Annotated in this window: 32 protein-coding genes (2 of these 32 only partly in view); 25 read left to right on the top strand and 7 right to left on the bottom strand. The window is 35.3% G+C overall.

The annotated features are described in order from the left end of the window. The 20 genes from B3C18_RS15245 to B3C18_RS15150 form a co-directional block, all read left to right on the top strand. Window positions 1-382, top strand: partial view of a RagB/SusD family nutrient uptake outer membrane protein gene (locus B3C18_RS15245; protein WP_291148310.1) — the end only. Its footprint begins 1,592 nt before the window's first position; 382 of the gene's 1,974 nt are visible here — the last part of the coding sequence; its start codon lies beyond the left edge, outside the window; it ends in the stop codon at window positions 380-382. Window positions 383-520: 138 nt separating this feature from the next. After that, window positions 521-2,230 (top strand): polysaccharide lyase, encoded by a 1,710-nt coding sequence (locus tag B3C18_RS15240; RefSeq protein WP_291148307.1) that lies wholly within the window; start codon window positions 521-523, stop codon window positions 2,228-2,230. Window positions 2,231-2,302: 72 nt separating this feature from the next. Continuing rightward, complete coding sequence (locus B3C18_RS15235; protein WP_291148305.1) at window positions 2,303-2,992, top strand: DUF3826 domain-containing protein; 690 nt, start codon at window positions 2,303-2,305, stop codon at window positions 2,990-2,992. Window positions 2,993-3,042: 50 nt separating this feature from the next. Continuing rightward, window positions 3,043-4,749 carry a polysaccharide lyase gene (locus tag B3C18_RS15230; RefSeq protein WP_291148303.1) on the top strand — a complete coding sequence of 569 codons (1,707 nt, stop codon included), beginning with the start codon at window positions 3,043-3,045 and terminating at the stop codon, window positions 4,747-4,749. A gap of 236 nt (window positions 4,750-4,985) precedes the next feature. Next, on the top strand, window positions 4,986-8,141 hold the full coding sequence (locus tag B3C18_RS15225; protein WP_291148302.1) for a DUF6298 domain-containing protein: 3,156 nt from the start codon (window positions 4,986-4,988) through the stop codon (window positions 8,139-8,141). Window positions 8,142-8,310: 169 nt separating this feature from the next. Then, window positions 8,311-9,708, top strand: coding sequence for a glycoside hydrolase family 140 protein (locus B3C18_RS15220; RefSeq protein ID WP_291148300.1), 1,398 nt, complete (start codon window positions 8,311-8,313; stop codon window positions 9,706-9,708). A 200-nt stretch (window positions 9,709-9,908) separates the two neighbouring features. Continuing rightward, window positions 9,909-11,477 carry a glycoside hydrolase family 28 protein gene (locus B3C18_RS15215; RefSeq protein WP_291148296.1) on the top strand — a complete coding sequence of 523 codons (1,569 nt, stop codon included), beginning with the start codon at window positions 9,909-9,911 and terminating at the stop codon, window positions 11,475-11,477. Window positions 11,478-11,736: 259 nt separating this feature from the next. Further along, window positions 11,737-12,654: a glycoside hydrolase family 43 protein gene (locus tag B3C18_RS15210; protein WP_291148293.1), complete on the top strand. Its 918-nt coding sequence runs from the start codon at window positions 11,737-11,739 to the stop codon at window positions 12,652-12,654. A 132-nt stretch (window positions 12,655-12,786) separates the two neighbouring features. Beyond that, a complete protein-coding gene (locus B3C18_RS15205; RefSeq protein WP_291148291.1) occupies window positions 12,787-14,670 on the top strand; it encodes an exo-alpha-sialidase in 1,884 nt (627 codons plus the stop codon). Window positions 14,671-14,883: 213 nt separating this feature from the next. Beyond that, window positions 14,884-17,655 carry a glycoside hydrolase family 78 protein gene (locus B3C18_RS15200; protein ID WP_291148289.1) on the top strand — a complete coding sequence of 924 codons (2,772 nt, stop codon included), beginning with the start codon at window positions 14,884-14,886 and terminating at the stop codon, window positions 17,653-17,655. 304 nt (window positions 17,656-17,959) lie between these two features. Continuing rightward, complete coding sequence (locus tag B3C18_RS15195; protein ID WP_291148286.1) at window positions 17,960-19,378, top strand: acetylxylan esterase; 1,419 nt, start codon at window positions 17,960-17,962, stop codon at window positions 19,376-19,378. A 165-nt stretch (window positions 19,379-19,543) separates the two neighbouring features. Beyond that, window positions 19,544-21,994, top strand: a complete 2,451-nt coding sequence (locus B3C18_RS15190; RefSeq protein WP_291148284.1) for a glycoside hydrolase family 95 protein — start codon at window positions 19,544-19,546, stop codon at window positions 21,992-21,994. A 220-nt stretch (window positions 21,995-22,214) separates the two neighbouring features. Next, window positions 22,215-23,783 carry an MGH1-like glycoside hydrolase domain-containing protein gene (locus B3C18_RS15185; RefSeq protein WP_291148280.1) on the top strand — a complete coding sequence of 523 codons (1,569 nt, stop codon included), beginning with the start codon at window positions 22,215-22,217 and terminating at the stop codon, window positions 23,781-23,783. A gap of 170 nt (window positions 23,784-23,953) precedes the next feature. After that, a complete protein-coding gene (locus tag B3C18_RS15180) occupies window positions 23,954-26,704 on the top strand; it encodes a glycoside hydrolase family 78 protein (protein WP_291148277.1) in 2,751 nt (916 codons plus the stop codon). A 143-nt stretch (window positions 26,705-26,847) separates the two neighbouring features. Next, window positions 26,848-27,993, top strand: a complete 1,146-nt coding sequence (locus B3C18_RS15175; protein ID WP_291148274.1) for a sialidase family protein — start codon at window positions 26,848-26,850, stop codon at window positions 27,991-27,993. 95 nt (window positions 27,994-28,088) lie between these two features. Beyond that, a complete protein-coding gene (locus B3C18_RS15170) occupies window positions 28,089-28,973 on the top strand; it encodes a sugar phosphate isomerase/epimerase family protein (RefSeq protein WP_291148271.1) in 885 nt (294 codons plus the stop codon). Between the two features lie 198 nt (window positions 28,974-29,171). Further along, window positions 29,172-31,901 carry an alpha-d-galacturonidase gene (locus B3C18_RS15165; RefSeq protein WP_291148268.1) on the top strand — a complete coding sequence of 910 codons (2,730 nt, stop codon included), beginning with the start codon at window positions 29,172-29,174 and terminating at the stop codon, window positions 31,899-31,901. 394 nt (window positions 31,902-32,295) lie between these two features. Further along, window positions 32,296-35,820, top strand: coding sequence for a malectin domain-containing carbohydrate-binding protein (locus B3C18_RS15160; protein WP_291148265.1), 3,525 nt, complete (start codon window positions 32,296-32,298; stop codon window positions 35,818-35,820). Window positions 35,821-36,043: 223 nt separating this feature from the next. Beyond that, window positions 36,044-38,464, top strand: coding sequence for a sugar-binding domain-containing protein (locus B3C18_RS15155; protein ID WP_291148262.1), 2,421 nt, complete (start codon window positions 36,044-36,046; stop codon window positions 38,462-38,464). Between the two features lie 38 nt (window positions 38,465-38,502). Continuing rightward, entirely contained in the window at window positions 38,503-39,024 is a 522-nt protein-coding gene (locus B3C18_RS15150; RefSeq protein ID WP_291148259.1) for a hypothetical protein, read from the top strand. Window positions 39,025-39,289: 265 nt separating this feature from the next. Here B3C18_RS15150 and B3C18_RS15145 read toward each other — a convergent pair whose 3' ends face one another. From B3C18_RS15145 to B3C18_RS15130, 4 genes are all read right to left on the bottom strand, one after another. Further along, window positions 39,290-40,285, bottom strand: coding sequence for an FAD:protein FMN transferase (locus B3C18_RS15145; protein ID WP_291148256.1), 996 nt, complete (start codon window positions 40,283-40,285; stop codon window positions 39,290-39,292). 7 nt (window positions 40,286-40,292) lie between these two features. Further along, entirely contained in the window at window positions 40,293-42,476 is a 2,184-nt protein-coding gene (locus B3C18_RS15140) for a PepSY domain-containing protein (protein ID WP_291148253.1), read from the bottom strand. A gap of 137 nt (window positions 42,477-42,613) precedes the next feature. Continuing rightward, window positions 42,614-43,096: a DUF2271 domain-containing protein gene (locus tag B3C18_RS15135; RefSeq protein ID WP_291148251.1), complete on the bottom strand. Its 483-nt coding sequence runs from the start codon at window positions 43,094-43,096 to the stop codon at window positions 42,614-42,616. A gap of 43 nt (window positions 43,097-43,139) precedes the next feature. After that, window positions 43,140-44,627, bottom strand: coding sequence for an ankyrin repeat domain-containing protein (locus B3C18_RS15130; RefSeq protein ID WP_291148249.1), 1,488 nt, complete (start codon window positions 44,625-44,627; stop codon window positions 43,140-43,142). Between the two features lie 732 nt (window positions 44,628-45,359). Here B3C18_RS15130 and B3C18_RS15125 point away from each other — a divergent pair. Both B3C18_RS15125 and B3C18_RS15120 read left to right on the top strand, forming a co-directional pair. After that, entirely contained in the window at window positions 45,360-46,334 is a 975-nt protein-coding gene (locus B3C18_RS15125) for a ribonucleotide-diphosphate reductase subunit beta (RefSeq protein WP_291148246.1), read from the top strand. Window positions 46,335-46,346: 12 nt separating this feature from the next. Continuing rightward, window positions 46,347-48,044 carry a ribonucleoside-diphosphate reductase subunit alpha gene (locus B3C18_RS15120; RefSeq protein ID WP_291148243.1) on the top strand — a complete coding sequence of 566 codons (1,698 nt, stop codon included), beginning with the start codon at window positions 46,347-46,349 and terminating at the stop codon, window positions 48,042-48,044. Between the two features lie 326 nt (window positions 48,045-48,370). On the opposite strand, the gene B3C18_RS15115 is transcribed toward B3C18_RS15120, so the two are convergent. Then, window positions 48,371-50,722 (bottom strand): TonB-dependent receptor, encoded by a 2,352-nt coding sequence (locus tag B3C18_RS15115; protein WP_291148240.1) that lies wholly within the window; start codon window positions 50,720-50,722, stop codon window positions 48,371-48,373. Window positions 50,723-51,025: 303 nt separating this feature from the next. On the opposite strand from B3C18_RS15115, the gene B3C18_RS15110 reads away from it, so the two are divergent. From B3C18_RS15110 to B3C18_RS15100, 3 genes are all read left to right on the top strand, one after another. Then, window positions 51,026-52,627, top strand: a complete 1,602-nt coding sequence (locus tag B3C18_RS15110; protein WP_291148238.1) for a Na+/H+ antiporter — start codon at window positions 51,026-51,028, stop codon at window positions 52,625-52,627. A 151-nt stretch (window positions 52,628-52,778) separates the two neighbouring features. Continuing rightward, window positions 52,779-52,982 (top strand): hypothetical protein, encoded by a 204-nt coding sequence (locus B3C18_RS15105; protein ID WP_291148236.1) that lies wholly within the window; start codon window positions 52,779-52,781, stop codon window positions 52,980-52,982. Between the two features lie 124 nt (window positions 52,983-53,106). Next, the gene (locus B3C18_RS15100) at window positions 53,107-53,289 is read left to right on the top strand and encodes a hypothetical protein (RefSeq protein ID WP_291148235.1); all 183 of its coding nucleotides are present in this window, start codon (window positions 53,107-53,109) and stop codon (window positions 53,287-53,289) included. 83 nt (window positions 53,290-53,372) lie between these two features. On the opposite strand, the gene B3C18_RS15095 is transcribed toward B3C18_RS15100, so the two are convergent. After that, window positions 53,373-54,221, bottom strand: a complete 849-nt coding sequence (locus B3C18_RS15095) for an outer membrane beta-barrel protein (protein ID WP_291148233.1) — start codon at window positions 54,219-54,221, stop codon at window positions 53,373-53,375. A gap of 52 nt (window positions 54,222-54,273) precedes the next feature. Continuing rightward, on the bottom strand, window positions 54,274-57,671 hold the 3' end of the coding sequence (locus B3C18_RS15090; protein WP_291148230.1) for a T9SS type A sorting domain-containing protein. The gene runs 6,394 nt beyond the window's last position; 3,398 of the gene's 9,792 nt are visible here — the last part of the coding sequence; the start codon falls outside the window, past its right edge; it ends in the stop codon at window positions 54,274-54,276.

Raw genomic sequence — 57,671 nt, 5'->3', positions numbered from 1 at the left:
AAGCAACAGCTGTCAAAAATTAGGTTTAGCACCTATTAATGGAACTCAGCGAACAGGAAATTACCTGCAGTACAAAACAACTGCAACAGCAGCAGATCCATTAACAGCTTCACGCGCAGGTATACTTGCAGATCCGGATTCGGCTAATTTTGAAGCGCAGTTAAGCACTTTGGCGGCATATTATAATGATAATTTTGTATTAGCGACTTTAGTTACTCCAATGGATAATGTCAGCGGAGCAGCCGTTAAAATTAAATTCAATCCAAATTATTACATAAGCGGTCTTAACACAACAGCTTTAACTTCTAACCCATGGTTATTACAAACAATAGGCTGGAATGATAATTTTGGAGGAGCTGGAACTTACAATTATCAAGAATAAGATAAGCAAGATGAATTGCCCTAAATCATTAAGCATATCTAATAATAGAAAACAAAATTAAACATGACAATTCTTCACCTGTATTCTACTTAGATGCAGGTGATTTGTTTAAACAGAATTACCAAAATCAAAATTAACATGAAAAATTCCGCATTATTTATCTTGACACTCCTGTTTTTGGGAAATGCAAAATGTTTCGCTCAGTATCCAAAACTAAGTGCAGAAGTTCAGGCGCAGGAAAAAGCTATTAAAGACGAAGCAAACAGACTTTCTGATGAAGCTTGGGCGAAAGCTTTAGTAGTTATTGAAGAAGAAGCAAAACACGGTAAACCATATATTCCATGGGCATCTCGTCCAAATGATTTACCTCAGGCAGAAATCCCTGCTTTCCCGGGTGCAGAAGGAGGCGGAATGTTTACCTTCGGAGGTCGCGGCGGAAAAGTTTACACAGTAACAAGTTTAGAAGACCGAGGACCAGGAACACTTCGTGAAGCCTGTGAACAAGGAGGAGCAAGAATAATAGTATTTAATGTTTCAGGAATTATCAGAATCAAAAGTCCGTTAATTATTCGTGCACCATATATCACAATTGCAGGACAAACAGCTCCAGGTGATGGAATTTGTATTGCCGGAGAATCAGTTTGGATCGATACACACGATGTAATTATCAGACACATGCGTTTCCGCAGAGGAGAAACTTTCGTTGGGCGTCGTGATGATGCAATTGGAGGAAATCCAGTTGGAAACATTATGATCGACCACGTATCAGCAACTTGGGGATTAGACGAAAATATGTCAATTTACAGACACATTTACAGCCCGGGCCCAGGTTATCCAGATATAAAAGTAGGAACCGTAAATATTACAATCCAAAATAGTTTATTTGGAGAAGCATTAGATACTTACAACCACGCTTTCGGAAGTACTTTAGGTGGAGAAAACTGCTCATTTATGAGAAACATGTGGGCTAATAACGCAGGAAGAAACCCTTCTATCGGTTGGAACGGAATTTTCAATTTTGTGAACAATGTAGTTTTCAACTGGTACAACAGATCTACAGACGGAGGTGATTACACAGCAAATTACAACATCATCAATAACTTTTACAAACCAGGTCCAGTAACCGATTTATCTCAGCCAATAAGCTACAGAATCTTAAAACCAGAATCAGGAAGAAGTAAATTACCATACATGGTTTTTGGTAGAGTTTATGCAAACGGAAACGTAGTAAACAATAACGAAAAAGTAACAAAAGACAACTGGGACGGCGGAATTCAACTTGAAAATAAAAAAGGAGAATTAATGTCTTATGACGAAGCAAAAGTCTATTTCGATAAAATGAAAGCAGACAAACCTTTCCCAATGCCTTGGTTCAACAAATTCATGACAGCAGAAGAATCATATGAATTTGTACTTAAAAATGTTGGAGCAACTTTGCCAATTAGAGATAAAGTGGACGAAAGAATCGTAAGAACAGTTAAAACTGGAGTTCCTGAATATGCAAAAGGATTAGAGAAAAAAGAATTCTATCAATTTGAACACAGACGTTTACCGATGGATTCTTATAAAAAAGGAATCATTACAGATATTTCTCAAGTTGGAGGATATCCGGAATACAAAGGAAAACCTTATGTAGATACAGATAAAGACGGAATGCCGGATGCATGGGAGAAAAAATACGGATTAAATCCAAACGATCCATCTGATGCAAAAGGAGATTTAAACGAAGACGGATATACAAATATTGAAGATTACATCAACGGTGTAAATCCGGCAATAAAAGTAAACTGGAAAGATCTTGCTAATAATAAAGAAACATTAGTTCGACCAATATTAGATTTAAAATAAGAAACATTTTGAAAACATTCTTGTTTCGCAATGAAATGAGAATGTTTTTAAATATTAAAATATCACGAAAAGATGGCATTAAGAAAATTTAATATCAGTTTTTTAGCATTGGTTTTCGCATTTTCGGCTTTAAATGCGCAGCAGCATTTAGATCCTGAATACATTAAAGTTACCAATGAAAGAGCAGCAAAAATCGTTGCTAAATTAGACTTAAAAGATGCTAAAAAAGAAACATCAGTTTCAAATGTTGTAGCACAGCAATTCAGGGATTTAAGCGAAATTCAGGATGGAAGAGACGCTGAAATTAAAAAAATAAAAGAAGATACAGGTTTAGCAAAAGAAAAACAAAACGAGAAAATTGATAAACTGAAATCAAAAGCAGATGAATCAATTGAAAAACTGCATAAATCTTATCTTAAAAAATTAGGTAAAGAATTATCAGAAGATAAAATCACTGAAGTTAAAGACGGAATGACCTATGGCGTGCTTCCAATAACAGTTGCAGGTTATAATGATATGCTTCCAAATTTAACTGCAGAACAAAAAGAATATATCTACAAAGCTTTAGTAGAAGCCAGAGAACATGCAATGGACGGCGGTTCATCTAAAGAAAAACACGGATGGTTTGGTAAATACAAAGGAAGAATCAACAACTATTTATCAAAACAAGGTTACGATCTAAACAAGGAAAGTGCTGACTGGCACAAACGTCTTGAAGAAAAAGAAAAAAGTAAAGTGAAGGATTCTACTTCAAAAGAATAATCTGTTATAAACTTTACACCAAAAAACTATAAACCTTAGATTATCTTTTCATGCAGACTATCTTCCCAATAACCACATTAAAAAGAACCATGATGATTTTTTCATTCTGTTCTTTCTTCACTTCAGCATATGCACAATATCCAGAAATTCCGAAACCACTTCAAGACAAAGCCGATGCAATATTGGCTGATGAAGAAAAAAGGTTAGCCGAAATCTGGAAAAATAATTACAGTACAATTCAGGCAGAAGCCAAACAAGGAAAACCGTATTTACCTTGGGCATCTTACCCTAAAGATTTCGTTCAGGCAGATATTCCTGCTTTTCCGGGAGCTGAAGGAGGCGGAGCATTTACACAAGGCGGCCGTGGTGGAAAAATATTTGTAGTAACAAGCTTAGAAGACAGCGGAAAAGGAACTTTTCGCGAAGCCTGCGAAGCCGTTGGAGCCAGAACAATCGTCTTCAATGTTTCTGGAATCATTCAGTTAAAAAAGAGAATCAGCATGCGTGCGCCGTACGTTACAATTGCAGGACAAACTGCTCCGGGCGACGGAATTTGCATTGCAGGAGAAACTCTGGAAATTGATACACACGACGTAATTATCAGACATATGCGTTTCCGTCGTGGCGCAACCGAAGTAACCAGAAGAGATGACGCACTTGGCGGAAATCCAATAGGAAATATAATCGTAGACCATTGCTCTGTAAGCTGGGGATTAGACGAAAATATTTCATTATACAGACATCAGTTTGCGGCAAATGAAAAATCAAAACTGGAAAAACTACCAGCTTGTAATATTACCATTCAAAATACCATTTCTTCAGAAGGTTTAGATACTTATAATCATGCTTTCGGAAGTACAATTGGCGGATTAAACAGCACGTTTATGCGCAATTTATGGGCCGATAATATTTCAAGAAATGCTTCTATCGGAATGTACGGTGATTTTAATTTCGTAAACAATGTGATTTTCAATTGGTGGAATCGTTCTCTTGATGGAGGAGATTATCGTTCGATGTTTAACATCATCAACAACTATTTTAAACCGGGGCCAATTACGCCAACAGATCAGCCAATTCGCTACAGAATTCTAAAACCTGAATCAGGATATATGAAACCAAAAACATACGGAAGAGCATATGTTTCAGGAAACTTTATCGTTGGTTCTCCAGAAGTTACAGCCGATAACTGGAATGGCGGTGTACAATTAGAAGACCTTCCGGAAGCAGAAGTAAAATCATATTTAGAATTTATCAAACAGCCAAAAGCCTTTACAATGCCTCATATTACCATTATGAAAGCAGAAGAAGCCTATGAATTTGTTTTAAATAATGTTGGAGCAACAATTCCTAAAAGAGACATGGTTGACGAGAGAATTATCAAACAAGTTCGCACAGGAAAAATTGAAGTTAAAGACGGTTTAGAAAACGCAATTGGAAAAGATTTTATTAAAAGAAGATTACCTGCGGATTCTTATAAAAAAGGAATTATAACGCATCCTAATCAGGTTGGAGGTTATCCGGTTTACAAAGGAAAAGCATATAAAGATTCTGATAATGACGGAATTCCAGATGCTTGGGAAAAGAAAAATGGTTTAAACCCAAATGACGCTTCAGATGCGAACAAAGATGCAAACGGCGACGGATATACCAACATCGAGAAATATTTTAACGGAATTGATCCAAACAGTAAAATTGACTGGACAAAAACCGAAAACAATACAGATACATTAGCAAAATCAAAAGGATTATTGCAATAAAGTCTTAAATTTAGTCACCAGAATATTCTCAAAGCAAACCAGACAGGTTTTTAAAACCTGTCTGGTTTAATAAGCATAAACACAAAGTTTGTCATTTCGACGAAGGAGAAATCTCCGCAAGTAACTAACACAAAGTTTATCAAGCAAGCGGAATAGCTAACGAAGATTTCTCCTTCGTCGAAATGACAAGATTGTGGAAATTAGGAATGCAAATAATAAACCTAAAAATTATTAAGGTGAATTTTATTCAATTTAAAAATAACATCTTCCTTCAAAAAGATAAAATAGTTTTGTCTGGTTTGGCGTTGTTTTTCAGCATCAACATCACAGCACAAAACACTTTCCCGGATATTGTCAAAACCAAAGAAGGAAAACTTTCGTTTACGACAGACAACAAAGGAAATCAAATTCCAGATTTTTCATATGCGGGATATATGGCTTCTGAAAAAGCAATTCCGAATGTGGAGAATAAAATTTTTGTTTCAAAACAAGAAGAAGATGCCAAAGAAAGAATTCAGGCAGCAATTGATTATGTAAGTAATTTGAAACCAAATAAATCAGGATTTCGCGGCGCTGTACTTTTAGATAAAGGAATCTTTAAAATAAGCGGAACTTTATTCATTAAAAAATCAGGAGTCGTTTTACGCGGAAGCGGAAATACTGAAAACGGAACAATTCTATTAGGAACCGGATTAAAACGAGAAGCGATAATTAGAATTTTAGGAACTGATGATAAAAAATTAGGTGAGACTTTTGAGTTCAATACAGCTTATACACCACTTGGAACAAAAAAAATCCAATTAAAAAACACCTCTAAATTAAAACCATCTGTTGAAATTATCATCACTAAACCTTTAACCGATAATTGGATTAAAGAGTTAAAAATGGATGATTTTGGAGCCGAAACCGGTTGGGTAGGTTGGAAAAAAAATGATTGGGATATTACTTGGAATAGAGTCGTAACCAATATCAACGGTAATGAAGTAACTTTAAATGCACCGTTAACAATGACTTTGGATGATGCTTACGGACCAGCAAAAGTGGCGGTTTATTCTTGGTCAGGAAGAATTGAGCAAATCGGGATCGAAAATATCCTGATGAAATCAACTTATGATCTGTCAAAACCAAAAGACGAAGAACACAGATGGTTAGGAATTAGCATCGAAAACACAAAAAATGCCTGGGTAAAACAAGTAAACTTCAAGCATTTTTCTGGAGGTGCAGTTGCTTTATTAAAATCAGCACAGCAAATTACAGTTGAAGATTGTATTGCAACCGAACCAGTTTCTGAAATTGCAGGTTTTAGACGTCATACTTTTTATACCGAAGGACAACAAACACTATTTCAACGTTGTTATTCAGAATATGGATACCACGATTTTGCAGTAGGCGGATTTGGAACGACAGGGCCAAATGCATTTATTCAATGCGAGTCGTTTATGCCTTTCAATAATAGCGGAGCAATAGGCAGTTGGTCAACAGGTGTATTATTTGAAGTTTCGTATATAGACGGACACGCCTTAAGTTATAACAATAGAGAACAAAATGGACGAGGCGCAGGCTGGACAGCTGCAAATAGTGTAATCTGGGAAACATCAGCATCTAAAATAGAATGTTACAGCCCGCCAACAGCACAAAACTGGGCTTTTGGAACTTGGGGTGGAATCATGGCTGGCGATGGTCATTGGAAAGATGTAAACGGTCATATCAATCCGAGAAGTTTGTTTTATGCACAATTAGAAAATCGTTTAGGACAGCTTCCTATGAAGCCATTTATTTATGATTTAGGTTCAGAACCTTCATCAAGTCCCGAAGTTGAAGCAGCACAAGAATTAACTAAAAATTCAGTTGCTCCAAAGGAAAGTTTATTAGAATGGATTGCAGAAGTTTCAAAAGCAAATCCAATTGATACGAACAACTCAGGGCTTAAAAATGCGAATGATTTAAAAATAAATGCAGCACAAAATATAATTTCCACCAACAAAGTAATAACAAAAAACGGATGGCTTACTTATGATAATAAAGTAATAGCAGGAAACCGATTAAGCGTGCCTTGGTGGAGAGGAAGCCTTAGAGACAGCGACATTTCTAAGTCATTGCCAGACGTTACCAGATTTGTTCCCGGCAGAACCGGAACAGGTTTTACAGACAATATCAACGAAGTTGCAGATTATTTAAGTACCAATAATATGGTTGCTTTAGAACATAATTACGGATTATGGTACGAGCGAAGAATGGACGATCACGAACGCGTTCGTCGTTTTGATGCCGATGCTTGGCCGCCTTTCTACGAACAGCCATTTGCAAGAAGCGGACAAGATTTAGCTTGGGATCAATTGAGTAAATATGACTTGACAAAATTCAATGATTGGTATTGGGATCGTTTATCGCTTTTTGCTGATTTAGCCGAAACCAAAGGACAATTGTTAATCAATCAGCAATATTTTCAACATAACATTATAGAAGCCGGAGCGCATTGGGCAAGTTCACCATGGCGTTCAGCAAACAATATAAATAGTACAGGTTTTCCGGAGCCTCCGCCATATGCAGGAGACAAACGTATTTTTATGGCTGAACAATTTTACGACGTAAATAATCCTGCCAGAAGAAAATTGCACCAAGGATTTATTCGAAAATCATTAGAAAATTTTCAGGAAAACAGCAATGTAATTCAGTTAACAAGTGCCGAATATACGGGTCCGCTTCATTTCATGCAATTTTGGATTGATGAAGTTCAAAAATGGAAAGACGAAACAGGCAAAAAAGAAATAATAGGTTTAAGTGCGACAAAAGATGTTCAGGATGCTATTTTAAGTGATGCACAAAGAACCAAAACAGTAGATTTAATTGACATTCGTTATTGGTATTATAAAGAAGACGGAACAGCATACGCACCGCAAGGCGGATTAAATTTAGCACCAAGGCAGCACGCCAGAAAATTAAAAACCGGAAAAGAAACAGACGATCAGGTGTATCGCGCTGTTCGTGAATATCGAGAAAAATATCCCGAAAAAGTAATTCTATATTCGACAGATGCGTCTCCAAGATTTGGATGGCCAGCTTTAATGGCGGGAGCGTCAATGCCAAACATTCCAAAAATTGCACTTCCTGAGTTTTATTCCGCTTTAAGCGAAATGAAATTAGTAGATGGAAATAGCTTTTCAGATAATCTTTGGAAACTGGAAAATAAAGGAAAAAGCTATCTTTTCTATTTAAAAAACAATCAAGATATTACAATTGATTTAGCCGACGCAAAAGGAACTTTTGAAGTATACATAATAAACGCAGCAACAGGTATCATCACCAAAAAAGCAAACCTAAACGGAGGAAAACAAGTAACAATTCCACAATCCGAAATCAAAGAAAAAGTGCTTTTTGTCGTGAAAAAGTAATTGCGCACGGATGTGACTGATAAAACGGATTGACACAGATAATTATTAAAATTAAGAATTAAAAATAAATCTGCTCAATCTGCGTGAAAAAAAGAAACCAGCGAAAACCTGTTCAATCAGTAAAACCCGTGGCCCAACCTAAAAAACATAAATTCAAAATAAACCAAAAATGAATCTGAAAATTAAATATTTATATGCCTTAAGTATAAGCTTTTTGTTGACAGCACAAAGCGGATTTTCGCAATCAACAAAAGGCGCCCTGCCTCAAATCAAAATATCTAAAAACCAGCATTATTTTGTTACCGAAAATGAAAAACCGTTTTTTTGGCTGGGCGATACAGGCTGGCTGGCATTTGGAAAATTAGACAGAGCAGGCGTTGATAGATATTTTAAAGACAGAAAAGAAAAAGGGTTCAACGTTGTACAGGTAATGGTTTTGCATAATATAAATGCCGTTAATGTTTATGGCGATGCTGCTTTAATCAACGAAGACGTTTCAAAACCCTTGATTACGGCAGGAAATGATTTCAAAGATGCGAAGCAATACGATTACTGGGATCATGTAGATTACACTTTAGACGTGGCTCAGAAAAACGGAATTTATGTAGCAATGGTTCCAGTTTGGGGAACAAACGTTTCAAAAGGAAATAAAGTAAGCAAAGAACAAGCAATTATATACGCTAAATTCTTAGCTGACAGATATAAAAACAGAACCAACGTAATTTGGTTAAACGGAGGTGACACACATGGAAACGAATTTCAGGATACCTGGAACGCCATCGGAAACACTTTAAAAACAAATAATCCGAATCAATTAGTGACTTTTCACCCTTTTGGAAGAACCGATTCTTCAGAAAACTTCCACAACGAAAAATGGCTGGATTTCAATATGTTTCAATCAGGACACAGAAGATACGATCAGGATTCATCAAAAACGAATTTCAAAGAAGACAATTACAAGTTTGTTCTAAGAGATTTCGAATTAAAACCAACAAAACCAACACTTGACGGAGAACCATCTTACGAAGGAATTCCACACGGTTTACACGATACTTTACAACCAAAATGGACAGCAAATGACGTTCGTCGTTACGGATATTGGTCAGTTCTTTCGGGCGCTGCAGGTTACACATACGGACACAACGCCGTAATGCAAATGTTCAGAAAAGGAGATAAACCAGCTTACGGAAATAAAGAATTATGGACATCAGCGATTAATGCGTCTGGAGCGGGACAAATGATTTACATTAAAAAACTAATGTTAGAATTTCCATTTTTAGAAGGAACTCCGGATACTTCATTAATTGCAAACCAAGGAGAAAAATACGATTATATTCCAGCTATAAAAGGAAAAAAATACGCTTTGATTTACACTTACAGCGGAAGAAAAATCGAGGTAAATATGGGCAAGATTGCAGGGGATAAAGTTACAGCAGCTTGGTACAACCCAAGAAACGGACAAAAAACAAAAATTGGAATTGTAGATAATAAAGGAACTAAAGAATTTCAACCTTCAGGTAAAAAAGAAGATGGTAACGACTGGGTTTTGATTTTACGTTCGAACTAGTGAAAATAATTCGTGAATTCGTGACACTTACCCACAATCTTGTCATTTCGACGAAGGAGAAATCTTCGCAAGAAACTCTACAAAGTTGCTCAAGCATGAGGAGCTGCTAACGGAGATTTCTCCTTCGTCGAAAGGACAAAAATGAGAGTGAAAAATCTGAGCTAATCATTTTAATCTGTGGCAAAATAAAAAGATAAACTATGAAAAACATACTAATAATTCTCTGCCTCATAACAGGACTAAACACCGCTCTAGCAAACGACGGCTGGTTAAACATCCTAAACGAAGGCGGAAATAACAAAGGAATAAAATGCACCGAAGCCATTCAAAATGCCATAGAAAAAGCATCTAAAAACGGCGGCGGAACCATCTTTTTTCCAGCAGGAGAATATTTAACCGGAGCTTTAAAACTAAAAAGTAATATAACAATCCATTTAGATTCAGGAGCTTTATTAAAATTTTCAGACAATTTTGATGATTATCTGCCATATGTAGAAATGCGTTACGAAGGATTGGTAATGAAATCATTCTCACCATTATTTTATGCAAAAGACGCAGAAAATATCACCATTACGGGAAGAGGCGTAATCGACGGACAAGGAAAAGCTTGGTGGAATGAAGTTTACAGAATCGAAACCGCAAAAGAACCGATTCCGTTAACGAAATACCAAAAAATGTGGGACGAACAAAATCAAGGAATTGTTTACTCTGATTACTATAAAAGAACAATCGATAAAAAGTTTTTCAGACCATCTTTCTTTCAGGCTTATGGTTGTAAAAACATTTTAATCGAAGGCGTAACATTTCAAAATTCGCCTTTTTGGACGATAAATCCTGAATTCTGTGATAATGTAACCGTAACTGGAATTTCAATTTTTAATCCGCATTCGCCTAATACAGACGGAATTAATCCATCGTCTTGCAAAAATGTTCATATTTCAAATTGTCATATCAGCGTTGGAGACGACTGTATTACCATCAAATCAGGAAGAGACGAAGACGGACGTAAATATGGAGTTCCGACAGAAAATGTTACAATTACCAATTGTACTATGTTAAGCGGTCACGGCGGCGTTGTTATTGGCAGTGAAATGTCGGGCGGAATCAAGAAAATCACGATTTCAAATTGTGTTTTCGACGGAACAGACCGTGGAATTCGTATTAAAGCAGCACGCGGAAGAGGCGGAGTTGTAGAAGATATTCGCGTAGATAATATCGTAATGAAAAACATTAAAGAAGAAGCAATCGTATTGAGCCTTTTTTATGATAAAGACACCAAAGTTGAACCTGTAACCGAAAAAACTCCGATTTTTAGAAACATTCACATGAGTAATATTACGGCTTCAAACGTAAACAAAGCGGGACAGATTTTAGGAATTACAGAAATGCCAATTCAAAACATCACGTTCTCCAACATCAACATGGACGGAAAAGAAGGTTTTACGGTAAACACAGCGACAGATGTAGAATTTCATGATGTAAAAGTAAATGCGACAATTGGTTCTTCTTTCAAAATTTCAGATTCAAAAAATATTATTTTAGATAACGTTGGATCTTCAACACCAATAAAAGGAGTTCCGGTTATCAAATTGGATAACGTTTCAAACACATTGATTAATAATAATTTTCCATTTAATGCAACGGATATTTTTATCGAAGCAAATGGAAAAGAAACAAAGAATATTTTCCTGAAAAACAATGTTTTTAACAACGTAACAACGCCAGTTAAAAAAGGGGCATCTTTAGATAAAAAAGCAATTATAGAATAACGCAACGTAATCCTGCAAGGTTTTCAAAACCTTGTAGGTATTTAATAATTATTTTTAGAAGCAGAAACAATTGGCATTTTTGGAAGTATCGTCCCGCTTTCCGTTTCAATCTTTTGTACTGAACACCAGTACAAAAGGATTTTCACTGCAATCGGGGCTAAAGAGAAATATTTGGCATTTTTGGAATTAATAGGGCTCTGGATTAAACATAAAATATACCTACAAGGTTTTGGAAACCTTGCAGGAAAGAAAATAAGACATGAAAAAAATATTCATCATAGTAACTCTTTTCATTTTCGCGATCAGTTATTCGCAGAAAAAGAAAGATTTATACCTTTTTACGTCATTTCGAGAACCCGCAACGGAAGGTTTATATCTGGCATACAGCGAAGACGGTTACAATTGGAAAGGTCTTGAAGGATCATTCTTAAAACCCAAAATTGGAGCCAGTAAAATCATGCGTGACCCGTCAATCACAAAAGGAGCTGATGGAACCTATCATATGGTTTGGACAACCGACTGGAAAGGCGGAAATGGTTTTGGATATGCAAGTTCAAAAGATTTAATTCATTGGTCTAAACAAGAATACATTCCGGTAATGAAAAACGAACCGGAAGTGGTAAACGTTTGGGCGCCGGATATTTTTTATGACGATGTAAAAAAAGAATATATAATTATCTGGGCATCGACAATTCCGTTCCGATTTGAAAAAGGAGTAGAAGAGGAGAAAAACAATCACCGAATGTATTATGTAACGACAAAAGATTTTAAAACATTTTCTGATACGAAATTGTACTATGATCCGGGTTTCAGTGTAATTGACTGCGTGATTGTAAAGAAAAGCAAGAAAGATTATGTTTTGGTTTTAAAAGACAACACAAGACCAATGCGTAACATAAAAGTAGCTTTCGGAAAATCGCCTTTAGGTCCGTTTGAAAAGAGTTCTAAACCTTTAACAGAATATTTATCAGAAGGTCCAACAGTAGTGAAAGTCGATAAAAACTGGCTGTTGTATTATGACAATTACGGATCAAAAAATTATAAAGCTTTAAGCACTTCAGATTTTGTTCATTTTGAAGACGTTTCATCAAAAATAAGCCTTCCTGAAGGACATAAACACGGAACGATCACAACAATTTCAGAAGAAGTTTTAAAAGGATTAATTGAAAGAAAATAAAAGATAAGGCCACAGATTTCACAGATTAAAATGATTTTTTTTATTCGTAGCATTTGTTAATTAAAAATATAAATCTGCGTGAAAAATTATAAAGAGTTCAAAGAGGAAAATTCCTTTTAATCTTTTTAATCTGTGGCAAAAAAAATAAAAAACATGATTGCTTTCCAAAACATAAAAACTAACATCATTACAGCCACAATTCTTTTGACTTGTACAGCTGTAAATGCACAAAACGATACCGTGCGTTATGTTGGTAAAACACTTTCAAATGTCGATTATCACCACGGACAGTTAAGTCCGGCGGTTGGCGTTCACGCTACGCAGATTATGCGAGCAAGTCGTGAACACCCAGAAAAAGCAGATGGTTTTGGATGGACATACAATCACCAGCCTACAATGGCATATTGGAACGATACTTTTTACCTGCAATATTTAAGTGATCCAGCAGGAGAACATATTCCGCCGAGCCAGACTTTGATTATGACTTCTAAAGATGGTGTAAGCTGGAAAATGCCAAAAGTAATTTTCCCAATCTATCATATTCCCGACGGATGGAAAAAAGAAGGCGTTGAAGGAGTTGCCAAAAATCTGGATGCGATTATGCACCAAAGAATGGGTTTTTATACTTCAAAAGACAAACGACTTTATGCTTTGGCCTATTACGGAATCGCAATGGATGAAAAAGATGATCCAAACGATGGAAAAGGAATTGGACGCGTCATTCGTGAAATCAAAAAAGACGGAAGTTTTGGCGAAATTTATTTCATCAGATACAATAAATCTTGGGACAAATCGAAATCGGCTTTTCCTTTTTATACACAAGCAAAAGACAAAGGTTTGAAAAAAGCCTGCGAAGAAATTCTTTCAGATCCATTAGTTTTACAGCAATGGGTAGAAGAAGCCGATCGTGATGATGAATTGATTCCGTTAAAAAAGCCATATAAAGCTTTAAGTTCATATCAGTTACCAAACGGAAATGTGGTAGGTTTATGGAAACACGCTTTAACTTCAATCAGTAAAGATGGCGGAAAAACATGGGAATATAATCCGCTTCGTGCTCCCGGTTTTGTAAACAGCAATGCCAAAATCTGGGGACAAAAAACATCTGATAACCGTTATGCAACAGTTTATAATCCGTCAGAATATCGCTGGCCTTTGGCTATTTCAACAAGTGATGACGGTTTGACTTACAAAGATTTATTATTGGTTCACGGAGAAATTAGTCCGATGCGTTATGGTGGAAACTACAAATCAGCAGGCCCGCAATACGTTCGCGGAATTTCAGAAGGCGACGGAACTCCGCCTGACGGAAAACTTTGGGTAAGTTACAGTATGAACAAAGAAGATATTTGGGTAGCGTCGATTCCGGTTCCGGTTACTTCAGTCGTTACAGAAAATGCAAATGACATTTTTAATGATCTTCCGGACGGACAAGAATTAAAGTTATGGAATACCTATGATTTGTCTTGGGCTTCCACCAAAATCGAAAAGAAAGCTGATGGTAAAAAATGGCTGACATTAAGAGATCAGGATAATTTTGATTATGCCCGTGCTGAACGTGTTATTCCGTTTGCAGAGAAAATGGAAGTGACTTTTACCGTAAAGCCAGAGCAAAATAATCATGGTTTATTGCAGGTTGAATTTCAAAATAAACAAGGATTGCCAGCGGTGAGATTGGTTTTTGATTCAGATGGACAATTAAAAGCAAAAAATGGTGCTCGTTTTGGCGGAGTTACAAAGTATGAAGCCGGAAAAGAATATAAAGTAAATGTAAAACTGAACGTTAAAACCCGTTCGTACACAATAAAAGTAAACGACGAAAAAGAATCAACGAGAATTTTTTATGCTCCGGTAGACGGTTTTGAGCGTATTATGTTCCGCACAGGCGATCAAAGATATTCTCCAAATGCAGATACAGAACCCGATACAGACGATTATCATGATTTACCCCAAACCGGAAAATTAATCCCGGAAGCCGTATTTAATATTCAATCGTTGATTACGAAGAAATTGTAAAATATATTGCCACGAATTGCACGAATTGTCACGAATTATTTTGATAATTATTGATTTAAAAATTAGTGAAATTTGTGTAATTCGTGGCGAAAAAAAATAGAACGCGGATGACGCAGATTTACACGGATTTTATTTTTAAAGAAATAAAAAATCAGTTTTTATCCGCGTCTTTACGAAGTAAATCCGTGTCATCCGCGTACTAATCAATAAGAAATGAAGCATTTTAAAATCATATTATTACTCTTAGTCACTTTCATCTCGAATGGACAAATTTTACCTGTATATCTAACAACAGAAATGGCTGAAAATCCATTAGCCGTAGTTCAGAATCAGCCGAGATTTAGCTGGCAGTTGGTTTCAAAAGAATCCAATTCATCGCAAATTGCTTACATTATTTTGATTGCTTCTTCAGAAGAAAAACTACAAAATGACGAAGGCGATATCTGGAACAGCGGAAGAGTAAATTCACTTAAAAATTTACAGATTCCTTATATTGGAAATCCATTAAAAAACGAGACCAAATATTTCTGGAAAGTAAAAGTCTGGAATCAAATTGGAAAAGTTTCTAAGTGGAGTAAAATTGCTTCTTTCAGAACTGCTTCGTTAGAATCAGATTTAAATCCGGTTTGGATTGGAGCGATTACCAAAGCAGACAGTCATCTGCCGGAAGGCCGAAATTATCATTCAGCTACTTTCAATAGAGAAAAAAAGAATTCGTTTATCAATGCTTCCGATTCATTGTCACGCAGAAGCATTATGCTTCGTAAACCTTTCGAAATAAAAAAAGAAATCAAAGAAGCTGTTGTTTATGTTTCAGGTTTAGGACATTACGAATTAACGATTAACAGTAAAAAAGTTGGAAACAGCGAATTTGCGCCTTTGTGGACAGATTATGACAAAACGGTTAATTACAATATTTACGAATTAAACGCCAAAGAACTTCAAAAAGGTGAAAACGTAATTGGTGTTCTTTTAGGAAACGGAATGTATAATACGCTGGCAGAAAGATATACCAAATTCTTCGTGAGTTTTGGCCCGCCCACTTTATTCTTTAAAATGAAAATCAAGTATAAAGATGGTTCAGAAGAAATTATAAAGTCAGATGAAACTTGGAAATACAGCAAAAGCCCGATTACGTACAATAGTATTTTTGGTGGAGAAGATTACAATGCCAATTTAGAGCAAAAAGGCTGGAACAGTAAAGGTTTCAAAGATTCGAATTGGAAAAAAGTCGTGATTCAGGAAGCGCCAAAAGGAGTTTTAAGACCGCAAACTGCACCGCCTGTTACGATTCAAAAACAATATGAAGTTAAAACCGTAAAAGAGTTGAAACCGAATTTCTATGTTTTTGATATGGGGCAGAATCTTTCGGGATTTCCAACGATCAAAGTAAAAGGAAAAAAAGGACAGACAATTCGTGTTTGGGTTGCTGAAGGATTAAATGAAGAAGGCACAATTGCGCAGGGAAGATCAGGAAAACCATATTATTACGATTACACCTTAAAAGGAGACGGAACAGAAGAATGGACGCCAAAATTCAGTTTTTATGGCTATCAATATGTTCAAATTGAAAACATCAATTATAAAGAAGCTAAAAATGCAGCACTTCCAACTTTGGTTGATTTAAAATCAAATTTCATTTACAATTCGGCTGGGGAAGCAGGAAGTTTTGCCTGTTCAAATGAAATTTTCAATAAAACACACGAGCTGATAAATAACTCCATAAAAAGTAATTTTCAAAGTGTTTTTACCGATTGTCCGCAACGTGAAAAATTAGGTTGGCTGGAAGAGATTCAGTTGAATGGTCCAGGTTTAATGTTCAATTATAACTTGCAGACTTTCCTTCCTGCAACGATGCAGAATATTTCTGATTCACAACATGATAACGGTTTAATTCCAACTATTGTTCCTGAATATGTAATTTTTGGTGGCGATTTCACCGATTCTCCAGAATGGGGTGTAACAGGCGTAATTCTGCCTTGGATGTATTATGAATATTACGGAGACGCTTCATTATTAGAAAAATATTTTCCTGTAATGAAAAATTACGTGGACTACTTAGGAACCAAAGCAGAAAATCATATTGTATCGCACGGATTAGGAGATTGGTACGATTACGGAACACATGCAGCAGGATATTCTAAAAATAGTCCAATTGCACTTTCTGCGACTTCACATTATTATTACGGGGCATATTTAGTAGCAAAAGCAGCTAAATTATTAGGCAAAACTGAAGATATTGAGAAGTATGAAACATTAGCCTCAGAAATTAAAACAGCTTTCAATGCGAAGTTTTTTAATGCTGAAACCAAACAATATGGAACAAACAGCCAGTTTAGCAACTCAGTTCCGATTTTTATGGATATCGTAGAACCTCAGTATAAAGAGGCTGTAATGCAGAATTTATTAGCAGATATAAAAGAAAAAGGAGATCGATTAACTACAGGAGATGTTGGAAATCGCTATTTGTTTCAGGCTTTAGCAAGAAATGGAGAAAATGAAACCATGTTCAGAATGCACAATCATTACGATGCGCCGGGTTATGGTTTTCAGATTAAATTTGGTTTGACGACTTTAACCGAACAATGGGATCCGAGAAAAGGAAATTCTTGGAATCACTTTATGTTAGGACAAATTGAAGAATGGTTTTACCAAAGCTTGGCCGGAATTATGTCTGATCCTGATAAACCTGGATTCAAACATTTCTTTATTCAACCAGAAATGGTTGGCGATATGACTTTCGCGAAAGCGGATTATCAATCTGTCTATGGAAAAATTGCTTCTTCGTGGGAGAAAAAAGATGGCAAATTTATTCTGACTGTTGAGATTCCTGTGAATACAACGGCAACGATAAAATTGCCTGTTGCTAAAAATTCAGAAATAAAAATTGATAATAAAAAAGTGAAAACAGGTTTTGATGAAAAAGCTCAAAAGCCTGTTTTGGAATTTGGATCTGGTATTTATACAATAGAATGCAAATTATAGAACGCGGATGACACGGATTTACTTCGTAAAGACGCGGATTTATACGGATTTTTTTCTTCTATTTCAAAATGTAAAATTGAATTGCCTCCAGTTTTAACTGGAGGTTTAAGAAAACAAGACAAGAGAAAAGGCTTTAGCCAAATGAGTAAGTTAGGCTAAAGCCAAAGTAGAAATCAAAAATATTTTCCTCCAGTTAAAACTGGAGGCAATTTAAAAAATAAAAAGATCAGCTTTTATCCGCGTTTTTACGAAGTAAATCCGTGCCATCAGCGTTCAATTTTAAGCTAGTTTAACACAAAAGACAATGAAAATTAAAAACATATATACAGTAATTTTATTCTTTGCTTTGACATTTGCGAATGCGCAAAGCACTTCAGATACAAATTTTAGAAAACCAGTATCAGAAACACTAAAAAAAATAGAAACTGTTTTTAATGTAACGATCAACGACGACAGGGGGTTATTAAAAGGAAAAGAACTCGATTATGCCGATTGGAGAATTGAACCGGGAAATCTGGCAATTTCGTTAACTAATATTTTGGCTCCGTTTGAATTGATGTATTTCAAACAGCCGGATGGAACCTACATTATTCGTAAATATGAAAACCATAAAGTTTCAGTCGATAAAGGAAAAGAACGCTTGTTTTATTTGGAAAGTCTTTATTCGACCAAAGAAGAATGGGAAAAACGTAAAACGGAGTTAAAAGCTTGTATGATAACCTCATTTGGATTAGATAAGGCTCCCCCAATGCCAAAATCTAAACCACTTTTAACTCCAAAGAGAATTTATAAAGATTACAGTGTTGAAAATATTGCTTTAGAAATCCTTCCGGGTGTTTATGCAACAGGATCAATTTATAAACCATATCCATTCAATAAAAAAGCAGCCGTTATCTTAACTCCTGACGGACATTTTGGAGATGGAAGATACAGAAAAGACGAGCAGTACAGATGTGCAATCATGGCAAAAATGGGAGCAATTGTCGTGGCGTATGATTTATTTGCTTGGGGAGAATCGTTATTGCAATTTCCAGAAGAAACGCATAGAAATAGTATTGCATCGACGGTTCAGGTTTTAACTGGAATTCGTTTATTGGATTATTTAGCAACCGTAAAAAATGCTGATATGTCGAGAGTTGGTGTCACTGGAGGTTCTGGCGGTGGTTCACATACCATGTTTTTAGCTGCAATTGATGATAGAGTAAAAGTTTCGGCTCCGGTTGTAATGGTTTCTTCTCATTTCTCAGGAGGTTGTCCATGTGAAAGCGGACGCGGAATTCATCTTTGCGGAAATGGAACAAACAACGCGGAAATCTCAGCTATGATGGCGCCAAAACCACAATTAATCGTTTCTGACGGAAAAGACTGGACATTAGCAGTTCCTGAATTGGAATTTCCTTTTATTCAAAGAACATATGAATTATACGGAAAGAAAGATTTAGTTGAAAATGCTCATTTTGCGAAAGAAGGGCATGATTTCGGAATTTCGAAACGTATGGCTTTGTATCCATTTATGGCGAAATATTTAAACTTAGATTTAAATAAAGTAAAGAACGATAAAGGCGAAATCGACGAATCGACTTGTGTAATTGAGCCAAAAGAAAAGCTGTTTGTTTTTGGAGATAAAGGTGAAAAACTGCCTGCGAATGCTCTAAAAGACATCAACAAATTATATGAAATGTTCGGAGAAAAAAATCTGAAAGTTTACGAGGTTAAGAAATAAGAATGATTGCCACGAATTACACGAATTTGCACGAATTATTTTTTTCTGCCACAGATTAAAATGATTTACACAGATTATTTAATTAAAAAAGAAATTAGTGCAAATTCGTGTAATTGCTTCGCCTGTTCGCTATCGCTTGGGTCGTGGAGAAAAAAAAATATATTTATGAAGTTAAGAAATAAAATAACGTCGATCTGTTTTGGAATTTTTTCCTTTACAGCAACAGCTCAAACCGACCTAAAATTATGGTACGATAAACCAGCTGCAATCTGGAATGAAGCTTTGCCTTTGGGTAACGGTCGTTTGGGAGCTATGGTTTTTGGTGATCCTGCGGTTGAACGTTTACAATTGAATGAAGAAACAATTTGGGCAGGTTCTCCAAACAGCAATGCGCATTCTAAATCGATAAAAGCACTTCCGATTGTTCGTCAGTTGATTTTTGACGGAAAATTTGACGAAGCACAAGATTTAGCGACACAGGATATCATGTCGCAAACCAATGACGGAATGCCATATCAGACTTTTGGAAGCGTTTATATTTCATTCGCAGGACATCAAAAATATACAGATTATTACCGTGATTTAGACATCAGCAATGCTACAGCGAAAGTAAAATACAAAGTAAACGGAGTTGAATTTACGCGAGAAATACTAACAGCATTTTCAGATCAGATAATCGTGGTAAAACTTTCTGCAAGTCAGCCGGGACAGATTACGTGTAATGTTTTCATGAACAGTCCGATTGATAAAACAGTCGCTTCGACAGAAGGAAACCAGATTATACTTTCGGGTTTAGGAAGTAATTTTGAAGGCGTAAAAGGAAAAGTAAAATTTCAGGGACGATTATCGGCTAAAAATAAAGGTGGTGAGATTGATGCCAGCAACGGAGTTTTAAGCATTAACAAAGCCGATGAAGTGACTTTTTACATTTCTATTGCAACCAGTTTTAAAGATTATAAGGATATTTCGGGAGATGAAATTGCGAAAAGCAAAGACTATTTGGCGAAAGCCGAAGTAAAAGATTTTGAAACGATTAAGAAATCTCATGTTGATTATTATCAGAAGTTTTTTAACAGAGTTTCTTTAGATTTAGGTTCAAATAATTTGATTAATAAACCAACAAATGAAAGAATTAAGGATTTTTCGAAACAATTCGATCCGCAATTGGCTTCGTTATATTTCCAGTTTGGGCGTTATCTTTTAATTTCAAGTTCACAGCCGGGCGGACAGCCAGCGAATTTACAAGGAATTTGGAATGATATGGTCACTCCACCTTGGGACAGCAAATACACAACAAACATTAATGCCGAAATGAATTATTGGCCTGCACAGGTAACCAATTTGCAGGAAATGCATGAACCATTTCTTCAGATGGCAAAAGAGTTAGCTGTAACTGGTGCAGAAACAGCTAAGACGATGTACAATGCTAACGGATGGGTTTTGCACCACAATACTGATATCTGGCGAGTAACCGCTCCGGTAGATGCTGCAGCTTCGGGGATGTGGCCGACAGGCGGTGCTTGGGTTTGTCAGGATTTATGGGAAAGATATTTATACACAGGAGATAAAAAGTATTTAGCAGAAATTTATCCAATAATGAAAGGTGCTGCCGATTTCTTTTTAGATTTTATGGTTATAGATCCTAACACAAAATATTTAGTCGTTGTTCCGTCAAGTTCACCTGAAAACACACATGCAGGCGGAACAGGAAAAGCGACAATTGCATCGGGAACGACAATGGATAATCAGTTGGTTTTTGATTTGTTTACGCATGTTATGGAAGCTTCGGCTTTAGTTTCACCTGATGCTGCTTATGTAAAAAAAGTGAGCGATGCTTTGGCAAAAATGCCTCCAATGAAAGTTGGGAAACACAATCAATTACAAGAATGGCAGGACGATTGGGACAATCCAAAAGACAATCACCGACATGTTTCGCATTTGTATGGATTGTATCCGAGTAATCAGATTTCGGCAATTAAAACACCTGAATTATTTGAAGCGGCTAAACAATCTTTGATTTACAGAACAGATGAATCTACAGGCTGGTCAATGGGATGGAAAGTAAATTTATGGGCGAGATTATTAGACGGAAATCATGCTTATAAATTGATTCAGGATCAATTGCATTTGGTAACAGCAGACCAAAGAAAAGGCGGCGGAACGTATCCGAATATGTTAGATGCACATCAGCCGTTTCAAATTGATGGTAATTTTGGTTGTACAGCCGGTTTTGCCGAAATGCTGATGCAGAGTCAGGAAGATGCGATTCATTTATTGCCGGCACTACCAAGTGTTTGGAAAGACGGAAGTATAAAAGGTTTGGTTGCCAGAGGTGGATTTGTAATTGATATGACCTGGAAAAACAATAAAGTTTCGGAGCTGAAAATCTATTCAAAAATTGGTGGAAACTGTCGATTGAAAGTAGAAAATACGCTGAAAGGTTCTTCGCTTAAAAAAGCAAAAGGAAAAAATCTGAATCCGTTGTTTTACGATGTAGAAGTGAAGAAACCGATTATTTCTAATGAAGCAAAATTGCCTAAAGTACAATTGCCAAATTATAGTATTTACGATGTGAATATGAAAGCGGGGCAGACTTATACTTTTACGGGGAATTAAGATAACGAATTAAACCTGTCAGGTCTCGATACGTTTCCTGCAAGGTTTCAAAAACCTTGNNCAAGGTTTTTGAAACCTTGCAGGAGTGAGAAAACGTATAGGTGTCTTGCGTGAGTGATGGAAGTGGAGCTCTCCCGATTTTTCATCGGGAAGCGGGAACGGACAGCACGACCCGAAGGGACACGCCCAAAGAATTAATTTTAAAAATAATAATTAGAATATGTTACAACATTTCAAATATAAAATAATAACACTTTCAATAGTAATCGCTTGTATAAACAGTGGTTGTAAATCAAGTGTGGGGTATTCTCAAAAAGGAAAATCGGTTGTTTTGAAAGAAGAGAACTTCAAGCATTATGTTGATTATTTCAACACAATGGAAGATGAAAATTTGAAGTTTGCAATTCCGAATGACAGTGCCTGGACTTGGATGGAAAAGAATATTCCGTTGTTTGAATGTCCACAGCAGAATTTTGAGGAAATTTATTATTTCAGATGGTGGAGCGCGAGAAAACACATTAAAAATACACAGCAGGGATTTGCAATTACCGAGTTTTTGGTTGATCGTTCTTATGCTGATAAATATAATATGATTAGCTGTGCTTTGGGGCATCATATTAACGAATTTAGATGGGTTCATGATCCGCAGTATATTGAGCAGGACGTTCATTTATGGTTTAGAGGGAATGATGGTAAACCAATGAAAAAATTGCGAACTTTTAGCAGTTGGACGGCTTATGCTTTGTATAATAGATATTTAGTAAATAAAGACGAAAAGTTTTTATTGGATATGTATCCTGATTTATTTGCAGAATATATAGCTTGGGAAGAAGACAGACAACGAAAAGATGGTTTGTTTTGGCAGTATGATGTAAAAGACGGAATGGAAGAATCGCTTAGCGGAGCTAGAAAATTTAGAAATGCCCGTCCAACAATTAATAGTTATATGTTTGGAAATGCAGTAGCGTTGTCTAAAATGGCGGCTATGAAAGGCGATAAAGCAGGAGAAATAGTGTTCAAAGCTAGAGCTGCTGTTTTACAGCAATTAGTAGAAACGAAATTATGGAATCCGAAAAGTGAATTTTTTGAGACCTTTACAGAAAAAGATACATTAGCACAAGTTAGAGAAGCGATTGGATTTATTCCGTGGTATTTTAATCTGCCGGAACAAAATAAAGGTTTTGAAAAAGCCTGGGAGCAAATTAAAGATGAAAAAGGATTTTCGGCTCCATTTGGTTTGACAACGGCTGAAAGAAGAAGCCCGCGTTTTAGAACACACGGAACCGGAACCTGTGAATGGGACGGTGCAATTTGGCCTTTTGCAAGTTCGCAGACGTTAACGGCTTTAGCGAATGTTTTGAATAATTACAATCAGAATTATGTTGCGAAAACCGATTATTTCAAACAAATGAGCTTGTATGTTGAATCGCAATATTTTCATGGAAAACCATATTTAGGAGAATATTTAGACGAAACAACGGGATATTGGCTAATGGGCGACAGAGAAAGAAGCCGTTATTATAATCATTCCACGTTTAATGATTTGGTGATTACCGGATTGGTTGGTTTGCGCCCAAGAGCTGATGAAAAAATAGAAGTAAATCCGTTAATTCCGCAAGAAAAATGGGATTGGTTTTGTTTGGATAATGTTTTATATCACGGCAATATTATTACGATTCTTTGGGATAAAACTGGAGAAAAATATAAAAAAGGTAAAGGATTCAGAATCTTTAAAAACGGAAAAGAAATTGCTTTTTCTGAGAAATTGGAGAAGTTGGTTTCTGAGTAAAGTTTTTTTGGCCCACGGGTTTGACGGATTGAACTGGTTTGCACTGATGTTTTTTTCCTAACTTTTAATTATGAATAAATGAGAATAAAAAATCTGTGTGCACCCGTTTAAACCAGTAAAATCAGTGGGCAAATAATTCACCAGCCTATCATTACGCTTAAAATAATACTATGAAAAAGTTTTTTTTACATCTTACCTTAATCATTTCACTTTTCATCATTTCGGCGAAAGCCCAAAATAAAATTATTGTAAGTGATTTAAAGTGCGAAATGCTGACTAATCCGGAAGGAATTGATGTTTTACAGCCAAGATTGAGTTGGAAAATAAAAGAAAGTGTAAATGATGTAAAACAAACTCATTATCAAATTTTAGCATCTTCCTCTTTAGAAAAACTAAATGCAGGAAATGCAGATTTATGGGACAGCGGAAAAGTGCAAAGTGATGAATCTGTAAATGTGATTTATAATGGAAAAAAACTAAATGACAGGCAAGACATTTACTGGAAAGTTATTGTTTTTACCAATAAAGGCGAAGTAAAATCGACAGAATTGGCACATTTCAGCATTGGTGTTTTAACTTATTCTGAATGGAAATCGACACGCTGGATTGGATATGAAAAGGCTTCTCCGGGAGATAGTATTTCGCAGTATTCCAGATTATCTGCTAGATATTTACGTAAAGAAATTGATTTAAAAAAGAAAGTCAAAAGTGCCAAAGTCTATATTATGGGAATGGGCTTGTACGAGTTATACATTAACGGAAATAAAATTGGTGATCAGGTTTTGGCTCCCGTTCCTACCGATTATACGAAGAATATAAAATACAATGTTTTTGATGTGACTTCACAATTGCAGGAAGGTAAAAATGTATTGGGAACGATTTTAGGAAACGGACGTTTTTTCACCATGCGTCAGGATTATAAACCTTATAAAATCAAAACATTCGGATATCCGAAAATGGCTTTGCAATTATTTGTAGAATATACTGATGGAAGTAAAGATGTTATTCGCACCGACGACACTTGGAAAGTTACAACCGACGGCCCAATTTTATCAAACAACGAATACGACGGCGAAGAATACGATGCCCGTAAAGAAATGAAAGGCTGGAATACCATTAATTTTAATGATAAAAAATGGTTTTCGGCAGAATATGTGCAGGAACCGGGCGGATTCTACGAAGGGCAGATGTCGGCGAATATGAAGGTAAAACGTGAAGTAAAACCGATTTCAATTAAACAAACTGTAAAAGGAACTTATATCTTAGATATGGGACAAAATATGGTGGGCTGGTTACAATTGAAAGTAAAAGGAAATGTGGGAGATAAAATCACTATGAAATTTGCTGAATCTTTACAACCAGACGGTTCGTTATACATTGCCAATTTGCGTGATGCCAAAACAACAGATATTTATACTTTAAAAGGAGAAGGCGAAGAAGTTTGGGAACCTCGATTTATTTTTCACGGATTCCGATTTGTAGAAATTTCAGGTTTCAAAACAAAACCGACTTTAGAAAATTTCGTTGGAAAAGTCGTTTACGATGATATCGCTACAACAGGAACTTTTGATTCTTCGAATCCAATTATGAATCAGATTTTTAAGAATGCCTGGTGGGGAATCAGCGGGAATTATAAAGGAATGCCAATCGATTGCCCGCAACGAAATGAGCGTCAACCTTGGTTGGGAGACAGAACAACGGGAGCTTACGGAGAAAGTTTTTTGTTTGATAATCAGACTTTATATGCCAAATGGTTAGATGATATTAGAAATGCTCAAACCATTGATGGCGGACTTCCAGATGTTGCACCTGCATTTTGGCGTTATTACGGCGATAATGTAACCTGGCCGGGAACCTATATTACAGTTGCCGATATGCTGTATCAACAATTTGGAGACAAAAAAGTAGTGCAAAAACAATATCCGTCTATGAAAAAATGGATGGATTATATGGAAGAAAATTATCTGGTTGATGATATTATGACCAAAGATAAATATGGCGACTGGTGCGTTCCGCCAGAATCATTGGAATTAATCCGTTCGAAAGATCCTTCTCGTTTAACCGATGGAGAATTGATTTCGAGTGCATTTTATTATCAGCTTTTAAACATCATGAAAAATTTTGCTGTAATTGCCAATGCACAAACTGATATTAAACATTATGACGAATTAGCGTCAAGAATCAAAAAAGCATTTAATGTTAAATATTTTAATACAGCAAAAAATAATTATGCTAATAATACGGTAACAGCCAATTTACTGCCTTTGACTTTCGGAATGGTTCCAGAAGAATTACAGCAAAAAGTCTTTGAAAATTTAGTGCATGAAGTTGAAGTAACTAAAAACGGTCATGTAAGTACAGGCGTAATTGGAACTCAGTTTTTGATGCGAACCTTAACCAATTTTGGACGTGGTGATTTAGCTTTCAAATTAGCTTCAAATAAAACCTATCCAAGTTGGGGTTATATGGTCGAAAACGGTGCAACTACAATTTGGGAACTTTGGAACGGAAATACTGCCGATCCGGCAATGAATTCACAAAATCACGTAATGCTTTTAGGCGATTTATTGATTTGGTATTACGAAAATATGGCAGGAATTAAGAGCAATCCTCAAACTCCGGGTTTTAAACAAATTATCATGAAACCAGATTTTAATGCGGGATTAGCTTATGTAAATGCTTCTTACGAATCGATTTACGGAACAATTAAAAGCGATTGGAAAAAAGACAAAAAAGCTTTGGTTTGGAATATTACCATTCCGGCAAATACTTCTGCTGTTGTTTATCTTCCAACAACTGATATTTCAGCTGTTTCAATTGATAAACAAAAATTAGATAAAACTTCGCATTCTTATAAAACAGAAAAAAGTAATCTAGTTATTACACTTTCATCAGGTTCTTATATTTTAAACGTTAAATAGTCAGCATTTTCAATAATTCGGGACAGTACAGGATACATCTTTAGTTTTTTAGTGTCATTTTTACATTTATTAAATAATTTTGTGCGAAAAATTATTAGTAATGTATTTATAATCAAAAATTTTAATTCATAATAAAATTAAAAATGAGAATAATAAAATTGATATTTGTCTTGTTTGGACTTTTCTTTTTAGGAAGTTGTAAATCGGCTTTAGAAAAAAAGACATGGAAAGAGGGGATTTTGGTAGATGAATTTATTTATGATAAAGCGCCTTATCCGTCTTGCCATGCCGTTACAATTGTCGAAGCAACAAATGGCGATTTAGTTTCATCTTGGTTTGGAGGAACTCATGAAAGACATCCTGACGTTTGTATTTATGTAGCAATCAAACCGAAAGGAAGTGATAAATGGGGCGAAGGCGTAAAAGTAGCCGATGGCGTGATGAAAGAAGGGCCGAGATTACCAACTTGGAATCCTGTTTTATATCAGATTCCGGGTGGAGATTTAATGTTATTCTACAAAATCGGACCAAAACCATCAGAATGGTGGGGCGTAATCAGAACTTCATCTGATGGCGGAAAAACTTGGTCTGAGGCTCAAAAAATGCCAGACGGTTTCTTAGGGCCAATCAAAAACAAGCCTGTTTTATTAAGCAACGGAACATTATTATGTCCGTCAAGTATCGAAGGCGACGGCTGGAGACTTCGTATGGAATCTACTCCAGATTTCGGAAAAACCTGGGTAATGGATGATACACTTCCAAGAGGAAAACAAAAAATCAATGCGATTCAGCCAAGTATATTATTTCATAAAGACGGAAGTATTCAGGCTATCGGAAGAACTAGAAACAGAGCTATTTTCAGCACATTCTCAAAAGACAACGGAAAAACGTGGTCGGATGTAGAGTTAATCGGACTTCCAAATAACAACTCAGGAACAGATGCTGTAACGTTAAAAGATGGAAGACATTTGTTAGTTTACAATCACGTGCTTCCTCCGGGAAAAGAAGCAAAAGGGCCAAGAACACCTTTAAATGTTTCGGTTTCTAAAGACGGAATTAATTGGAATGCAACTTTAGTTTTAGAAGATTCAAAAATTAGTCAATATTCATATCCATCCATAATTCAAAGTTCTGATGGAATGGTTCATATTGTTTACACTTGGAGAAGAGAAAAACTGAAATACGTAAAAATCGATCCAAGTAAATTGGTTGCACTTCCAATCAAAAACGGAATCTGGCCAGGCGACGAAGGAAAGGTAGTTACAGCAGTAAAAGCAGAAGAAGAGTAAAGAAAAGTTCGCCACTAATTTAACGAATTTCCACGAATTTTTTCTAATACTAATTCGTGAAAATTTGTGCAATTCGTGGCAAAAAAATATAAACAATGAAATCTAAAAGAAATTTATTTATTACAATGCTTGTTGTTATGTCAACAACATTCAACAGTTGTGTAACAGCTCAATCTTCAAACAAAAAACAAAAATATAAAGTTGCAGTTTGTGACTGGATGATTTTAAAAAGACAAAAATTAGGCGCTTTTGGTTTAGCAGCTGAATTAAAAGCTGACGGAATCGAACTGGACATGGGAGGTTTAGGAACTCGTCCAACTTTTGACAGCAAATTGGGCGATCCTGTAGAAAGACAAAAGTTCTTAGATAAATCTAAAGAAACAGGCGTTGGAATTAGTTCAATCGCTATGTCTGGGTTTTATGCGCAATCTTTTGCTACAAGAGAAATTACGCCCATGATTAATGACTGTATTAAGGCGATGAAAAATATGAAAGTAAAAGTGGCTTATTTGCCATTAGGAACGCAGACAGATTTGGTTAAAAATCCAGAATTACGTCCAGAAGTTATTAAGAGATTGCAATGGGCAGGAAAAGAAGTTGGGAAGATTGGTGGAATTATCGCGATCGAAACTTCTTTGAACGCGACTGAGGAGAAAAAACTTTTGGAAGAAGTTGGATCAAAATACATTAAAAGCTCTTTCAATTTTGCCAATGCTTTAGATAATAAAAGAGATATTTCATCTGAATTGAAAATATTAGGAAAGAAATATTTAGCTCAGATTCACGCTTCCAATACCGATCAGTTTTGGTTAGAAAATGACAAAGCGATCGATATGCCAAAAATCAAACAAACGCTAGATGAAATGAAATGGAGTGGATGGCTTATTGTAGAACGTTCACGTGACGTAACACAAGTCCATAATGTAAAAGCCAATTATGGAGCAAATGTGGCTTATTTGAAGAAATTTTTTCAGAATTAATTTTATTATAGCCACAGATTAAAATGATTAAAATGATTTTTTTTAATCTGTGGAAATCTTTTTAATCTGTGGCAAAAAAATCAAAAAATGATCTGCTTAAATCTGCCTGATCTGCGTGCAAAAGATTTCACGCAGATTTTATAGATATAAGCAGATTTAGCAGATTATTTTTTAAAAGAATACCAAAAACAGCATACCATGAAATATTTACAATTACTTTTTTTATGTTTTTATGTCTCTTTTGCATCGGCACAAAATATCACTATAATTAGTGATTTGAGCTCGCCGAGAGCAAAATTTGGAGCAGAGAAATTATCAGAAACCCTTTCGTCAAAAGGATTCAGCGTAACTTCTTCGGATAAACTTAAAAAATCAAAAGATCAGGTAATTGTTATTGGAGAAAAAGGAACTGATTTTTGGAAACAAAATACTAAGAGCGCCAAAATCGATGACAGTAAATTGACGAAGAAAGAAGGTTTTCAAATTCGTACTCAAAAAAATATCATTTATATTGAAGGAACAGACGCCAGCGGAGCTTTGTATGGAGCTTTAGAATTAACAGATCATATTAAAAATTCAGGTCAGCTTCCTTCAGAAATAAATATTGAAGACAGTCCGGAAATGGCTTTAAGAGGAGCTTGTATCGGAATGCAAAAACCCGTTTATCTTCCAGGACGTGATGTTTACGAATATCCATATACGCCCGAAACTTTTCCATGGTTTTATGATAAAGCTTTATGGATAAAGTATTTGGATATGCTGGTAGAAAACCGCATGAACTCTTTGTACTTATGGAACGGTCATCCTTTTGCATCTTTAGTAAAATTAAAAGATTATCCGTTTGCCGTAGAAGTAAGCGATGAAGATTTCAAAAAGAATGAGGAAATCTATAAATTCTTAACGGTTGAAGCGAACAAACGCGGAATCTGGGTCATTCAGATGTTTTATAATATTATTGTTTCTAAGCCTTTTGCAGAGCATTACAACATTAAAACTCAGGATCGTTCGCGTCCAATTACGCCATTACTTTCAGATTATACGAGAAAATCTATTGCTGCTTTTATCGAAAAATATCCAAACGTTGGATTAATGGTTTGTTTGGGAGAAGCAATCAACACCGTTGATGATGATGTAGAATGGTTTACCAAAACGATTATTCCGGGTGTTCGTGATGGTTTACAGGCATTAGGAAAAACAGAAGAACCGCCAATTATACTTCGTTCTCACGATACAGACGGGCCTTTGGTAATGGAAAAATCACTTCCATTATACAAAAACTTATATACAGAAAGTAAATATACAGGAGAATCTTTAACGACTTACACGCCGGGCGGGCCTTGGGGAGAAACGCACAAACAATTGAGTGCTCTTAAATCAATTCATATTGAAAACGTTCATATTTTGGCAAACTTAGAACCTTTTAGATACGGTTCACCAGATTTTATCCAGAAAACGGTAAAAGCAATGCACAGCGTTCACGGTGCAAATGCACTGCATTTATATCCGCAAGCTTCGTATTGGGATTGGCCATATTCGGCAGATAAAACGAAATCAGGAGAACGTTTATTAGAAATGGATCGCGACTGGATTTGGTACAAGGCTTGGGCAAGATACGCGTGGGACAGCAAAAGAGATCGAAACGAAGAAGTTAAATTCTGGGATAATGATTTAGCTGCAAAATTCGGAACTACTCAAGAAGCAGCAAATAACATTTTAAAAGCGTACGAAGAAACGGGAGAAATTGCTCCAAAAACATTAAGACGTTTCGGAATCACAGAAGGAAACCGTCAAACTTTATTGTTAGGAATGTTCGAAAGCCAATTGGTAAATCCGTCAAAATGGAGAGTTTATCCAGGATTCCACGAATCTTGCGGACCAGCGGGTGAATTACTTTTAGAATATTCTAAAAAAGAATGGAATAAAGAACCGCATTCTGGCGAACTTCCAACTCAGATTATTGCTGAAATTACAGAACACGGAAGATTAGCGGTTGAAGCCATCGACAAAGCCGAAGCAAGTGTAACGAAAGAGAAAGAAGAATTTACACGTCTTAAAAATGATATGTATGCGTATAAGGCTTTCGCCGATTTCTTCTCAGAAAAAGTAAAAGCAGCTTTATTGGTTTTAAGATACAGTTATTCAAACGACATTACCGATTTAGATAAAGCCATGCCTCATTTAGAGAAGAGTATCGAGTATTACGAATTATTGGTAAACTTAACAAAAGATACGTATTATTATGCCAACAGTATGCAGACGGCTCAACGTAGAATCCCAATTGGAGGAGACGACGGAAATAACAAAACTTGGGCTGAATTATTACCGCATTATGAGCGTGAATTGGCTAATTTTAAAAGAAATTTGGAGAAATTAAAATCTTCAAAAGACGGAAAAATTGAAACCAAAGAAGGAAAACCGTGGAAACCAGCTGAAGTAACTTTTATTGACGAAAAACCTGGAACTTATTTAGTTAAAACAGGAACAAAAGTGTACGGAACAGATATTTCTGAGTTAACTAAAATTGCTCCTGAACTTCAAAATTTGAGAGGATATTCGTTAGTAGAAAACGATCAAAACGAAAAAGGAACACATTTGAAGTTTAAGAACACAAAAGCGGTTAAATTAGTGGTTGGATATTTCAATTCAGATCAAAAGAGATTTTTGTTGCCGCCAAGTTTAGAAACCGATGCAGCAGGAAATGCAAACGGTCAAGCCGAAGTTATTTTGGCAAGTGCAATGAATTTAAAAGAGCTTCCGCGTGTAAATATTCATACTTATACGTTTCAGCCGGGTGATAATAAATTAGATTTAGGAAAAGGAAAAGTATTGATTTTAGGTTTTATAGATGCAGATCAAACTATCACGCCGCGTGATGTTGGGTATATCGATGCAGGAGAAAAAGCAGCTATTGACTGGCTGTTTTATTAAGAATGATTTGGGCGTGTCCCTTCGGGTCGGGCTGTACGTTCCCGCTTTTTTTGAGGCAAAGAAAAATTGCCTCAAAAAAGAGCTCCACTACCATCCCTCACGCAAACTAAGCGTTGAGTTAAACCTGACGGGTTTTTAAAACCCGTCAGGTTTGCTCGCAAAGTATAAACACAATCTTGTCATCCCGAGGAACGAGGGATCTCCACAAGAAACTCTACAAAGATTGGCAACATTTCTATGCGGAGTTATTTGCGAAGATTTCTCCTCCGTCGAAATGACAAACTTTGTGAATTAAATATAAAAGTTAAACCTACAAGGTTTTAAAAACCTTGCAGGATACAAACGATTAAAACTTAAATTACCTTATATCACTTATATGGTTCAATAAAAATATATGAACAGAATAGTTTTTTTTATTTTTTGTTTCTTTTCAAGTTTATGCTTTGTTTGGAGTCAAAGCACAAAAAGTTCAGCGAAAGTCCGAAAGGAAGTTTCGCTGAACTCCTCTTGGGAAACCATTCTTTTGGATAATCCGCAACAAGAGAAATCTTTTGTTGAGAATCCAAAGTCGGATAAATGGTTAAGCGTAAATGTTCCGCATAATTGGGATCAATATTATGGGTATAGAAGAACAAAACACGGAAATTTGCACGGCACAGCCTGGTATAAAAAAACTTTAAAACTGGATAAAAAAGACGTTTTAAAACAGTTTTTTCTCTATTTCGAAGGTGTAAGTTCGTATGCAACTGTTTGGGTAAATGGCAAAAAAGCAGGCGAACACAAAGGCGGACGAACGACTTTTACATTAAACATTACAAAAGCTGTTTCTTTCGACAAAACGAATACGATTTTGGTTAAAGCAGCACATCCATCTTTTATTGCAGATCTTCCTTGGGTTTGCGGTGGCTGTTCCGGCGAATGGGGATTTTCTGAAGGTTCTCAGCCAATGGGGATTTTCAGACCAGTTTCTTTGGTTATCACAAACGATGTTCGAATTGAACCTTTTGGTGTTCATATCTGGAATGATAAATCGGTTTCAAAACAAAAAGCGATTCTTCATACAACAACCGAAATCAAGAATTACGGTACTTCAGACAGAAATTTAACGATTGAAAATATACTATATGATGCTGTAGGAAAGAAAGTTGTTGAAACAAAAAGTGATATCAAAAACATTTCAGGAGAAACAAAAGAAATAGCACAGACGCTTCCGGAAATTTTGAATCCGAAATTATGGTCGCCGTCAAATCCGTATTTGTATAAATTAGTGACTTCTGTTTATGAAAAAGGAAAAATAATCGATCAGTTAGCAACACCTTACGGAATCCGCTGGGTAAGATGGCCAGTTAGCCGAGACGGAAAAGACAATCGTTTTTTTATTAATGATGAACCAGTTTTTATAAATGGTGTCTGCGAATACGAACATTTAATTGGAAACAGCCATTCGTTTTCAGACGAAATGATTCATTCCAGAATTGAGCAGATCAAAGCAGGCGGATTTAATGCTTTTAGAGAAGCACATCAGCCTCATAATTTAAAATATCAGGAAGAATTAGATAAAAATGGAATTTTGTTTTGGAGTCAGTTTTCGGCGCATATTTGGTACGATACACCAGAGTTTAAAGAAAACTTCAAAACTCTTTTGCGAGAATGGATTAAAGAACGCAGAAACAGTCCGTCGGTTGTAATGTGGGGATTGCAGAATGAAAGCACTATTCCGGCAGCATTTGCCGAAGAATGCACGAAAATAATCCGTGAAATGGATCCGTTATCTGCTTCACAACGCATTGTAACGACTTGTAATGGAGGAGAAGGGACAGATTGGAATGTCGTTCAAAACTGGTCAGGAACATATGGCGGAGATCCGCTAAAATATCATTTAGAAATGACGACTCAGTTATTAAATGGCGAATACGGCGCGTGGCGTTCGGCCGATTTACATACTGAAGGTGAGTTTGATCAAAAAGGAACTTTGAGCGAAAACAGATTCTCTCAATTGATGGAAATTAAAGTTCGTGAAGCTGAATCTGTAAAAGATAAAATCGCAGGACAATTCAACTGGCTTTTTGCTTCGCACGAAAATCCGGGACGTGTACAAAATGGAGAAGGGTTTAGAGATATTGATAAAGTCGGCCCCATAAATTACAAAGGACTTTTCACGATTTGGGGCGAACCTCTGGATGCATTTTATATGTATCGTGCTAATTATCTTTCGAACAAAACTAATCCGATGGTTTATATTGTTTCGCACACTTGGCCAAGTCGTTGGGAAACAACTGGAATCAAAAACGGAATTGATATTTACTCGAATTGTGATGAAGTAGAATTGTTCAACGATGTGAATAAATCGTCTTTAGGAAAACTAAAAAATCCGGGAATCGGACAGCATTTTCAGTTTAATAATGTCAATATTCAATACAATGTTTTGTATGCCGTTGGATATGTAAGCGGAAAACCCGTTGCTAAAGATTACATCGTTTTAAATACACTTCCTAAAGCACCGAATATTGATGCTTTAACAACGGATAAAACCGATATTACAAAAGCAAAAAGCGGTTATAATTACATTTACAGAGTAAATTGTGGAGGTTCTGAATTGACAGATTCCTCAGGAAATACTTGGTTTACCGATACTCATAAAAATGGACAGCATACTTGGGGTTCCTTATCCTGGACAGATAATTTCGAAAAACTTCCTGATTTTTTTGCTAGTCAAAGAACAACTTTCGATATAATAAACGGAACAAAAGATTCGGAATTATTTCAGAGTTTCAGATATGGTGTTGACAAATTGCGTTATGAATTTCCTGCGCCTGATGGAGAATATTTAATAGAATTGTACTTTACAGAACCTTGGTATGGAACTGGAGGCGGAATGGATTGTAAAGGCTGGCGTTTGTTTGACGTTGCTATCAATGAAAATGTGGTTTTAAAAGATTTTGATATTTGGGCAGAAGCCGGACATGATTATGCGTTGAAAAAAACATTTAAAGTAAAAAGTACAAACGGAAAAATTGTGATTTCGTTTCCAAATGTAAAAGCTTCACAGGCGATAATTTCTGCAATTGCAATTGCGACAAAAGATATTCATGCAAGACCAGCAGAGGAATCTTCAAAAAACATTGAGAATTTAGTTTTAGATTCTTATGATAAAACAAACAGAATAGCTTCATGGTTGGATATTAATTCAAAACAATATTCAGATTCTGATGTTGTTTTTACGGAATTACCTTCAGAAGTTTTTGGCGCAGATTATTTGCAATTTTCGGATCTTTCTAAAAACAAAGGTTCTTTTTCTGCCAAAGAAGATTCAGAATTATATCTTTTTGTAGATAATAAAAATTTGAATTTAGAGCGATTTTCAGATTATAAAAAGCTCGAAGAAAAAGCTAAAAATAATAATCAAACTGAATTTGCTGTTTTCACTAAAAAAGTAAAAAAAGGAGAAAAATTTTCTTTTGATAATAGTGAAAACATAATTACAATCGCAGTCGTTCCAACTTACGATATGGGCGAAAAAGACGATTCAAGACCTGTAGTAATTATCGAAGCAGAAAAAACAAAAACCACGGGAATCGGAATTGAAAAAGGAAATTTCAAAAAAGCCGATTATATAGAGTTTACACAAAAAACAAATAACAGTATTCAGTTTGAAGTTAAACCTGGAGTGGCAGGGATTTATTTAATGCGTTTTCGTTTTATGAATAGAAATGAAACGCCTTTAAAAGTCAAATTCAAAATGGAAGATGCGTATGGAATTTTAATGCGAAATGATACAATTGAGTTTTTTCCTTCTTCAGAAAAATGGAAGGTTTTAAATACGACTTCAGGCGGTTATATTAATGCGGGAACGTATAAAATTACGTTGGAAGGTGATGATTTGAAGGGATTGATGCTGGATAATTTTGAATTTCAATAAATGGCGGTTTGCCACAAAGGCACAAAGGCGCAAAGGTTTTTTTAACGAATTTTGATTGTAGAGACGCACAGCAGTGCGTCTACGTTCCAATTGTCGATACTGTGTGTTAGACGCACTGCTGTGCGTCTCTACAGAAAAACGTTGCGGAGTTTCGAGCGTGGGCTTCGACTTCGCTCAGCCTGACAAAACGGTGTAAAAATTAGATTAGAATAAAAACATATTTATGATTAAATATAAAAGCATATTTCAAAAAATTACAATTGCATTATTGTTTTCGGTTTCAATTTTTGCGCAAAAACAGGCCAGAATTGTAGAAGATTTCAATAAAAACTGGAACTTCAAATTAGGAGATTATCCTGAAGCAGTCAATGCTAATTATAATGTGTCAGACTGGAGAACGCTTCAACTACCGCATGATTGGAGTATTGAAGGAGCTTTCGATAAAGACAGTAAAACAAAACAAGCACAAGGATTTTTACCTGCTGGAAAAGGTTGGTACCGTAAAGTTTTTACTATTCCGGCGAGCTGGAAAAGTAAAACGATTTCAATTGAATTTGATGGTGTTTTTAAAAATAGCGAAGTTTTTATAAATGGGAAATCATTAGGAATGCGCCCAAATGGTTATATATCTTTTGGTTATGATTTGTCTCCGTATTTAAATTATGGACAGGCCAATACAATCTCCGTAAAAGTTGATAACGATGCTCAGCCAAATTCAAGATGGTATACAGGTTCTGGAATTTACAGAAATGTGAGATTGGTGACAAGTGAAAAATTACACGTTGGAAAGTGGGGAACTTTTGTAACTACGCCTGAAGTTTCAACAAAGAAATCAAAAGTGCATTTAGAAGTTACAATTGATAATGATAATGATACTGCCAGAGAATTTACATTGGTCACTTCTATTTTAGATGCTAAGAATAAAGAAATAGCTAATAAGATTTCTATAGAGAAAATTGAAGCCAAAACATTTGAAACGAAGGTGCATAATCTTGATGTTTTAAAACCACAATTATGGAATACTGAAAATCCGTATTTGTATAAAGTAATTACAAAAATCTACGAGAAATCTATACTAGTCGATAATTATGAAACCCCGCTCGGATTTAGATTTTTTAATTTTGATTCAGAGAAAGGGTTTTCTCTAAATGGTGTTCCGACAAAAATATTAGGAGTTTGTCTTCATCATGATAATGGCGCATTGGGTGCGGTAGAAAATATTCATGCGGTTAGAAGAAAACTGACTTTGATGAAAGAAATGGGAGCAAACGCTATCAGAATGTCACATAACCCGCATTCGTTGGAAATGATGCAATTGTGCGACGAAATGGGATTCATCGTTCAGGACGAAGCTTTTGATGTTTGGAAAAAGAAAAAAGTGACCAACGATTATCATAAAGACTGGGATGCGTGGCACAAACAAGATTTAGAAGATTTTATTAAAAGAGATCGTAATCATCCATCGGTAATGATGTGGAGTATTGGTAACGAAATCCGAGAACAATTTGATTCAACTGGAATTGCGATTACAAGAGAATTGGCTAAAATTGTAAAATCATTAGACACGACACGTCCTGTAACTTCGGCTTTGACCGAAAATATTATTGAGAAGAATTTCATTTATCAATCAGGAGCTTTGGATCTTTTAGGATTTAATTACAAACATGAAGATTACAAAGATTTTCCGGAACGTTTTAAAGGACAAAAAATATTAGCTTCTGAAAGTGTTTCGGCTTTAGAAACACGCGGACATTATGATTTTCCAGATGGGATTAAAGCGTGGCCGACAAAACATGGTGCTCCGTTTGACGGAAATGCAGACTGGACTGTTTCGGCTTACGATCAAGTGAAATCATATTGGGGTGCCACTCATGAAGAAAACTGGAAAACGATCAAGAAACAGGATTTCATGGCGGGAACTTTTATCTGGACGGGTTTTGATTATATCGGAGAACCTGATCCATATCCTTATCCAGCGAGAAGTTCTTATTTCGGAATTGTTGATTTAGCCGGACTTCCAAAAGATGTGTATTATATGTACCAAAGCGAATGGTCAACAAAACCTGTTTTGCATATTTTCCCGCATTGGAATTGGAAAAAAGATCAGGAAGTGGAAGTTTGGGCGTATTACAATAATGCAGATGAAGTAGAATTATTTTTAAACGGAAAATCTCTCGGAATAAAATCTAAACAAAATGATGATTTGCATATTTCATGGAAAGTGAAATTTGAACCTGGAACATTAAAAGCAATTTCGAGAAAGAACGGAAAAGTAGTTTTAGAAAAAGAAGTCCATACAGCTGGTGAAGCTTCTAAAATCGATTTAAAAGCAGATAAAACTATTATCAAAAATGACACTTATGATTTGGTTTATGTAACCGCTTCTACAGTTGATAAAGATGGAAACCTTTTACCAAATGCTACAGATTTAATCAATTTTGAAGTTACCGGCGGCGGAAAATTAGTTGGAGTTGATAATGGCTATCAGGCCAATTTAGATTCTTTTAAAGCGAGTTCTTGTAAATTATTCAGTGGAAAATGTATTGCGATTATTCAGTCGAATGGAAAGAAAGAAAATATTAAGTTGAAAGCTTCGACGGAAAATGGGATTTCAGAAAATATGATAAATATAAAAGTTAACTAATAATCTATATATTAGCGATTATTAAATTAATTATCAATTTGGAAACATTTAGAAATAGTGCAAGTTTGCAGGAAATAGAAGTAAAGACAAGTATGTCTGCTAAGACTTTTTTAGTTATAGTTTTTACGTCAATTGTAGTTTTAATGATTTACAAACTTCCTAAGGAACTTTTTCATTGGGAAGAATTTAATCCTAACGGAATATTTACTCTCGCTTTTTTAGCTGTTTCGATATTATGTATTTTTTGCTGGATGTCGCTTTTAGATAATGAACCAAAGTTCAAAATCAATAAGCATGGTTTTTGGATTAGAAAAACAATGCTTCCATTTTCATCTCTTATTTTAATAAAATGGATAGATATTAAACTTGTTGAATATGATTTTGTAACTAAAAAAAGAGGTAGAAAATCCTTTTTCTTAGTTATTCGTAGAAAAGAAAATTCAAAAACAAATAAAATACAGTTAGATAGTATTGATGAACCAATAGAAGATATTCTAAACGTTATTAGGAATTTTTCAGTTATAATGAATTATGTAGACAGAGGTAAAGTAACACAATAAAAAACATCCCGTCTGAAGTTGTGTAATAGCGCAGGGTTTTAATTGCCTCCAGCTTTAGCTGGAGGTAGAAAATTGCAATAATAAAAGGCTTTAGCCAAAATGTAGAGTTCGGCTAAAGCCTTTTTATATGAATTTATACATCCTCCAGCTAAAGCTGGAGGCAATTAAAAACTTTGCGACTTAGCTCCCGATGACTATCGGGATTGCGAGATTAAAAACATAAAAGCTTAATTCATAACTTATAACTCACAACTCATAATTGAACTCATAACTTGTAAACAAAATTCTTAGACTTAATTACTTTTCCATTATCAGTAATCATTACGCAGCTGTAATCAGAGAATTTTTGAAGTAAAAGCAAACCTTCCTTTTGGCCTAAAACCATTAATGAAGTGCTTAATCCGTTTGCGGTTTCGGCATTTGGTCCGAAAACGGTGACGCTGCATAAACCCGTTGCAGGATATCCGGTTGCAGGATTTATAATATGTGAATATCGTTTTCCGTTAAAAACAACAAATTTTTCATAACTGCCTGATGTTGTTACTGCGCCTTGATTTAGTGGAACAACAGCTAAAACTTTTTCAGGTTTAAACGGATTCGTAATTCCTATTTTCCAAAGCTGTCCGTTAGGTTGTTTTCCCCAAGTACTCATATCTCCGGAACCGTTTATAATTCCGGCTTGAATGCCTTTTGCAATCATCATCGCTCGGCATTTGTCGGTTGCGTAACCTTCGCCCAGAGCGCCAAAACCGATTTTCATTCCTTTTAATTTTAAGAAGATTGTGGATTCAACGCTGTCGAGAATAATATTTTTATAGCCCACTTTTTCGACTGATTTTTTTATGGCTTCCGCCGAAGGCATTTCGGTCATTGATCCATCAAATTTCCAGATTCTGTCCATTGCGGCAAAACTAACGTCAAAACCGCCATTTGTTATTTCAGATAATTTTATGGCTCTTTGCGTAAGTTCAAAAACTTCACGATCTACTTTTATGGGTTTAATTCCGGCATTTTGATTGACTTGCGAAACTTGAGAATCTGGTTTCCAATCGGAGATTAAATTTTCAATTCGGGTAATTTCGGCAATTACTTCGTTGATGTTTTGTTCGGCAGTTAAAGAATCTTTGGCAACAATACTAATATCAAAACGTCCGCCCATAAGTAAAGTCGTTCTTTTTCGTAATATTTGCGAATGTGTTGATAAACAACAGCTAATTGCAAAAACACATAAAACTTTATTTAGGAAAGATATCTTTGTCATAATTTTATTAATAGCAATCGGTTAATAATTGCCCGTTTTCTTTATATTTTAACAGACTTTTAGTTCCGTTTGCAAGGCACAATTCATCCAGAATTGTTTCAACATCTTTTTGCATCGCAAGAGATCCGCAAATCATAATAACGCCGCCTTGTTTCAATAAATCAATAAAAAAAGCAGTATCTCTTTTTATCAAATCCATTACATAAATATGTTCTGCTTCGCGCGATAAAGCAACGTGAAAATTATCCAAATGTTCCTTTTGAATCATTATTCCGGCAAACTTTTTATAAGCCTGAAGCGTTGGCGTTTCCATTCTAAATCCGCTGTACAATTGTATTTCTTTCTTAGCACTATTTTGTTCAATCATTCCTAAGAAAGGCGCGATTCCGGTTCCGTTAGAAATGAAAGCCACTTTTGGAGCTTTATTCGGAAAATGAAAAGTTTTATTATTGATAATTCTGGCTTTAATTGTATCTCCAATTTCTAGATTATTTAGAAATCCAGAACCTAATCCGTTTGGATGCAGTTTTACAACCAACTGTACATTTCCAGAATGATTTCCGATAGAATAAAGACGTTCTCTCGAATCATTTACCGGATAAATAGCCAGTAAATCACCCGAAGCAAATTTCGTTCTGCTATTGGCGCGTAAAGTCAATATAAAAGTATGTTCTGTATCAGAAATTGGCGTTTTATCTAAAACCATTAATTTCTGTAAGCCTTTTGGAACATGATTGTATAAAGATGGAGTAGTGGCAAGCGGAATTTGAGCTTTGGCACTCCATAACTTAACCCATTCAACAAATTCTATTGCCGATTTATCGTTAACAGTCTGTAAATCTAAAAAGCGTTCTGCCCAACTTTGAGTTTCCAAAAGCTGGTCAATTTCAATTGCAAATTGGCAGAAATCAGGATATGATTTTGAACCAAAACCAACGACAGAGAATTTAATTTTCTGTTCCTGATTTTGTTTCTGTAAAAGTGCTTTAAATTTTGTTCCGTTAGAAGGTGCATCTCCTAAGCCGTGTGTTGACGAAAAAACAATGATATGTTCTGCTTTCGGGTAAACCGAAAAACTGTTTAATTCGGCAATAAAAGCTTTTTTTCCGTGTCCGATTAATTGTTTCAAAATAGCATTGGCAAATCTAAAAGAACTTCCATTTTCAGAACCAACTAAAAGAATGTACTTGCTTTCATTGGCTTTGAATTTATTTTTAATTCGGCTAGATCTTCTTTTTAAAGTAATCGCAAAACCCGAATAAATAAAGAAAAGGATATTGATACAGGCAATGGCTAAAATAACCGCCCAGATTCCGTTAATTCTTCCTGTATGAAGGTCAAGGCTTAAAGCGGCAAACTGAATTGTCTTTGGCGAAAGCTTTTCAGAAATCAAAGTTCCATCAACCTGATTTACTTCAATTTCACGATCTTTAAGTTCAATGATATAATATTCTTCAGGATCATCAGTAAAAGGAAATTCGATTTTTTTTACGTCAGAAAGCAGTATAGTTTTAAATACGGAAGTTTTTTTGGCTTCTGCCGAAAGTTCTGTTTTTACAGGTTTCGCTTTTTCTTCACCCATAAAAAAGTTGAATCTTTCAAGTGATAAATACGTTCCGGTAAGCGCAATAATGAAAATCGGAATTAAAGCCAAACGTCCAAAAAGAACATGATAATATTGTGCAAAATATTCTTTTATGACTTTTGAAAAGAAATTACGGATTCCTCTTTGTCTTTTCAAAACCAATACAAAACCCGAAATCGAAATTAATAATAAGCAAAAAGAGATTACGCCCACAAAAAAACGTCCGATTTCATGAAGAAACAACGAACGGTGAAAACCGGTTATCCATTGAATAAATTCGCTCTTTTTTTCAGGTTTTCCTAATGTTTTTCCCGTTTTGGGATCAATGTATGCATGAATGTCATTTCCATCAGCATCAATTGCCTGCAACGTTACAAACTGATTGTAATCGATACTTAATTCTGTAATTTCTGAATATTCTTTCTTTACTATTGGCAGGGTTTCTCCCAATGTTATTTTATCAAAATTGGCTGCTTTATATGGAAGTGTTTTTTCCTGTACGGCATCGACAGCCAAAATGATTCCGGTAACAGATGCTAAAAGCAGAAATATCGAAGAAAATAAGGCCAAAGCCAAATGTGCGTAACGCCAGAAAGAAAGAGTCATTTAGTGTATTCTAGAAATGTAATAAAATGTTTAAAGCTTTGCCAAAATTAAAAACTTTGACAAAGCCTGAATTCAAGATTAAGCAGAAAAAATAAATTTCATGCTTATTATGAGGTTAAGAAATAATTACTAAAAAATTATATTTTGTTTAGTCGTACATATTTGATGTAACCTTTTCCATCTGTTTTATCAGCAAGTCCTTCTGTTGAAAGCGGAATTTCAAGATCGCTTACGTAATATTTTTGATCTTCAACAGCAGTTTCAAAACGTAATTTGTAACCTTTATTAATTTTCGAATCTTCGATTTCTATTGTCGTCACACTGCGATCGCCTCCAGTTACAGATGCGCCTGTTTTTGCACTAATATCTTCTCCTTTTTGAGCGTGGAATTTATTCCATTCTTTTAAAGATTTGTACCATTTTTTGTCATCACCCATTACATAAAGCGTTTTTTCGTATCCACCAGTTGGGTTAATAAGCGAAACTACGATATATGCACCTTCTCCCATATAATTTGTCATTTGAAGCATGCATTTGTATTTGCTAGATTGTGCATTTGCTTGAAGAGCAACAAGAAAGATAAGAGCACTTGTAAGTGCAATTTTGAATATTGATTTCATTTTTTAATTGGAATTTGGAATTTTATTTTTGGAATTTTAAGACCTATTTTAAAAAGTCAATTGATACGTTGTTTTTTGTAAGCAGTTCATTTTCTTTAGCCAGTGCATAAGCTGTTTCATCAAATTCTGTGTTGATGTCTTTTTTTGCTCCGGCAGAAATAAGGTATTTTAAAACAGCATCATCTTTAGACGTCATTGCTGCTCTGTGCAAAGCTGTTAAACCATCTTTGTTTTTAGCATTTATATCTACTTTTAAATCCGTTATTTTTTTAAGAAGTGTTATGTCATTTTTTGTAATTGCTAAATGATACAAAGTATTTCCATCTTTTTGAGCTGCTGCTAAGTTTAAACCTTTATCCTGAAGTAATTTTGCTTTTGCATCAAAAGGATCAGCAGTAGTTTCTTTTCCGGCAGGTTTGTATGATTGAACCAAATAAACACCTAAATTGTTTCCGTCTTTATCTTTTACATTCACATCGGCACCTTTGTTTAAAAGTAAAGCTACAGTTTCTGGAGTTCCAGTTCGTACGGCATTTGTCAAAGCCGATTCTCCTTTTAAGTTTTGGGCATTAACGTTTTTTGTAACTGGAAGTAAAATTTCTAAAACCGCAGTTTCTTTAGCCGAAGCTGCAGCCATCAAAGGTGTATTTCCTTCTTTATCAGCTTTATTTGCATCAGTACCTTTGCTTAAAAAGTATGTAACGATTTCAGCTTGGTTTGGTTTTCCTGCTAAAATATGCAATACATTTTGCCCTGCTTTATTTTGTGCATTTGCTTTTAGTTTTACTTCTTCAACTAAATATTTATAAGTTTCAATTGTATTCGTTTCTCTGCGGCTTCCTTGTGCTGCCGTAAAAAGAGCATTATCATTTGGTTTTATTCCTTTTTCAAGAAGTTTTTTCAGGAAAGGAATGTTTCCAGATCTTGCTGCATAGGTAAAAGCAGTATTTCCGTCATTATCTACATCTTTAAGAGATAATCCTTTTGTAGAAAAATATTCAGCAGCTTTTAAATCCTTATCAGAAGAAATAGCCAAAAGCAATAAGTTCGCTCCGTTTGCATATTTTTTCTTCGGATCGATTCCGGCTTTAAAGAAAGCTTCATATAAAGCAGGATTTGCTTGTCCGTTTGAAGCTGCAAAATCTGCTGGAGCTGTACCGTGGCTGTCTTCAAAATTAACATCAGAACCTTTACTTATAAGATATTGTACTAATTCTGTATTTCCTCTGTAAGCGGCCCAATGTAAATAAATACGATTGTCGTGCGTTAATTTTGTTATAGAATTTCCAGGCTGATCGATTAAAAATTTGATTGTTTCATTTGGTGCATCGTTGTTGATTGCCAGTGTAGTAACATCAAAAGCATTTATGTTAGCTTCTGCCGGATTATTTCCTTTTGCTATTTCTGCTTTTACTGTTTCGACATTTGGAGACGTTTTCCAGAATGATGCTTCTAAAAGTGTATTTTTTTGCTGTGCATTAACAAATGAAACAGCTGCAAATGCTAAAGAAATAAAAAGATTCTTTTTCATATTTTGTTATGTTGTTTATTGGAGTTCTTGTTCCAAAAATTATAGATGAGATTAAAGTCTATTTAGAATAAATCAAAATAATGACAAATGTAAAGATTAATATTTTTATAGCAAGTTTTATTGCTTTTAAAAGTTTAATTCTAATGAATTTTAATCTAATCCTAAGTTTTCAATTATCTTTTTTCTGTAACAGCTATTTTTCAAAATTGTAAGACAGCGGTTTTATGTTTTGGTTTAATAAGTGTTTAATGTTTTTTAGTATTTTAAAATTTAAATATCTGATAATTAGTTTTTTAATATTTATAAAAGTAGAACATTTTCTAAATTTTAGATTTTATTTTCTATCAGATGAAAGTTTTTTTAAGAGGAAATTTGACGTTTACTTTTACTCAAAATCGAATCAAAAAAGTCCAAATTTGAACTTTGGATGTTAATAACTGTTTTTTCATTCTCCGGATTTTTTTCATTTTTTATGTTGACAAGTTTATTTAGATCCAGTTTAAATAACTGGTATTTCGGCAACTACGAAAAATTATGTGCTTGTTAATAAATTGTTTTTTTAATGGTTTTCAGCCTGATTTTTTCCTGTTGATAATTGTTCGGATTTTTAACATCAAAACCTAGTCTAAAGGAGAATCGTGGGTTAATTTTGTATGTATAGAAAACGCAGTTCCCCACCTCAAATCCTGTTAATTTTCTATTCTTATTTAGTCACCGTTAAATACTATATATATGTCTATATTTGATAAAAGAGTCAATTATAAACCTTTTGAATACCCAGAGGTTTTGCAATTTACAGAAGCGATAAATAAAGCGTATTGGGTTCATACAGAAGTTGATTTTACTGCTGATACTCAGGATTTTCATGCTCATTTAACATTGGCAGAAAAAACTGCAGTAAAGAATAGTTTACTGGCAATTGCACAGATTGAGGTAGCTGTAAAAAGTTTTTGGGGAAACATCTATGAGCACTTTCCAAAACCTGAATTTAATGGTTTAGGAACCACTTTTGCAGAGTGTGAATTCAGACATTCTGAAGCTTATTCACGTCTTCTTGAAGTATTAGGTTACAACGATGAATTTGAAAAACTTTTGGACGTTCCGGTTATTCGCAGACGTGTTGATTATCTTTCTAATGTTTTAAAAGATACACGCTCTCAGGATAACAGAAAATATATGGTTTCGCTGATTTTATTCAGTATTCTAATTGAAAATGTTTCGCTTTTCAGCCAGTTTGCTATTCTGCTTTCTTTTACAAGATTTAAAGGTTACATGAAAAATGTGAGTAACATTATTGCGTGGACTTCTATCGATGAGCAGATTCATGCTAATGGCGGAATTTTCATCATCAATAAAATAAGAGAAGAATTTCCGGATTATTTTGATGCTGATACTTTAGAATTAATTAGAGAAACGGTTAAGGATTCTATTGCAGTTGAATCAGACATATTAGACTGGATATTTGAAGAAGGTGAAATAGAAAGTATTAAAAAAGGTGATTTGGTGAATTTTATGAAATTTAGACTTGATGAAAGCTTAAAACAAATTGGAATTCCAACAATTTTCAATGTTAATATTGACGATTACAAAGCTTTGGCTTGGTTTGAAGAAGAAGTTTTTGCAAACAGTCTGGATGATTTTTTCGCAAAACGTCCTGTAGAATATACCAAACACGATAAAAGTATTACGGCAAACGATCTTTTCTAAAAGCAAAACAGTATGAGTACAATAGATACAAATGAAGTTAATAGTCTTCCGCAAAATGAAGCAGGAACCAAAATGTGGTGGAAGAACTCTGAGAGTGAACAAATTTTAAACCGCGGTTATCTTTTAAAAGGTGAAACGGTAGAAGGTGCAATTGACAGAATTTGTACCGCTGCCGCAAGAAGATTATATAAACCGGAATTAAAAGAGTCTTTTGTAGAAATGATTGAACGCGGCTGGATGAGTATCAGCTCGCCGGTTTGGGCGAATATGGGAACCGAAAGAGGTTTACCTATTTCTTGTTTTAACGTACACGTTCCGGATAAGATTGAAGGAATTACACATAAACTGGGCGAAGTGATCATGCAGACTAAAATAGGCGGTGGAACATCTGGTTATTTTGGGGAATTACGTGAACGCGGAAGTGCAGTAACAGACAACGGAAAGAGTAGTGGAGCGGTAAGTTTCATGAAACTTTTTGATACAGCTATGGACACGATTTCGCAAGGCGGAGTTCGTCGCGGCGCATTTGCTGCATATTTAGATATCGACCATCCGGATATTGAAGAATTTTTGAAAATTAAAAGTATCGGAAACCCAATTCAGAATTTGTTTACCGGAATCTGTGTTCCTGATTACTGGATGCAGGAAATGATTGACGGTGATAATGATAAAAGACAAATTTGGGCAAAGGTTTTAGAAAGCCGTCAACAAAAAGGACTGCCTTATATTTTTTTCAGCGATAACGTAAATAAAAGCAAGCCACAGGTTTACAAAGATCAAAATCTGAGAATCAATGCGAGTAATTTATGTAGTGAAATTATGCTTCCGTCAAGTCAGGACGAATCGTTTATTTGCTGTTTATCTTCAATGAATTTAGAGCTTTATGAAGAATGGAAAGATACAGAAGCGGTAAAACTGGCTATCTTTTTCCTTGATGCGGTATTACAGGAATTCATCGAAAAAACAGAAGGGAACTATTATCTTTCTGCAGCGAATAAATTTGCTAAAAGACACCGTGCATTAGGTTTAGGTGTTTTAGGATGGCATTCTTATTTGCAGAAAAATATGATTCCGTTTGAAGGAATGGAAGCTAAATTGAAAACGACAGAAATTTTTAAACATATAAGCGATAAGGCTGATAAAGCAACTCAGGAATTAGCCAGAATTTATGGTGAACCAGAATTGCTAAAAGGTTACGGAAGACGTAATACGACAACAATGGCAATCGCGCCAACGACTTCATCTTCGGCAATTTTAGGTCAGACTTCTCCGGGAATTGAGCCTTTTAGCAGTAATTACTATAAAGCTGGTTTGAGTAAAGGTAATTTTATGCGTAAAAATAAATACCTGAAAAAACTGCTTGAAGAAAAAGGCTTGGATAATGAAGAAGTTTGGAGAGAAATTATGCTAAATGGTGGAAGTGTTCAGCATATGTCTCAGCTATCTCAAACTGAAAAAGATGTTTTTAAAACGTTTAAAGAAATCAGTCAGCTGGAAATTGTACAGCAGGCAGGAATTCGTCAGAAATTTGTAGATCAGGGACAGAGTTTAAATCTTAATATTCCGGCTGAATTGCCAGTTAAAGAAGTAAACCGTTTAATGATTGAAGCTTGGCAGCTGGGTGTAAAAAGTTTGTATTACCAAAGAAGCCAAAGTGTTTCTAAAGAATTGGTGACAAGTTTGGTTACTTGCAGCAGTTGTGAATCGTAAAAAAAACAAAAGCCGAATTATTTTAGATTCGGCTTTTTTTATTATGAACTTGAAAAGTTGTTTCACGCAGATTTCGCAGATTAAGGCAGATTTTTTTAAACACATAGAGACATAGATTTTCTTTGTCCATAAAAGGCATTTCATTTGTTTAAACGCACATAGCTATGTGTAAAAATCAAAAATCTAGATTTTTTTTCAACTCTTTTAAACGAAATAAAATCTATGTCTCTATGTGTTTAAAAAATAAATTTTAAATTTAGATTATTATAAAATTAAAAACCTCCAAAATCAATGACTCCGGAGGTTTTCACAACAAACAACTAATATTAGAACTTCACAAGCAAAGATGCTTTTACAGTTCTTGGTGACTGCGGATTGAAGAAATCTCCCCAATATACTTTGTCGGTTAGATTATCTGCTTTAATAGCAATTCTATATCTTGCCTGCTCATAAAACAGAGAGGCGTTTAAAGTATGAACTTTTGAAATTGTTACTGTATTTGAAGAGCTTAAGAAACTATCACCTCTGTAATTTCCTCCAAAACCAATTCCTAAACCTTTTGCATTACCTTGTTTAACGGTATAACTTAACCAATAATTTATAGTGTTTTTTGGCGTGTAAGCTACGTGTTTTCCGGCATCGGTTCCGTTTAAGAAAGTAGCGTCAAGATTAGCATATCCTAGCATAATATCAAATCCTGCAAATGGATTTGCGAATAACTCCAATTCAAAACCTTTGTTTTTCTGAGTTCCGTCTTGTAAACTAAACAATTGATTGTTTGGATCCATTCTCAATTTATTATCTACTTTGATATCAAAATAACTTGCCATTAAAGTCAAACGGTTTTGGAATAAACTTGATTTAAATCCGAGTTCCCATTGTGTTGCTTTTTCAGGATCGGCTTTTTGCATTGTTCCGTTTCCAGTTCCATCATCTTTCAAGAAACTGTTGATGTTTTTATTTCCACCTAAATAATTTCCAAATACTGCCAATTGTTCTGGGAGAATTTCATAAACTAATCCAAATTTTGGAGTCCACGCGCCTTGATCGAAAGAAAAATCAGGATCTTCTGCATTTGGTACGGTGGCACTTGGCGACATTTCTTTAGAATATTCGTAACGCAAACTTGTCATTAAATGTAATTGCGGTAAAATGTCTAAAACATTAGAGAAATAAATACTGTAACGATCGTTTACATACCCGCCATTCCAAGACGGATTGGTTTGAATGGCTTTGTCGAAATCTTGTTTTGACATGTAAGGAGCAACAGTCGTGTAATTAAATGTATCATAATTAGCAGAACCTCCAACATAAATTTCGTCATCTCTTAAATAGTCAACTCCAACTAAAAGACGGTTGCGCATTTTTCCAATTTTGAAATCTCCGTTTAAATATTGCTGAATGGTTGTAAAATCAATATCGTAACGAGCAGAACCAATGCTTCTGGCTACCTGCTGTCCAGTTATAGCAGCGTTGACATAATTTGGCGCATATAAGCTGTATGAATGCCCAAAAGAAGTTGTAGAAGTCCATTGATCGCTTAATTTATATAGCGCATCAACAGAGAAAATTGTAGAAGCTTTTTCGAATGTAATTTCGTTACTGCTAAATGATAATTTACGAACAGGATCTAATTCACTTACATTCGTGATTCCGTCAGCACTTAAATAGGGACGTCCGGCACCGTTGATTTTATAAATATCAGCCTCAACAATAAACTGAAGTCTTTCGCTCGCTTTGTATGTAAAAGCCGGTGCGACAAAAAAACTTTCGGCCCAGCCATAATCCTGAAAACTTTTTTCTTTTCTGTAAGCTGTATTTACTCGGCCTAAAAATGTAGAGTCTTTACTTAACGGACTATTAATATCGGCTGTTAAGCGATTATAACCGTAACTTCCGGTAATGTAGTTGATATTTCCGCCAAAAGATGCGTATGGTTTTTTAGTAATACGATTAATGATTCCGCCATAGTTTGCACGTCCGTGTCCGCCAAATAAAGTTCCAGACGGTCCTTTAATAACCTCAATGTTTTCGATATTTGCCATATCATTTTCAGTCCAGTTTCCAAGCATTTTTCCATCTCTGTAAAAAGCCTGATCGTCAAATCCTCTCAAATAAGAATACGATCTTACACCAGGTTCAGATCCTCCTGAAACAACTCCGGCAGCACTTTTTAAGGCATCATCAAAATTGGTTAAAACCTGCTGATCGATTATTTTTGAATTTATAACCGAATATACTTGCGGATTTTCTAAGTTTTTAAGGGGCATTCTTGCTACGTAAACACTTTCTTTTGAAGATATTTTCTTTTTATCATTGGTCACAATTACTTCCTGAAGTTCTTTATTAGAAACTTTCAATTGTAGGTTGAGTGGAGTAGTGGTGTTTTCTGTAACGGTAACTTGTTCTTCAAGGGTTTCATACCCGGTAAGAGAAATTTGAGCCGTATAAGTTCCCGGTTTTATTCTATTAAATTCAAAAACGCCGTCTTCATTGGTAAAGACACCGAATTTTGTATTTTTTAAAATAACGTTTACAAACGATGCAGGATCACCATCTGAAGTTGTAATGGTTCCTTTTATTTTTCCATTGTTTTGCTGTGCCTGAACGATCAGTACCGAAAAGAACAGGGATAGTAATAATGCGAATTTGGTAATTCTTTGATTTTTAAGATTCATGGTTTTATTGGTTGATTTTAATTTATATTATTTAGACTAAATAAAAACAGTGCAAATGTAGAAATTAAAACTGACCATTTTTAAATTTTTTCTATCATTTAAAACAGAATATGTTAAATGGAATTTGAATCGTTGTTTTTAACTATTTGAGTGGATAAAACGTCATCTTTTTAAGTAATTATTTTTGATATTTGTATGAATAGTAAGCTGTAATTTTTTCGGTGATATTCTAATTTAATTATCATAAAATATTAATTTAGTAGCCACAAATTATCATCCAAAACAAATAAATACCCGCAGTAAATGGAAAATATCACAGTAATTATAATGTTACTTTTTGGCGTAGCTTTTCTTAGTTTAATAAGTAAAAGGTATAATTTTCCAATACCAATTGTACTGGTACTTTGTGGTGTTATTATTAGTGTTTTTCCGGGATTGCCTGTTATCGCGTTGAGCCCCGAAGTTGTTTTTATTATATTTCTTCCGCCGCTTTTGTATCATGCCGCATGGCATACAAGCTGGTCTGAATTTAAACAGACAATCCGCCCGATAACTTTGGCAGCTGTTGGGTTGGTTTTTTTTACTACAGGATTGGTTGCTGTTGTGGCACACTGGCTTATAGATGATATTTCCTGGCCGTTAGCTTTTTTACTTGGCGCTATTGTTTCCCCTCCAGATGCAGTTTCTGCAACGTCTATTACTAAAGGCTTAGGTCTTCATCCAAGATTAATTGCCATTTTGGAAGGGGAGAGTTTGGTGAATGATGCCAGCGGTCTTGTGGCTTATAAATATGCTTTAACTGCAATTACAGCAGGGAATTTTGTTTTGTGGCAGGCTGGATTAAACTTTGTTTTGATGTCGGTTTTAGGGATTGCAATAGGTTTGGCTATTGGTTTTATAATGTATTATATCCATAAAAGATTTGTTTGCGATGACATTATTGAGGTAACACTTACGTTATTGACACCTTTTTCATCTTATTTGATTGCGGAACATTTTCATGGATCGGGAGTTTTGGCAGTTGTAACTACCGGACTTTTTTTGGCCGCAAGATCTGGTACTATTTTTTCTCATGAAAGCCGAATCATGACCAATACGATATGGGATGTTTTGAGTAATATTCTAAACGGTTTAATTTTCATTTTAATTGGATTGCAGCTGCGACAAATTATTGAAGGAATCAGCAATTATTCTGGAGATTCTTTATTTATTTGGGGAGCTGTAATTAGTATTGTTGTGATTGTCGTTCGTTTTTTATGGGTAATTCCGGCAACAATGATTCCGAGGATGCTTAGTAAAAAAATCCGAATGAAGGAAGAATTTGATTATCGAAACATGATTGTTTTTGGATGGTCGGGAATGCGCGGCGTGGTTTCGATGGCTGCTGCTTTGGCACTTCCGTTAATGCTGAATAAAACGGAAGAATTTCCTCTAAGAAACCTGATTATTTATTTGGTTTTTTGTGTGATTCTTTCCACTTTGGTTATTCAGGGGCTTACGCTTCCGTGGCTTATTAAAAAACTTAAAATTGAGCGTTATTCTATTTTGGCAGAGGAATATGATGTTCGAAATATTATTGTTTCTGAAACCATTGCACATATCGAAGATAATTTATCATTGCTGGATGATGAATTACTGCATAATATTAAAAGTAAATATGAAGTAAAATTTAATCGTTTGCAGAAAACGGAACTTCCGGCGAACTTTTTTGGAAACGGAAAAGTCTTTGGAAATGAAATATTTAATGATTTTACCAAAATTCAAATTGATCTTTTGAATGTTGAGCGCGGTAAACTCGAAGTTATGCATAAAGCAGGTTCTGTAAACGAAGAGATTTTTAGGAAAATAGAAAAAGAACTTGATCTTGAAGAAACGCGTCTTTGGATGGAAATGTATGAGGAATAGCATTTTTAGGACTTAAAAACCAAATTTATAAGAGTTTTATATCGATTTCTTTGATTCATATAAATGATAGCTGTAATTATGTAATAGGTTTGATATTCAGAAAGTTAAATTTGAAGATATTAAAACGAATACAAACAAAAAGAATATAATTATGAAAACGATATTAAAAATTAAAATTGCAATGTTGATCTTGTTAACGGGATTGGCATTTTCGTGTAAGAAGAATGAACCGACGATAGAGTCACAAAGCAGTATAGATTCGACCGAAGCTATTATTGATACTGTAGGACCAGATGTTGATACAGTTACAAATGATACGGTTAGAACTATTGCAACAGATTCTGTTAAAAAGTAGAATATAGTATTATAGATTTAAAAACCTGTGACGAATTGTCTGTTACAGGTTTTTTGTTGTTTATAATGATTATAAAGTTTTTTAATATTCAAAATAGTATTTTTGGACATAAAAAAACAAACTAATGAAAATCGCAAAATTTATTAAATTTTTCTCTTTTACTTTATTGATCGCCTGTATTGTAAGCTGTAGTGTTCATAATTCTTCTTCACCATCAGGAAAAGTTCCTCCTGGGCAGGCTAAAAAAGCATCTGGCAGCAAAAGTGCAAAAGCTTATGCTCCGGGTCAGCAAAAGAAAAGAAGATAATAATTAGGAACTTAGACTTTAAAATACAAAAAAAAGCTATTCAATAAATACTGAATAGCTTTTTTTATTTGGTCAAAAATTAATTATCGCAATGCAAATCTTAATTTAAGACCGTATGAAACAAGTCTTGTGCAGCTGTTAGGAGAATTGAGTAAAGTGTCATATCCTAATTGTACTGGCTGTTCTGCATTGTATTTAACAAGCTGTCCGTTTCCGGTTTTATCATAGATATTGTTTAAACCGTACTCAAAATAGGTACCAATGTATATAGAATTTCTATTGCCTAATTCTTGTTTTAAGCCAGTTTCAAAAGTTGCTGAATACGAAACTTCTGTATCAAGATCCTGCTCGCCGGTTACTAAATTGTTTGTACTTGCAAAACCTGCAAAAGCCGGACTAAATAACTCTACATTGTATTGTGGATAGTAACCGCTTGTAGTTAGATTTTGAAAAGTTGTTTTATAACTTCCGCTTGAAGCGAAACCAATTTTAGCACCTGCAGCAACATATAATTTTGATGTTCCCGGAGTTTCAAACTGAATATTAATTGGCACATTGATATAAGCCAGTTTTTGTTCTTCTCTTACATTTGTAGCTCTGTATCTAAACTGGAAATTCTCATTTTCAGCGTCAGTTGTGGCATATGCTCCGTATAAGGAACTGAATTTCAAATCTGAATTGTAGGTTTGATATTCAACGCCAATTCCTAAACTTAAACTTTCGCTTAAATAATAAGAATAACGAAGACCTGCACTAACACCAATTCCTGGTACTGTTTTTCCTGAAGAATCAGAATCGATATAGGAAAATGGCCCTCCCAAAGAAATCGAAAATTCTTGTTTTTTATCCTGGCCATAACTATTTAAAGACGCTGCTAAAAATGCCGTAAAAAGGGCAATGGATGTGATATAGCTGTAAATATTTTTTTTCATCTTAAGTTATATTATGCCAGTACTATTTTTATCTAGTACTGGCAGGGTTTATTTATTTTACAATTACTTTGAAAGTTTTTTTGATGTTAGGCGTTTCAAGAACTACCATGTACATATTGCTCTCAGTTGTTTGAGGTAATTGTATTTCAGTTTTAGCTGTAGATGATTGTACAGTTTTTACCAATTGACCTGTAACAGTGTAAAGGCTAATTTGCATTTTCGCTAATTCTTCTTCAGGGAAATCTGCTTCAACAGTTACTACTTTTCCAATTTCAATTGGGTTAGGATAAACTTTAGCCAGCAGCGTATTTGTCAATGCGATTTTTGAAGCACATACATATAGTACTTTTCCATCTTTGGTTGTCATTTTTACACTATAATCTGCCGTTGGATCTAATAGGGAAGTAATACTGTTTCCTGCAGAATAATACTGTCCAGTTCCTATTGGTTCGTCGTTTTTGAACCATTCGTAAGAAGCAAACTCATAACCACCATTTGTCTGTGGATTGTTATTTACAAGAAGTACGTTATTAAATTTCTGTTTAACAATGTCAAAGAAATTAAACGGTTTCACAACCACGATAGAATAAGTTGCTGATAAACTTCCATCTTGTGATGTAATTGTTACATTCTGGTTGTAAATTCCTGGTTTAGGAGTTTGAATTGTAAAATTACTAGAAGGAGTTATAACTGCACCTGACTCATTTAAGACAGAAACATTTGGATTTGTTTCTCCACATGGCAGAACATAAAAAATTGTTTTTCCAGGGTTATCAAAAACTTTTGTTCCGATAGTGATTTTCTTAACATCGATATTGTTGTTTAAGATAACTAACAACTGTGAAACATCGGCTGCAGGAAGATAGTTGCTATCTCCAGGCTGATGAGCCGTAATTAATACATCACCAGATCTCAACATATTTACCACGCCTGTAGCAGAAACTGTTGCAGGAGCTAATGGTGTAGTGTATGTTGATGTGTAAGTAACAGCTAAATTTGAATTTGAAGTCGCTGTTAAATTAAAGGTATTATTTGCTCCAAGTGTTTTAACCGGAATTGCACTAAATGTAATTTGCTGTGCTGCTTTATTAATAACAAGATTCGCTGTTAGCGTTACTACTGCACAATTTGACGCACTAGCTGATGGTGTTACTGTAGCAGTAACTACATATGTACCAGCATTTGTTGACGTATTATTTGCAGAATAAGTAACAGTTGCTCCTGTTGGAAGATTCGCAACTTGCAATGCATGAGCATTTCCATCGTATGTAAATTGAGCATCGCTAAAAGTTACAGCATTCAATGGAGAAGCAAGTACTTTTATTGTTTGCGGCTGTGTCGTAATGTTTCCATTTCCGTCATTGTATGTCCATGTAATTACATAAGTTCCTACAGCATTGTAGCTTAAAGGATCTGTTGTAGTTCCATTTAAAATTCCTGCACAATTATCTGTAGCAGTTGGAATAGCAATATCCGATGCTGAAACTGCACAATAGTTACTTATTTCCGGAAGATTAGCTACAGTTGGTACTGGAGCTGTTGCATCTGGAGTTGTAATAATAGTTATTGTTTGAGTTAATAAACATCCATTAGCATCTGTAATTGTTACAGTGTAAACTCCTGCGCTTAATCCTGTTGCTGTTGCAGCTGTTCCACCAGAAGGTGACCAAGAATAAGTGTAAGGAGCTGTTCCTCCAGTTGCAGTTACTGTTGCAGTTCCGTTAGTTCCTCCGTTGCAAGAAACATCTGTTTTAGATATTGTTGCAGCAAGAATTGTTGGTTGAGCAATAGTAATTGATTGTGTTGCAGTACAACCGTTAGCATCTGTAATAGTTGCAGTATAAGTTCCTGCGCTTAATCCAGTTGCTGTTGCAGCTGTTCCACCTGATGGTGACCAAGAGTAAGTATAAGCTCCAGTTCCTCCAGTTGCAGTTACTGTTGCAGATCCGTTAGCTCCTCCGTTGCAAGAAACATCAGTTTTAGATGCTGTTGCAGAAAGGATTGTTGGTTCAGCAATAGTTACTGATTGTGTTGTAGTACAACCGTTAGCATCTGTAATAGTTGCAGTATAAGTTCCTGCGCTTAATCCAGTTGCAGTTGCAGCTGTTCCACCTGATGGTGCCCAAGAATAAGTATAAGCTCCAGTTCCTCCAGTTCCTCCAGTTACATTTACAGTTGCAGATCCGTTAGCTCCTCCGTTACAAGAAACATCTATTTTAGATGATGTTACAGAAAGAGCAGAAGGTTCAGTAATTGTTACTGTTTGTGTTGTAAAACAACCGTTAGCATCTGTAATAGTTGCAGTATAAGTTCCTGCGCTTAATCCAGTTGCTGTTGCAGCTGTTCCTCCAGAAGGTGACCAAGAATAAGTATATGGTGTTGTTCCTCCAGTTGCAGTTATAGTTGCAGTTCCGTTTGTTCCTGCGTTACAAGAAACATCTGTTTTAGATGCTGTTGCAGCAAGAATTGTTGGTTCTGTAATTGTAACAGATTGTGTTGTTGTACATCCGTTAGCATCTGTAATAGTTGCAGTATAAGTTCCCGCAGCAAGACCAGAAGCTGTTGCAGCTGTTCCTCCAGAAGGTGACCAAGAATAAGTATATGGTGCAGTTCCTCCAATTGCAGTTACCGTTGCAGTTCCGTTAGTTCCTCCGTTGCAAGAAACATCTGTTTTAGATGCTGTTGCAGTAAGAATTGCTGGCTCTGTAATTGTAACAGATTGTGTTGTAGAACAACCATTAGCGTCTGTAATTGTAGCAGTGTAAGTTCCTGCGCTTAATCCGGTTGCAGTTGCTGCTGTTCCACCAAAAGGTGCCCAAGAGTATGTATAAGCTCCAGTTCCTCCAGTTGTAGTTACTGTTGCAACTCCGTTAGTTCCTCCGTTGCAAGAAACATCTGTTTGAGATGTTGTTGCAGCAAGGATTGTAGGTTCAGCAATAGTTACAGATTGAGTTGTAGTACAACCGTTAGCATCAGTAATAGTTGCAGTATAAGTTCCTGCACTTAATCCATTTGCTGTTGCATTTGTTCCTCCAGATGGAGCCCAAGAGTATGTATAACCAGGAGTTCCTCCAGTTACATTTACAGTTGCAGATCCGTTAGCTCCGCTGTTGCAAGAAACATCTGTTTTAGATGATGTTACAGAAAGGGCAGAAGGTTCAGTAATTGTTACTGTTTGTGTTATAAAACATCCGTTAGCATCTGTAATGGTTGCAGTATAAGTTCCTGCACTTAATCCAGAAGCTGTTGCAGCTGTTCCTCCAGATGGTGACCAAGAATAAGTATATGGTGTTGTACCTCCTGTTGCAGTTACCGTTGCAGTTCCGTTTGTTCCTGCATTACAAGAAACATCAGTCTGAGATGCAGTTGCAGTAAGGATTGTAGGTTCTGTAATTGTAACAGATTGTGTTGTAGTACATCCGTTAGCATCTGTAACAGTTACGGTATAAG

It is taken from the genome of Flavobacterium sp. UBA7680 (assembly GCF_002482975.1).
Lineage (GTDB): Bacteria > Bacteroidota > Bacteroidia > Flavobacteriales > Flavobacteriaceae > Flavobacterium.
The sequence above is the reverse complement of the archived record's forward strand: the minus strand, read 5'-3'. Positions and strand labels throughout refer to the sequence as shown.

What these genes read in the sequence shown, in the direction of transcription:
- B3C18_RS15195 (WP_291148286.1), top strand. Translation starts at nt 17,960, where the DNA reads ATGAAAATTAAAAACATATATACAGTAATTTTATTCTTTGCTTTGACA.
- B3C18_RS15220 (WP_291148300.1), top strand. Translation starts at nt 8,311, where the DNA reads ATGAATCTGAAAATTAAATATTTATATGCCTTAAGTATAAGCTTTTTG.
- B3C18_RS15175 (WP_291148274.1), top strand. Translation starts at nt 26,848, where the DNA reads ATGAGAATAATAAAATTGATATTTGTCTTGTTTGGACTTTTCTTTTTA.
- B3C18_RS15170 (WP_291148271.1), top strand. Translation starts at nt 28,089, where the DNA reads ATGAAATCTAAAAGAAATTTATTTATTACAATGCTTGTTGTTATGTCA.
- B3C18_RS15135 (WP_291148251.1), bottom strand. Translation starts at nt 43,096, where the DNA reads ATGAAATCAATATTCAAAATTGCACTTACAAGTGCTCTTATCTTTCTT.
- B3C18_RS15165 (WP_291148268.1), top strand. Translation starts at nt 29,172, where the DNA reads ATGAAATATTTACAATTACTTTTTTTATGTTTTTATGTCTCTTTTGCA.
- B3C18_RS15200 (WP_291148289.1), top strand. Translation starts at nt 14,884, where the DNA reads ATGAAGCATTTTAAAATCATATTATTACTCTTAGTCACTTTCATCTCG.
- B3C18_RS15240 (WP_291148307.1), top strand. Translation starts at nt 521, where the DNA reads ATGAAAAATTCCGCATTATTTATCTTGACACTCCTGTTTTTGGGAAAT.
- B3C18_RS15115 (WP_291148240.1), bottom strand. Translation starts at nt 50,722, where the DNA reads ATGAATCTTAAAAATCAAAGAATTACCAAATTCGCATTATTACTATCC.
- B3C18_RS15155 (WP_291148262.1), top strand. Translation starts at nt 36,044, where the DNA reads ATGATTAAATATAAAAGCATATTTCAAAAAATTACAATTGCATTATTG.
- B3C18_RS15105 (WP_291148236.1), top strand. Translation starts at nt 52,779, where the DNA reads ATGAAAACGATATTAAAAATTAAAATTGCAATGTTGATCTTGTTAACG.
- B3C18_RS15210 (WP_291148293.1), top strand. Translation starts at nt 11,737, where the DNA reads ATGAAAAAAATATTCATCATAGTAACTCTTTTCATTTTCGCGATCAGT.
- B3C18_RS15180 (WP_291148277.1), top strand. Translation starts at nt 23,954, where the DNA reads ATGAAAAAGTTTTTTTTACATCTTACCTTAATCATTTCACTTTTCATC.
- B3C18_RS15145 (WP_291148256.1), bottom strand. Translation starts at nt 40,285, where the DNA reads ATGACAAAGATATCTTTCCTAAATAAAGTTTTATGTGTTTTTGCAATT.
- B3C18_RS15160 (WP_291148265.1), top strand. Translation starts at nt 32,296, where the DNA reads ATGAACAGAATAGTTTTTTTTATTTTTTGTTTCTTTTCAAGTTTATGC.
- B3C18_RS15235 (WP_291148305.1), top strand. Translation starts at nt 2,303, where the DNA reads ATGGCATTAAGAAAATTTAATATCAGTTTTTTAGCATTGGTTTTCGCA.
- B3C18_RS15185 (WP_291148280.1), top strand. Translation starts at nt 22,215, where the DNA reads ATGTTACAACATTTCAAATATAAAATAATAACACTTTCAATAGTAATC.
- B3C18_RS15140 (WP_291148253.1), bottom strand. Translation starts at nt 42,476, where the DNA reads ATGACTCTTTCTTTCTGGCGTTACGCACATTTGGCTTTGGCCTTATTT.
- B3C18_RS15230 (WP_291148303.1), top strand. Translation starts at nt 3,043, where the DNA reads ATGCAGACTATCTTCCCAATAACCACATTAAAAAGAACCATGATGATT.
- B3C18_RS15110 (WP_291148238.1), top strand. Translation starts at nt 51,026, where the DNA reads ATGGAAAATATCACAGTAATTATAATGTTACTTTTTGGCGTAGCTTTT.
- B3C18_RS15125 (WP_291148246.1), top strand. Translation starts at nt 45,360, where the DNA reads ATGTCTATATTTGATAAAAGAGTCAATTATAAACCTTTTGAATACCCA.
- B3C18_RS15190 (WP_291148284.1), top strand. Translation starts at nt 19,544, where the DNA reads ATGAAGTTAAGAAATAAAATAACGTCGATCTGTTTTGGAATTTTTTCC.
- B3C18_RS15120 (WP_291148243.1), top strand. Translation starts at nt 46,347, where the DNA reads ATGAGTACAATAGATACAAATGAAGTTAATAGTCTTCCGCAAAATGAA.
- B3C18_RS15215 (WP_291148296.1), top strand. Translation starts at nt 9,909, where the DNA reads ATGAAAAACATACTAATAATTCTCTGCCTCATAACAGGACTAAACACC.
- B3C18_RS15130 (WP_291148249.1), bottom strand. Translation starts at nt 44,627, where the DNA reads ATGAAAAAGAATCTTTTTATTTCTTTAGCATTTGCAGCTGTTTCATTT.
- B3C18_RS15100 (WP_291148235.1), top strand. Translation starts at nt 53,107, where the DNA reads ATGAAAATCGCAAAATTTATTAAATTTTTCTCTTTTACTTTATTGATC.
- B3C18_RS15095 (WP_291148233.1), bottom strand. Translation starts at nt 54,221, where the DNA reads ATGAAAAAAAATATTTACAGCTATATCACATCCATTGCCCTTTTTACG.